This is a genomic window from uncultured Planktomarina sp. (assembly GCA_943788425.1).
GTDB lineage: Bacteria > Pseudomonadota > Alphaproteobacteria > Rhodobacterales > Rhodobacteraceae > Planktomarina.
In genome coordinates this window covers 114,011-171,122 of record CALSQF010000006.1, presented here as the reverse complement: position 1 = coordinate 171,122, position 57,112 = coordinate 114,011, and the positions used below count along the sequence as shown (strand labels likewise).

Sequence of the window (57,112 nt, the reverse complement as noted above, 5' to 3'; positions counted from 1 at the left end):
CGATTTCGTCGCGGATCCGGGCTTTAATGCTTTGGGTTGGCTCGCGTGTGGTGCCCAACCAGAAAGGAAAACCAAATCGAATGTGCAGGAAATGCGGCCGTCATCGGTGGGGAATTCTGCAGCAAACACCTCTTGGGCCCGGTCAAAAAGTGATTTGCAAGTGAAGGTTTTTTGCCGCGCCGTCATAATATTGGTTTCACCCATGTCGCGCAAATCGCGCATCAAGTGATAAATATCGCTATAAGATGCCGGTATTTTTAATGAATCTGCCACTGGCAAAGCGAGGCCGGCGCGTTGCAAAAGGGCGCCAAGTTCTCGAATTTCCGCCATAGGGGTGATACGCGGCGACAGGCCCCCGCGCAAATCCGCTTCTGCCACGGATAGGGCGCTGCGCAGTTCTGTGAGGGTTTGACCGCCAAAACATACCCCCATGAACAATCCGTCGGGTTTTAACGCGCGGCCGCATTGCACCACTTGGCCTACAGGGTCATTGCAATGATGCAGTGCCATTGCGTGTATTACGAGATCATGCTGGCCAGGGCTTAATTCCAAAAGATCCTCATCGGGCACCAGTTTCGCGCTTGGAAGGGCAATGGACCAAGATTCAGGAAAACCTGTGACGATGGCGACCGATTTAAACTGCCTGTTAACCGCTTTCAGTCTTTCTATGATTTCAGTGCAGGCCAGCTCTTGCAAAAACATGCCGGTGGCGTGGGCCCGGGCCCGGGCTTCGGCTTCAGCCTTGGGATCGAAAAGTAGAGGCGCGGTCATTGCTCTGAGGTAGAAGGGAGCTGTGTGATTTGCAAGGTGTGTTGCAAATGATTTATCCTCATCAATGTCCCGGATGTCGGGTCTTGGTGCAAGATCACCTGCATCTTTGCCCAGAATGTTGGCGCGAGGCTCATCTTATTTCTGGCTGTATCTGTCCGAAATGTGGTATGCAAATGTTAGGGGATCAAAATGGTACGCATATTCTTTGTGACGATTGCTTGAACACCCCCCGCCCCTTTGCTCATTCCAATTCTTTTGCATTTGCAACGGCAGTTGCTCCGACGGTTTAATCAATCAGCACTCATTGCGCAGAAGATGGCGTGGATGGCGGGAATTGACTTCTGTTTAGACGGGCTAAAGAAGTGTCGCCGCACACTGGAGCTTAAAGATCATACAGCAGCGGAACGCTGGAAGCTTCTGCATGCGTCTATGGTGGAGAACCCGGCGCGCGCTGGATGTGTGTCTGGGCGTGAGGTGGTGCTTGTGGACGATGTTTTCACATCCGGGGCCACTTTTTTGGAAGCTGCGCGCGCGTGTCTGGAGGCTGGAGCGAAAACTGTCTCTGTGATTGCATCGGCTCGCTCTGCGAAACCGGCCTGATCTGGTGTGCAGCGTTGCGGGGATGGCCCGCGCGACGCAGATAGAAAATAGGCGACGATAGAAAAAAATTGCCATATCACGGTTGGATCATTTACAGCACGTTCAATGGCTGGTGAGCTATAGGTATCAGCGTTATACTGGCGGGCTGTAATGGCCGCGGATTCAACGGAGTTTTAGTGAATGGCGATTATCGAATTATACACCTCACCGCTTTGCGGTTATTGCCATGCCGCCAAACGGCTTTTGGATGCGAAAGGCGCGACGTTTCAGGAAGTGGATCTTTCACAGAGCCCGGAGCGCCGCTCTGAGATGCAAACGCGGGCCAATGGTCGGCATACAGTCCCGCAGATTTTTATAGACGATCTGCATATTGGCGGATGTGATGAGCTTTATGCACTGGATCGATCTGGCAAATTGGCCGTTATGTTGGCGCCGTGAAAGTTGCCATCGCGCAGATAACGTCCAGCGATCAGCCCGCGGGGAATCTAGCAACGGTCTCGCGCCTTATGGATCAATCGGCGGGTCAGGATATTTTGTTTTTACCAGAGGTGACTAATTGCATCTCGGTTGACCGCGCCCATCAATTCCAAGTTTTGGAACCCTATGCGGGAAACAGTTTTATTGAGGCTATTTGCGCGCGCGCGCGGCACTTGGGCCTTTGGGTTGCGCTTGGCTCGGTGACGGTCAAAACTGACGATGATGACGGCCGCTTTGCCAACCGCTCTGTTATGATCAATGCAGAGGGGGAGATTGTCGCATTTTACGACAAAATTCATATGTTCGATGTCACCCTGTCTGACACAGAGAGGTATCACGAGTCGAAGGGCTATCGCCCTGGCACCAAGGCGGCTGTCGTGCAAACGCCTTGGGCTGAGCTAGGGCTCAGTATTTGCTATGATCTACGGTTTGCGGCATTGCATCGCGCCCTTGCGCAGGCGGGGGCCCAAATTTTGGCTGTGCCATCTGCCTTTGCCCGCCCAACGGGGGCGGCGCATTGGCATGTTTTACTGCGCGCGCGCGCGATTGAGACGGGGTGCTTCGTGATCGCGTCGGCGCAAACCGGTGTGCATCCTGGATCGGGGCGCAAAACATTTGGACATAGTTTGATTGTTGGACCCTGGGGGGAGGTAATTCTGGACGCAGGGCTGGAAACAGGATTGCATTTCGTGACACTAGACTTAGGTGAAGTGGACAGGGCGCGTGCGCGTGTGGCATCCTTGCAGCATGATCGCGCATTTGATTTGAAACGGTATCAAAGTAATGACAAAAACGATTGAAACTCTATCGGTCAGCCTGTTTTCGGAAATTTTGGCTCTGGAACAATTGTTGCGCAGTCGAATTTCGAAGGGTTTGCCGAAAGGTATGGAGCTGTCGCATTTCTCAGTGCTTAATCATTTGGCGCATGTGGGTGGAGAGCGGACCCCAGCGCAATTGGCCAAAACCTTTAATCTGACACGCGGCGCGATGACCAACACACTCAACAAGTTGGAATGGGCTGGCTATGTTCATATTCGGCCTGATTGGGATGATGCTCGGCGCAAACAAGTTGTGATTAGCCCCGCTGGACGAGCCGCGCGCGATCATGCTTTTGCTCAAATCGCGCCAATCCTGACCGCCGCAACTGGTGTTTCGGGTGAGGAAAACATCAAGAGCATTCTGCCCATTTTGCGTGAGTTACGCTTGAGCATGTCCAGCGATTCCTAGGCGGGCTTGATACTTGCGGTTACATAATTGACGCTGAGATCTCGCGCTGAGATGGACCAGCTCCAAGCTATCTTATTAAAAACAAATCCTTTACGGTCTACCGGTTTAAGCCCAGCTTCTTGAAGCAGACTGAAGAGTTCATCTGGGGTGATAAATTTATTCCAATCATGAGTGCCTTTTGGCAGCCATCGCATGACCCATTCTGCTCCGATGATGGCGAACAGAAAGCTTTTGGGGTTGCGGTTAAGTGTGGAGCAAATATGCAGGCCGCCTAGGCGCAAAAGCTGTTGGCAGGCTAAGAGATAGGCCGGCGGGCTGGCCACATGTTCGACCACCTCCATATTCAACACCACGTCAAATTGCTCATTGGCGTCCGCCAAGGCTTCGGCAGTGATGTAACGATAATCAATCTCAAGCCCTGATTGCTCTGCGTGCAGTTTTGCAACAGGAATATTTCCTGCGGCTGCATCCGCCCCCACAACAGTGGCGCCAAGGCGGGCCATGGGTTCACAGAGCAACCCACCGCCACAGCCGATGTCCAAGATCCGCAAACCTTTAAAGGGATGATCTGCTGATAAATCACGGTCAAACTCCATGGAAATTTGCTGGGTGATGTAATCCAGGCGGCAAGGATTCAGCATGTGCAAGGGCTTGAATTTGCCCTCTAAATCCCACCATTCTGCGGCCATCGCCTCAAATTTTGCGACCTCAGCAGGATCGACGGTCGATTGGTTGCCTTGCATTCCCATCTCCATATGGATTTAACATACTAGGCAGGGCAGCACCCGACCTTTGCTTTATATAGGACAGTTATGGACAAAGTCGCAGGTCAAAAACGCGCAGTGCAAGTTCTTTATCCGTCGATTGAGCCTTTCGATCAACGGATCTTGAGTGTGGGCGACGGGCATCACATCTATGTCGAGCAATGTGGCAAGCCCGATGGCGTGCCTGTGGTTGTTTTGCATGGTGGTCCCGGTGGTGGGTGTAGCCCGTCGATGCGTCGGTATTTCGACCCCGCGGTGTACCGAATCATTCTGTTTGATCAGCGTGGATGTGGGCGTTCTCGGCCTCATGCGGAGGTGGCACATAACACCACTTGGCATTTGGTGTCAGATATCGAAAAAATTCGGGAGGCTCTAGGCATTAAGCGTTGGATGGTCTTTGGCGGCAGTTGGGGCGCGACCTTGGCTTTGATTTATGCGCAGGCCCATGCCTCTTTCGTGCAGCATCTGATTTTGCGTGGCGTTTTCTTGGGCCAGAAATCTGAGCTGGATTGGTTTTACGGTGGCGGCGCAGGGCGGTTTTGGCCAGAAGCTTGGGCGCGATTTGCCGATTTAATTCCCAAGCAAGAGCAAGATGATCTGATTGCAGCCTATGGCGCTCGGCTGTTCAGTGGCGATTTGATGCAAGAAACTCGCTATGCCCGTGCCTGGGCAGGTTGGGAGAATGCCTTGGCCTCTATTGATTCAACGGGAATGTCTGGTGAAACCCCGTCACAATATGCGCGCGCCTTCGCGCGGCTTGAAAACCACTATTTTTCAAATCAGTTGTTTTTGAGTGTGGATCAGGCGGTGTTGAACAATATGGATCGGCTGGCTGCGATTCCTGGTGACATTGTTCAAGGCCGCTATGACATGATCTGCCCGCCACAAACCGCCTGGCAATTGGCGCAGGCATGGCCAAAGGCACGATTGCAAATGGTGGGCAAAGCCGGCCACGCATTGTCTGATGCACCCATAAGCGCGCAATTGGTGAAAGTTATGGATGCTTTGCGCCCATAGCGGGAAACTCACAGAAGAGACTTTACATATGCCTTTCAGGCGTTAACCTCGCTGGGGTAATTAATAGAATTAGGAGATGTCTGGTGGGGTCTATCTTTCAGATCATTCTTCAACGTTTGGTACTTGGCATATTAACATTGCTGATTGTGTCGGTGGTTATTTTTGTGGCTGTGAATGCCTTGCCCGGTGATTTTGCCCAGGCAATTTTGGGGCAGGGGGCAACAGAAGAGGCCGTGGCGCAGATCCGTGCGGATTTGGGTTTGGACCAAAACTATTTCATGAGATATTTTTCTTGGCTGGCCAATGTTTTGACCGGCAATCTGGGGATAAGCTTTGCTCAGATGAATTTTGCGTCAAATATGGGCGGGGATCAATTGGTGGGCGTGGTGGAGCAAATTGCTCCACGGTTTAAAGCGACAATGTTTTTGGCTGGCGTTACCGCAATGTTCGCTGTGCCAATCTCGATCACGTTGGGCGTTCTGGCAGCACTTTATCGCAATTCTATCTTTGACCGGGCCGTCAACATTACGACCCTATCGTCGATTTCCAGCCCAGAGTTTTTTCTCGCCTACATTCTGATTTTGGTGCTGGCGGTGCTCAACCCGATTTTTCCATCCCTGTCGAATGTCTATGAGGGCATGGCATTGGGCGAAAAACTCAACCGAACGATGCTCCCGGCTTTGACCCTGACCTTAGTGGTGACAGCTCATATGATGCGGATGACCCGCGCGGCGATTATCAACCTTTTGGCCAGTCCTTATATTGAAATGGCCCGCCTCAAGGGCATCAAACCCATGCGTGTGATTGTGCGCCATGCGCTGCCGAATGCTTTGGCCCCGATTATCAATGTGATTGCACTTAACCTTGCCTATTTAATCACCGGTGTGGTGGTGGTTGAGGTCGTGTTTGTATATCCCGGCATTGGCCAGCTATTTGTTGATAGCGTGAAAATCCGCGATATTCCCGTGGTGCAGGCCTGCTGCCTGATCTTTGCAGCGGCCTATATTTTGCTGAATTTGATGGCGGACATTCTATCCATTCTTTCCAACCCAAGATTGAGGCACCCGAAATGAGTTGGTTGCTGAATTTGATTTTGATCTTGATTGCGACGGCTGTTGTCGCCTGGGTGTTTCGTTTTTTGGGTCAAAAATTCACCCACAACAAACCCTTCTTTCGTGACATGCCCTTTGCGGTCGCCTTCGGCTATGTTGCGGGTCTGTTGGTGTTGATTGCCGCAGTGAGCTATTATTTTCGTCCGGTTGAGGTCAACGGCGTGCCGTCCGCTGGGGTGATCTTTTTCCGCTGGGCGGTGCAGGGCTTCATCGGCTTTGCGATTGCGGCCTATCTATTTCGCCTGTTTGGTCGGGCCGTTGGAACCGCTGGGACGCGAAAATTGTTTCGTGCTATGCCGCTGACGGCTGCCTTTGGGGTATTGGTCATCTTGCTTTACGCGATTGTCTCCATTTTTGCTGGATCGATTGCACCCTATGGGCAGGAAGAGATTTTTGCGAATGCCAATATTGTGCCAGGCGGCAATCCAATGATGGGGGGCGATCCAAATTTTCCGCTTGGTACGGATCAAATCGGTCGGGATATTTACAGCCGCCTGATCTATGGCGCTCAGAATACGGTGGGTATAGCCTTTGCTACCACATGCTTGGCCTTTTTCGTGGGCGGCTCTCTGGGGTTTCTTGCAGCAATTGTTGGGGGGTGGCTGGATCAAATCCTGTCACGCGCTGTTGATGTTTTGATGGCCATTCCGGCCCTCATTTTTGCACTGCTTTTGATGACTATCGCCAGTGTCTGGTCAAACCAGCTCGGTGTTGATCGCACCATTTTTATGGTCTTGATTATTGCGATGATTGACAGCACGCGAGTCTATCGTCTGTCACGCGCGGTGGGGCAAAATATTGTCGTGATGGACTATATCGAAGCGGCCAAGCTGCGCGGAGAGGGCATGGGATATCTCATTTTTAAAGAGATATTGCCCAACGCAACGGCACCGCTTTTGGCTGAATTTGGCCTGCGGTTTTGTTTTGTGTTCCTGACCATTGCGTCGCTGTCTTTCTTGGGAGTGGGCATTCAGCCGCCCCTCGCGGATTGGGGAACAATGGTCAAAGATCTGTCGCAATTCATAAATTTCGCTGCTTTCGCACCAAATGTTGCCACCGCGCCCCTGTTGGCGGCTGGAGCAATTGCATTGCTGACTGTTGCGGTGAATTTTGTAGTGGATTGGATGCTGCACAAATCTTCGGGCTTGAAGGATTAATGTCATGACAGAGCAGCTCCTCAAAATACGTGGGTTGAAAATCGAAGGCAAATCCGATGAGGTTTGGATTCCAATTGTCAATGGAATAGATCTTGATCTGAAAAAGGGCGAAGTTCTAGGATTGATTGGTGAATCGGGCGCAGGCAAATCGACGGTTGGTCTAGCCGCGATGGGATTTACCCGCGACGGATGCCGCATATCTGGCGGTTCGGTTGATTTTGACGGGGTGGATTTGGTGACCGCTTCTGCCGCGGTGAAGCGCAACATGCTGGGCAAGAGAATAGCCTATGTGGCGCAATCTGCTGCGGCCAGTTTCAACCCAGCGCATCGTCTGATCGACCAACACACAGAAGCGCCAACACAACATAAGTTGCGGGTCAAGGCTGAAAGCGAGTTGGATGGTATGGAGCTTTATCGCCGTCTACGCCTGCCCGATCCCGATTACATTGGCTTTCGCTACCCGCATCAGGTTTCCGGCGGGCAATTGCAGCGCGCAATGACTGCGATGGCTATGTCATGCCGGCCTGACTTTATCATCTTTGATGAGCCAACCACGGCGCTGGATGTAACCACTCAGATTGAAGTTCTGGCCGCTATTCGTGATATTGTGGAGCAGTTGGATACGGCTGCGATTTACATCACCCACGATCTTGCGGTTGTGGCGCAGATGGCTGATCGGATTAAGGTCTTGTTACGTGGTGATGAGGTGGAAGAGGCCGAGACCCGCGCCATGCTATCTGCGCCGCGTGAAGATTATACCAAGTCCTTATGGGCCGTGCGGTCGTTTCAAAGACCCGCAAAACCGGCGATTTCAGCCGGAGCAACGCCGATTGTGTCTTTGAAAAACGTCTCCGCGGCCTATGGAAAATCCCCTGTTTTGTTTGACGTCGCATTTGATATCCACGCGGGTCGCACGGTGGCGGTTGTGGGCGAATCTGGATCTGGAAAATCAACAACTGCGCGTTGTATCACCGGGCTGCTGCCGCCAAGCCAAGGGTATATTGAGTTTAATGGCGAAGTCTTGCCGTTGGATTATCGTAAGCGCAGCAAAGATCAATTGCGTCAGGTGCAGATGATTTACCAAATGGCGGATACGGCGCTCAACCCGCGCAGCTCGATTGGTGATATTATTGGCCGGCCGGTGCAGTTTTATTCTGGTCTCACAGGTTCGGCCAAACGCAAACGGGTTGAGGAGTTGTTGGCGCAGATTGAACTGGAGCCAGGACAATATATCGACCGCCTGCCCAGCGAATTGTCTGGTGGACAAAAGCAGCGCATTGGCATTGCCCGCGCCCTGGCTGCCGAGCCGCAGTTTGTCATCTGTGATGAGGTGACCTCAGCGCTTGATCAACTCGTAGCAGAGGGCATTTTGAAACTTCTTTCACAGCTACAAGACGACTTGGGCTTATCCTACATGTTCATCACCCATGACCTAGCGACCGTGCGGGCGATCAGTGATGATGTTGTGGTCATGAAAGATGGCAGGGTTGTTGAGCAGGGGCTAAAAGCCGAGATGTTCCAACCGCCACACCATCCCTATACTGATCTTTTACTCTCATCTGTGCCTGAAATGGACCCAGATTGGCTAACAAACCTGTTAAATGGCCGTGGCGTGGATAACATCGGTGACGCGGCGGTTGGGAAGATGTAAGATCGAATCACCCCCCCCTTATAAATAGGGGGCGCGGGGCGACCCGCCAAAATGAAAGTAACCAGGGAGAAAATGAATGTCTCAACTTAGTAGACGTGGACTTTTAAAAACAGGGGCTGCCGCTGGTGTGATTGCCGCGACCGGTCTGCCGGCGAAATCTGCTGCAAAACGCGGTGGCAAGCTGCGTATGGGCTTGAACGGCGCGAATACATCTGACAGCTTTGACGGCCGAACACATTCGGATCAATTCATGATCCACATGGGCCATGGGACCGTGTTTGACTGCCTCACAGAGGTCACGGCTTCCGGTGAGCTCGTAGGTGAGTTGGCAGAAAGCTGGGAAGCTAGTTCAGATGCCAAAACATGGACGTTTAACCTGCGCAAAGGCGTGACGTTCCATAACGGCAAATCCTTTGGGGCAGATGATGTTATCGCATCTTTAAATATGCACACAGAAGAAGGTGCAAAATCTGCTGCAAAACCAATTGTGGCTGCGATCACAACCATGAAGAAGATGAACGATCACCAGATCCAATTTACTTTGGCTGCGGGTAATGCTGATTTCCCATTCCTGCTGTCTGACTATCACATCTTGATGTATCCTGCCGGAATGATTGACGAAGCTATAGCTAAAGGCATTGGCACAGGGCTTTACAGAGTTGTTAGTTTTGATCCTGGCGTTCGCTGCGTGCTCACCCGTGTGGACAGCCATTATAAAGATGGCCGTGCCGGTTGGTTTGATGAGATTGAATGTATCGCGATTAATGATTCCTCTGCGCGGATGAATGCCTTGATGACCGGTCAGGTGGATGCGGTGAATCGTGTTGACTTTAAGACCGAGCCATTGTTGCGTGCTAATCCAAACATTGAGATTTTTGAAGTGACGGGGAATATGCAATACACATTCCCAATGTTAACCAATCAGGCACCATTTAATGACATTAACGTTCGGAAGGCGCTGAAATACGGGATTAATCGTCAAGAAATGGTCGATAAAATTCTGCAGGGTCATGGTATGGTAGGTAACGATCATCCAATCGGTCCTGCGAACCAATACCTTGCTACAGAAATTCCCCAAATTGAGCTTGATCTCGATAAGGCAAAGTTTCACTTGAAAGAGGCTGGTTTGACGGAGTTAAATGTAGAACTTTCCGCCTCAGATGCGGCTTTTACTGGTGCGGTTGATGCATCGCAATTGTATCAAGCGTCTGCCAAAAGTGCCGGCATTAATATCAATGTGGTGCAAGAGCCAGCTGATGGCTACTGGTCTAACGTTTGGCTGAAAAAGGGCTGGTGTGCTTGCTATTGGTCTGGCCGTGCAACGGAAGATTGGATGTTCTCAACGGCCTATGAGAGTGGGGTGCCTTGGAATGACACACACTGGGAGAACGCTCGTTTTCAGGAATTATTGTTAACCGCCCGAGCTGAGCTTGATAGCAATAAACGGCGTGAGCAATATGCTGAAATGCAGTTGATATGTTCTCAAGAGGGTGGAACTGTTATTCCAATGTTTGCAAATACTGTGGATGCGGCCTCTACGAAATTGGCCCATGGTCCTGATATTGGCAACATCTGGCAAATGGACTCCAGCCGACTCACAGAGCGCTGGTGGTTTGCGTAAGACCTTAGGGTTTTATTGATCAAAGGCCTCGGATTTTCCGGGGCCTTTTTTGTTTCACCTGCGATGAGGAAATCGGTTGTGTGAGCGGCGGTGCTGCTGTGTTAGAGAACCTTTTGAAAGAATCGCTCTTCTGGGATTGAAACCGCTTGGTAAACTCTGTAATGGAGACAAATAGCGGCGTTTCGGCTTCCACCCCCGAAATTCCACCGGAAAACATCACGGGCCGCGCGCCCGTTTTTTTGTGCCTGAAAGGTATCTATGACAGATCTAATTGCCAAGGCTGCAATGGACCAGCGACTGCTTACGATCCTGAACCCGATGATTGAGGGTTTGGGCTATGAAGTGGTGCGTTTACGCTTGATGAGCGGCAATACCCCGACGTTGCAAATCATGGCGCAAAAGCCTGATGGTACGATGGAAGTGGATGGCTGCGCTGAGATCAGCACAGCAGTTTCCGCTTTGATGGATGTCGAAGATCCGATTATTGAAGCCTACACGCTTGAAATTTCAAGCCCTGGCATTGATCGTCCTTTGACTCGCTTGAAAGATTTTGACCAATGGATTGGCTATGTGGCCAAGATTGAAACCGAACAGTTGATTGACGGTCGTCGCCGTTTTAAGGGCGAGTTGGCGGGCACCGATGGGGACGAGGTTTTGATCACCGTTGAAGAGGGGACGATTGGTCTCAAATTTGACTGGCTGGCTGATGCCAAGCTGATCTTGACGGATGATTTGATACGCGCGGTTCTCAAAGGTCGCAAAGACGCGGGTCAAATTGATGAAACACAATATGATGAAGTGCAAACCATCGTTGATGGAGAGGAAGACTAATGGCCATTACATCTGCAAACCAGCTTGAGTTGCTACAAACCGCCGAAGCTGTTGCTCGTGAAAAAATGATTGATCCTGGGCTGGTGATTGAGGCGATGGAAGAATCTTTAGCGCGGGCGGCAAAGTCTCGCTACGGCGCAGAAATGGATATCCGCGTTTCTATCGACCGCAAAACTGGCCGGGCGACCTTCACCCGTGTGCGCACTGTTGTGGAAGACGAATTGTTGGAAAATTACCAGGCGGAGTTCACAGTCGAGCAAGCCAAGCAACATATGGAGAGCCCAGAAGTGGGACAGCAGTATATTGAAGAAGTTCCTCCAGTTGAGATGGGCCGCATCGCCGCACAATCTGCCAAGCAGGTTATTTTGCAAAAAGTCCGCGAAGCTGAGCGGGATCGTCAATATGAAGAATTCAAGGATCGGGCTGGTACGATTATCAATGGTCTGGTGAAGCGTGAAGAATATGGCAACGTAATTGTTGATATTGGCCGCGGTGAAGCTGTGTTGCGTCGCAACGAAAAAATTGGCCGTGAAAGCTATCGTCCCAACGATCGTATTCGCGTGTACATCAAGGAAGTGCGCCGTGAGCAGCGCGGCCCGCAGATCTTCTTGTCACGGACTGCACCAGAATTCATGGCGGAACTGTTTAAAATGGAGGTGCCAGAAATTTATGATGGCATCATTGAGATCAAAGCTGTGGCCCGTGATCCAGGATCGCGCGCTAAAATTGCCGTGATTTCTTATGACGGCTCCATTGATCCTGTCGGTGCCTGCGTGGGGATGCGCGGCAGCCGGGTGCAAGCGGTTGTGAATGAGCTGCAAGGGGAAAAAATTGATATTATCCCTTGGAATGAAGATCAACCCACATTCTTGGTGAATGCTTTGCAACCTGCGGAAGTGACCAAAGTGGTTCTGGATGAAGAAGCTGGCAAGATTGTCGTTGTTGTGCCAGATGAGCAGCTGAGCCTGGCCATTGGACGTCGTGGCCAAAACGTGCGTTTGGCCAGCCAGCTGACCAGCCTCGATATCGACATCATGACAGAGGAAGAAGAATCCAAGCGTCGTCAGGCCGAATTTGAAGTGCGCACCAAACTCTTTATCGACAGTCTGGATTTGGACGAATTCTTTGCACAGCTTCTGGTGTCTGAAGGGTTCACCAGCCTTGAAGAGGTGGCCTATGTGGAACTTGATGAGCTTTTGGTCATTGATGGCGTGGATGAAGCCACGGCAAGTGAGCTGCAAGCGCGTGCTCGTGACGTGATTGAAGCCGAAAACACCCGCGCAATGGCCCGCGCTCGAGAGTTGGGTGTCGAAGACAGCCTGGTGAATTTCGAAGGCTTAACGCCACACATGATCGAGGCCTTGGCTGATGATGGAGTGAAAACCTTGGAAGATTTTGCGACTTGCGCTGACTGGGAATTGGCAGGTGGGTGGACCACTGTTGAAGGTGAGCGGGTCAAAGATGACGGCGTGCTCGAAAAATTCGATGTGGATTTGGCTGAGGCGCAAAACATGGTCATGACAGCTCGGATTATGCTGGGCTGGGTGGATCCAGAAGAATTGCTCGATGAGGAGTCGGAGGACCCACAAGACAATGCGGAACAGGTAAGCTGAATGAGCCACAGCGGTGCATATACTCCAGAAAATCTGACCGAGCGCAAGTGCTTGGTCAGTCAGGATTCTGGTCCGAAAGCGGGTTTAATTCGCTTTGTGACCAGTCCTGATGGGGTGGTTGTGCCGGATATACTGGAAAAATTACCCGGTAGGGGCTACTATGTCACGGCGAACCTGCATATTTTGGAAGAGGCAGTAAAGCGCAAGGTTTTTGCGCGCGGTGCTAAAGCGCAGGTGAGCGTGCCGGAAGATCTGATTGCGCAGATTGATCGCCAGCTGGCGCGCCGGGTGGTAGATCTTGTATCCATTGCTCGAAAGGCTGGCAAAGCTGTGACAGGCTTCGAGAAGGTAAAAGGGTGGTTGGCCGAGGGCCGGGCTAAAGTTTTGCTGCAAGCCAGTGATGGATCCGCTCGCGGTAAAGATAAATTATGGACCCCAGAGGGTGGACGATTTTTTGGGTGTTTAACGGCGCAGGAATTGGGTTTGGCATTTGGGCGCGGGCATGCGATACACTGCGCACTCTCCGGTGGCAAACTTAGCGAACGTGTAGTACATGAGGCCGCAAGATTGCGCGGATTACGAGAAGCCACCAAGGTGGCATAGGGCAATAGCCCACTGAAAAGGACAATAGAGCTTTATGAGCGACGACGGAAAAAAAACACTCGGTTTGATGGGCGGGTCACGTTCAGGAAATGTGAAACAAAGTTTCAGTCACGGCCGGACCAAAAATGTTGTGGTGGAAACCAAGCGTAAACGCGTTGTCGTACCCAAGCCGGGCGCCGCAAAACCCGCCGCTCCTGGAGCTGTGCGTGGCAGCGATCCGGCGCGTCGGCCAGCTGGAATTTCTGATGCGGAAATGGAGCGTCGTTTAAAAGCTGTGCAAGCCGCGAAAGCGCGGGAGACAGAAGATTCAGAACGGCGCGCTCAAGAAGAAACCGAGCGGGAGGCTGAGCGCAATCGCCGCCGCGAAGAACAGGAAGCAAAAGAGCGCGAACTGCGTGAACGCGAAGAGCGGGCGCAGGCAAAAACCGCGGTCGAAGCAGAGAAAAAGCGCGAAGCAGAGGCAGCAGCATTGCTTGCGGCTGCACCACCGCCAACACCCGAAGAGCGGGCTGCAAAAACTGGCGTTGTGCGTAGCAAAGTCGCTGAGCCTGTGCGCCGTGAGGAACCTGCGCGTCCAAGCCGTAACAAAGGCCGGGAGGGCAATCGCCGCTCTGGCAAGCTGACTGTTAATCAGGCCAGCGCCGGAAATGATGGGCGGCATCGATCTATGGCATCCATGAAACGTAAGCAAGAGCGCGCCCGTCAAAAAGCGATGGGTGGGGCTGTTGAGCGCGAGAAGATTATCCGCGATGTGCAAGTGCCTGACGCGATTATGGTACAAGAGCTGGCCAACCGCATGGCCGAGCGGGTCGCTGATGTTGTGAAATCCTTGATGCAAATGGGCATGATGGTGACACAGAACCAAACCATCGACCAAGACACAGCTGAGCTGATCGTGGAAGAGTTTGGTCATAAAATTGTGCGCGTTTCTGATGCGGATGTTGAGGATGTGATTGACCAAGTGGTTGATAGCCCTGAAGATCTCAAGCCACGCGCTCCGATCATCACGGTGATGGGCCATGTTGACCACGGTAAGACTTCGCTTTTGGATGCGATCCGCAATGCGCGGGTTGTCTCTGGTGAAGCCGGCGGCATTACTCAACATATCGGTGCTTATCAAGTTGAGCAGAACGGCGATCTTTTGACCTTTCTCGACACACCGGGCCACGCGGCTTTTACGTCGATGCGCTCGCGTGGGGCGCAGGTCACAGATATTGTCATCTTGGTTGTTGCAGCAGATGACGCTGTGATGCCCCAAACGATTGAGGCGATTGCGCATGCAAAGGCGGCCAATGTGCCGATGATTGTGGCCATCAACAAAATTGACCGACCTGCAGCGGATCCTCAGAAAGTGCGGACCGATCTTTTGCAACATGAGGTGATCGTGGAGCAAATGTCCGGTGAGGTCCAGGACGTGGAGGTATCTGCGATAACGGGCCAAGGCTTGGATCAATTGCTGGAAGCAATTGCTTTGCAATCTGAAATTTTGGAGCTGAAAGCCAATCCAAACCGTTCGGCCTCTGGCGCTGTCATTGAAGCGCAGTTGGATGTTGGTCGTGGACCAGTTGCCACTGTTTTGGTGCAAAACGGGACATTGAAACTTGGCGATATTTTCGTGGTTGGGGAACAATGGGGCAAAGTGCGCGCCTTGATCAGCGACTCTGGAGAGCGGATCAAAACCGCTGGCCCATCAACACCTGTTGAAGTTCTTGGCCTGAATGGCACACCCGAAGCGGGTGACGTTTTGAATGTGGTTGAAACCGAAGCACAGGCGCGTGAAATTGCAGAATACCGTGCACAGGCGGCCAAAGATAAACGTGCCGCCTTGGGTGCAGCGACAACTTTGGAACAGCTCATGGCCAATGCGAAGGCCAATGAGGACATCAGCGAGCTGCCAATTCTTTTGAAGGCCGACGTTCAGGGCTCTGCGGAAGCTATTGTTCAGGCTATGGCGAAAATTGGCAATGATGAAGTTCGGGTGCGGGTTCTGCACTCTGGTGTCGGTGCGATCACAGAAACAGATATTGGACTGGCCGAAGCCTCGGGGGCGCCGGTGTTTGGCTTTAACGTGCGGGCAAATACCTCAGCGCGGAATACAGCCAACCAAAAAGGCGTTGAGGTTCGCTATTATTCAGTGATTTATGATTTGGTTGATGATGTGAAAGCGGCGGCGTCTGGTCTATTGAGCGCCGAAATTCGTGAAACATTCATTGGCTACGCCAATATTAAGGAAGTGTTCAAAGTGTCGGGCGTCGGTAAAGTTGCCGGTTGTTTGGTTACTGAAGGGGTGGCACGCCGATCCGCCGGGGTCCGCTTGCTGCGCGATAATGTCGTTATTCATGAAGGCACGCTGAAAACACTGAAGCGCTTCAAAGACGAGGTGCCTGAGGTGCAATCGGGTCAAGAGTGTGGTATGGCCTTTGAAAATTATGATGACATCAGACCAAATGATGTGATCGAAATTTTTGAACGCGAAGAAGTTGAACGTAAGTTGGCTTAATTTTAAAGATGTAGAAAATGGCGCCTCTGTTGGGCGCCATTTTTTGCGCTATGAAACGGGTTGCCCCTCATATAATTTTTGCTTGATTTTGATTTGAATTGTACCCTTGGCAGTTTCGCCTTTGTAAATCCCCCGAGCCAGAATCCGCGAGCCCAGAATAATCGTTTTCACGACTGTTTGATCTTTGCGGATGTCAATTTGATGCATTGCACCTGTCTCCAGACTTCTTGGGGACAAGGTAGCGTCAAATTATGTAAAAGTTACTAAGACTTCAGATATAATTAGAGCCAATCGTAAAGTATTGGAATCAAGGGTAGATCTGCAGCAGGCATGGGATAAGATCTAAGGTCTTGTTTGCGGACCCAATTTAGGGACTGCTTCTCCTGAGGTTGCGGAATGCCTTGCCACTTACGGCAGGCAAATAGCGGCATTAAAAGGTGAAAATCCTCATAGGCATGGCTGGCAAATGTCAGCGGGGCGAGGCAGCTTTGCCAGGTATTAATACCCAGTTCCTCTTCTAATTCGCGGATTAAGGCGGACTCTGGCGTTTCTCCTGCTTCGACCTTGCCGCCGGGAAATTCCCAAAGTCCGGCCATGGCTTTTCCTTCAGGACGCTGTGCTAGAAGCACGCGACCATCTGAATCGATTAGCGCAACCGCAGAGACAAGCACCGTTTTCATGAGCGATAGTCCGCATTGATCTCAATATAGCCATGCGTTAAATCGCATGTCCAAACAGTGGCTTGCGCTGTGCCGACGCCCAGATCTGTGCGAATATGAAGTTTGGCTTGCTGCATATAGCTGGCGCCGGCTTCTTCTCTGTAGCTGGAGGCAACCCAACCATTTTCGGCCACAAGGTGCGGCCCAAACCAAATGGAGAGCCGGTCACGGTCAGCCGCGGCGCCAGATTTCCCAACAGCCATGACAATGCGGCCCCAGTTTGGATCTTCTCCCGCAACCGCCGTTTTGACCAAGGGAGAATTTGCAATAGACATAGCTACTTTGCGCGCATCCGCTTCGCTGCGGGCGCCGGTGACTTCAACTGTGAGGAATTTTGTTGCGCCTTCGCCGTCCTGGACCACTTGATGGGCGAGATCCAGCATGACCTGTTTCAACCCTTCAGTGAAATCGTGGTTCTGAGTTATATATACACCCGACGTTCCGGTCGCAGCACAGATGAGCGCGTCAGAGGTTGACGTGTCACTATCGACAGTAATGCAATTGAAAGTTTGATTGGTCAAATTTCCAAGCATGGTTTGCAGATTTGGCTGTGAAATTTTTGCATCTGTGAAGATATAGACCAACATAGTTGCCATATCCGGGGCGATCATACCGGAACCCTTGGCAAAGCCGCTTATCGTGACGGGCCGTCCATTGATTTGCAATGTTCTTGACGCACCTTTGGGAAAGGTATCGGTTGTCATAATGGCGCGCGCGGCGTCTTCCTGCGTCGCTGGGCTAAGAGAGCTTGTTAATTGATCTAGGCAATCTGTGATTTTTTGATCTGGCAAAACCTCACCAATCACACCGGTTGAGGAGGTGAAAACCGCTTCAGCTGGAATGTTTAGCCGATCGGCGACAGCGGAACAGATTCGGTCAACCGAGGCTTTGCCGGCCGCACCTGTAAACGCGTTTGCATTGCCGGAGTTAACAAGTATTGCCGCCCCTTTCGACATATCACCACCTATTTTTTTCTGACAATTCAATATGCTGGCTGCGCGGGTGGCGGAGCGGGTGAAGACGCCGGCGATGGTGGCTCCTGGCGCGATGGCGGCCAGCATGACATCTGTCCGCCCAGGGTATTTCACCCCAGCCGAGGCGGTGGCAAATTGCACCCCATCAATGATCGGCAGCTCTGGAAATTTAGCGGGGGCCAGAGGTGATATCTTTGTCATGGTGTCATTGATCCAAGGTTGACAGCACAGAGGGATCAATACCATCGCTTGACAGGGTGACATCCGTGCCATCCATTAAGCTGCGCAGATGTGCCTCCACAGCGGCATTTTGCAGCTCAACTTCCAGCTCCCCACGCATCTCCTCTAGACTTGGGGGGGCCATAACGCGGCGATCTCTCAACAAGATGAGATGATAGCCAAATTGCGTTTGCACTGGGCCGGCATAGCTGCCCGGCTCCATGTTGAGTACTGCATTCTCAAAGGGCGGCACCATTTGACCCTTACCAAACCAGCCCAAATCACCACCGCGCGGACCGGAGGGGCCGGTTGAATGTTCTTGGGCGAGCGTTGCAAAATCGGCGCCCTCTTCCAAAAGTGTTAACAGTTCCCGTGCTTTGTCCTCAGTCTTGAGCAAAATATGCGCGGCCTGATATTCTTCTTCGCCTGCACCGGCAGGAAATTTGGCGTCATAGGCAGATTGCAGGGCCGCCTCACTCAGCGCACCTGCGCGAACGGCCTCAATCACAGTTGTTGACAGCAGGTTGCGCTCTTGATTTTCCATCGCCGTGGGCAGCCAGCTTGGCGGTGTCTCAACGGAACTGGCCAAAAGTTGTTGCTGAACCAATTGTTCGATTATTCCATTAAACAATACGCTGTCTTCGAGGTTTTTATATTGATCTGGAAGCTGGCGTTTGATGTCGAGCACATGGGCGAGTGTCAACTCTGTGCCGTTTACGGTGGCGACCACAGTGGTTAATTTAGGCTCTTGTGCGGCCACGCCTGTCGAAAAGAATAAGATTAGAGCCATGCTGTGGAAAATTTTGTTTAATTTCGCCATTGTTTTATCCTTTAAAGCACACGGAATCACCCGTGCCGTTGACACTGTAATGCGAGACCCATACATCGTTTGGGTGGCCCTGAGGGGGCCGGCTCAACTCTGCACATGCCTTTGGCTTTTCATAAGCTGCGGTGGCGCGGTGGGCAAGCAAATCCCTCTTTTGATTTGAATAACCATGCGGGGCAAATATGCTGGGCCTAGGAACACTTGCCAAAAATTTTTTTGGCACACCAAATGATCGTAAGGTCAAAGCGACCCGGCCGTTGATCGAGAAAATCAACGCGCTTGAACCTGAATTTGAGGCTCTCAATGATGAGGGTCTCGTGGCCAAGACGGCTGAGCTGCGCGCGCGTGCCACATCTGGTGAGGATTTGGACATCCTGCTGCCAGAGGCCTTTGCTAATTGCCGCGAGGCCGCTAAGCGCGCCTTGGGTCTGCGAGCCTTTGATGTACAGCTGATGGGCGGCATATTCTTGCATCAAGGCAATATCGCAGAAATGAAAACTGGTGAGGGCAAAACCTTGGTGGCCACTTTCCCGGCCTATCTCAATGCTTTGACGGGTAAGGGCGTGCATATCGTTACGGTCAACGACTATTTGGCGCGCCGCGATGCGGAGTGGATGTCGAAAGTCTATTTGGCTTTGGGCCTGACGACAGGGGTTGTTTACCCTCAGCAGCCCGATGATGAAAAAGCGGTGGCCTATGCTTGTGATGTCACCTATGCGACGAATAATGAGCTTGGGTTTGATTATCTGCGCGACAATATGAAGGCCGAATTGAGCCAAATGCATCAGCGCTCCCACAATTTCGCGATTGTTGATGAGGTGGACTCGATACTAATTGATGAGGCGCGCACGCCGCTGATTATTTCTGGTCCGTCGCAGGATCGCTCGGAGCTATACAAAACCATTGATCAGCTGATCCCAGATGTTTTGGAGATCCATTATACGTTGGACGAAAAGACTAAAAATGTGACCTTCACCGATGAAGGTAACGAATGGTTGGAAGAGGTGCTTAGCGGCAAGGGCATTCTACCGGACGGTCAATCGCTTTATGACCCGGAAAGCACCACGATTGTGCACCATGTTAACCAAGGGCTGCGGGCGCATAAGCTCTTTATTCGTGATAAAGAATACATAGTGCGGGACGATGAAGTTGTGTTGATTGACGAGTTTACCGGCCGAATGATGGCGGGTCGACGCCTCTCTGATGGATTGCATCAGGCCATTGAAGCCAAGGAAGGGTGCACCATTCAGGCCGAAAATGTCACTTTGGCTTCGGTCACCTTTCAAAACTATTTCCGCCTGTATGATAAATTGGGCGGCATGACCGGAACAGCCTTGACCGAGGCTGATGAATTTCACGAAATTTATGGTTTAGGTGTTGTCGAGGTTCCGACCAATCGTGCGGTTGCACGGGCCGATGAGGATGATCAAGTCTACCGAACTGCTGGTGAAAAATACAACGCTGTCGTGGATGCCATCAAGGTGGCTTATGAGAAAAAGCAACCTGTTCTGGTCGGCACCACCTCAATTGAGAAGTCCGAGCTGCTGTCAGAATTGTTGACTGCTGCTGGCATCACTCACAATGTTTTGAATGCGCGTCAGCATGAGCAAGAGGCCAAGATCGTCGCTGATGCAGGTAAGCTGGGCGCCGTCACGATTGCGACCAATATGGCCGGGCGAGGCACAGACATCAAATTGGGGGGCAATGTTGAGTTCACCATTATGGAGGCCATTGCCGCGGACCCTAAGGCGAACCCCGATGATATTCGCAGCCAGATTGAAGAGGAACATGCCAGCGACGAGCAGGCGGTAAAAGAAGCTGGTGGCCTTTATGTTTTGGCTACCGAACGGCATGAATCGCGCCGCATTGATAACCAATTGCGTGGTCGATCTGGCCGGCAAGGTGATCCAGGTCGTAGTTCCTTTTTTCTGTCATTGGATGATGATTTGATGCGGATTTTTGGATCGGAGCGTTTGGAAAAAGTGCTTAATACTTTGGGTATGAAAGAGGGTGAGGCGATTGTGCACCCTTGGGTCAATAAATCTCTAGAACGCGCGCAGGCGAAAGTAGAAGGTCGCAACTTTGACATCCGCAAACAGCTTTTGAAATTCGATGATGTGATGAACGATCAACGTAAGGTGATTTTTGGCCAACGTCGCGAGATCATGGAAGCTGATGATTTGGCAGAAATCACACAGGATATGCGCCACCAGGTAATCGATGATTTGGTGACGCAATTTATGCCACCAAAATCCTATGCAGATCAGTGGGATGTAGAGGGTCTGCAAGCTGCTCTTGTAGAGAACTTAGGGGTTGATGCGCCAGTGGTGGAGTGGGCCGCGCAAGAGGGTGTCGATGATGACACGATCCGTGAAAAGCTCGAAGACTTTAGCGATGATTTCATGGCCCGCAAGGCGGTTGAGTTTGGACCTGAGAACATGCGGATGATTGAAAAGCAAATTTTGCTAGAGACGATTGATGGCAAATGGCGCGAGCATTTGCTGACGCTGGAGCATCTGCGGTCTGTGGTTGGGTTTCGCAGCTATGCGCAGCGCGATCCGCTCAACGAGTATAAATCCGAAGCCTTCCAATTGTTCCAGAATCTGCTCGACGGTTTGCGTGAGCGGGTGACCCAGCTCTTGACACATGTGCGTATGCGCTCGGCCGAAGAGCAAAAGGCGATAATGGAAGAAATGGCCCGGCAACAAGCCGCCATCGCTGCGGCGGCGCAATCAATGGATGTCACTCCGACCGCGCCCGGTGCTTTCGATGAGAATGATCGGGCCACTTGGGGCAATCCGGGACGCAATGAGGCCTGCCCTTGTGGATCTGGCAAAAAATTCAAACATTGCCACGGCAAACTGTAACGGGACGGGGTTGTCAGCCGAATAGCTACGCGCAGAACGCCGTCGCGCGTTGATTGCCAACATTGACGCGTGTGACTTCAATGTATTAAATCCTGTACCACAGAACGGCCCGAATGGGTGGTCTTTGAATTTGTTAATTTTTGGGGTCTTCGCCCCGCACCACATTTTTATGATTAAGGGGCTTCAATGCGCCATGCATATATCACCGGTTCTGCCGATTTCATTGGATTTTATCTAGCGGAATTACTGTTGCAAGAGGGCTGGAATGTCACAGGTCTAGACGGTCTTACCGATCATTATGACGTGCGGCTCAAACATCGCCGGCTGCAGATGCTTGGCAGAATATAGCGATCCCCCGCAACGGGGCTTGTGGGGGGGTGGGCCCGGCTGAGAACACTGAGCTGTACCACCCCATCCAGCAGGCGCATGCCCTCATTATGGGTGACATGCTTTTGCGCTTAGTTTTGTAAGATATAGGGCAAGTAGAGATTGGGTGAGATAGTGGACATGGTTCAAGACCCTTTGCAAGATGACATTTCAGCAATCATCTCGCAAAGAGTTAATTGAGCTCTATCCAGAGCGTGCGGGCGCGATAATAAATGTTAAACGTTTCGCGCATGGAGGCGATTGTTGCTCTATGCGGCGTCTTTCACGGCTTGCGATACGGTCTCTGCAACCGCGTTGAGCAGGGATTCATCTTCTGCCTCCACCATCACGCGGATCAGCGGCTCGGTGCCGGATTTGCGAATGAGCAGACGTCCTTTGCCCAGCAAAGAGGCTTCCGCATCCTGGATAGCCGACTGCACAGAAGCAACCTCCAAGGGTGCCCTACCTGCGGAAAACCGGACATTCTTCAGCACTTGTGGGCAGGGTGCGAAGACGTTGGCAAGTTCGCTGGCCCGTTGGCTTGTTTCGACCATAGCGGCCAGAAATTGTAATCCAGCCAAAAGCCCATCGCCGGTAGTGGCGTAATCACTCATCACGATATGGCCTGATTGTTCACCGCCAAGATTGAATCCGCCCTGGCGCATGGCATCCACCACATAACGATCGCCCACATCAGTACGGCGCAGATCAATTCCCTGGTCGCCCAGCCAGCGCTCGAGGCCCAAATTAGACATCACGGTGGCGACCAAAGCGCCGCCGCGTAGCTTTCCGCTTTTAGCCCAGCGCGCGGCGATCAACCCCATGAGCTGATCTCCATCGGCGACCTGGCCTTTTTCGTCAATAATGGCGATTCGGTCTGCATCACCGTCCAGACAGATCCCAATGTCGGCACCATGCTGTAACACGGCATTAACGGCCGCTTTTGGCGCAGTCGACCCCACGCCTTTGTTGATGTTATAGCCATTGGGTTGCACGCCAATGGCGATGACCTCCGCGCCAAGTTCCCAAAGCACCTCAGGGGCGGTGCGATATCCGGCGCCATTGGCGCAATCAATCACAACTTTCAAACCGTCTAACCGCTTGCCCGTTGGAAAGGTTGCCTTTGCGGCTTCGACATACCGCCCAATTGCGCTGTCGATGCGACTGGCCCGCCCAATGTTTTCTGGCAAGCAGAGATCCACATCACCTGCAAATAAGGCTTCAATTTCCATTTCGGCGGCGTCTGACAGCTTATAACCATCTGGACCGAAAAATTTGATACCATTGTCGTGATGCGGATTATGACTGGCGGTGATCATCACACCGACATCTGCGCGCATGGAATGGGTGAGCATGCCGACGGCAGGTGTGGGAACTGGTCCCAATAGAACCACATCCATGCCGGTTGATAAAAATCCAGCGGTGAGCGCGTTTTCAATCATATAGCCTGATCTGCGTGTATCCTTGCCAATCACAACACGATGGCCTGGAGAGGCGTCACGCCGAAAAAACCGCCCAGCCGCCGCCGCAAGCCGCAGAGCGGTTTCGGCAGTCATGGGATAGGTATTTGCCGTGCCGCGGACACCGTCCGTTCCAAATAGGTGTCGCGTCATAAAGTTTCCTCTCAAATCGCTGCGGTCTTAGATTGAAGCAAGGCGGATATCAGCCTTGATGTATAGTTCCGAATTACCGGTAAAAAGATGTTTAGTCTAAATGTTATAAAAATTTAAATAAAATGTGCGGCAAGCCAACCGCCGCCGCCTCCCACGAGCAAGGCAAGCACGAGCCACCGCTTTTTCATCCCTGGCTTTTGCACAGTCGGTTGTGCGGTGTTGTAGGTGCGGATCAAGGCCGCTTCCGCAAGCTGAGGAAGTTTTGGTCCGAAGCGCGACAGGACGCGGGCCGTTTTAAGCAGGTCTTTTATCAAGGCTTTCGGCCCAATGCTTCGTTTAATGTAATCTTCGACAATGGGTTTGGCGACTTCCCAAATATTAATCTGAGGATGCAAGCTGCGTGCAACCCCCTCAACAACAACCATCGTACGTTGCAGCAAGATGAGCTCCGTTCTGGTCTCCATACCAAATTGTTCTGTAACATCAAATAAGTAGGTTAAGACACGTCCCATGCTGATCTGCGTGGCATCCATGCCAAAAATGGGTTCCCCAACCGCCCGGAGGGCGCGGGCAAATTCATCGACATCCTTATCAGCGGGCACATATCCAGCTTCAAAATGCACCTCCGCCACACGTTTGTAATCGCGGCGAATAAAGCCAAATAGAATTTCTGCGTAGACCCGCCGGGTATATTCATCAATGCGGCCCATAATGCCAAAATCATAGGCAATCACATCGCCATTGGCGGCGATCTTAATATTTCCCTGATGTAAATCGGCGTGAAAAAAGCCATCGCGCAGCGCGTGTGACAAAAACAATTGCAAAATCCGCTCGCCAATTTGCCGCCTGTCATGTCCGGCCGCATCAAGGGCGGCATTGTCTCCGGCAGAGATTCCCTCAGCCCAATCCATAGTCATGACGTTTTTGCCTGACAGGCTCCAATTGATATGAGGCAATTGGAATCCTTCATCGGATTCGGTGTTGGCGGCAAATTCTCCCGCGGCACTACTTTCCAGCCGAAGGTCCAACTCACCGAGAACCACGCCTTCGAAATGCGCGATCACATCGAGTGGACGCAGACGGCGCGCGCCGGGTGCCAGAATTTCAACCATTCGGGCTGCGAAATAAAACGCATCAATATCCTTGCGAAAGGCGCGTTCAATGCCGGGGCGTAAGACTTTTACGGCGACATCTGCACCATCGACGGCGAGCTTTGCGCGGTGGACCTGCGCAATAGAGGCGGCGGCCACAGGCGCGCTAAAGTCTTGAAAGATGGATGTCAAAGGTCGCTCAAGCTCAGCCTCGATCATTGTCTGCGCTTCTTCGATCGGGAAGGGTGGCAATTTATCTTGCAGCACGCGCAATTGTGCGGCCAACTCATCACCGACCACATCGGGGCGGGTCGATAGGATTTGCCCGAATTTGATATAGGCTGGACCCAAAGCGGTCAGCGCGCGCGTGACCGGGGGCATTGCAGGATCACCCTTGTAACCCAACCACTGAAATGGCCAACCAAGAATTTTTGCGGTCAAGCGCAGACCGACAGGAGCTTGATAGGCGTTGAGGATCACATTCATCGCCCCTGTGCGCTCAAATGTTGCGCCGGTGCGGATCAGGCGAAAAATATTATGCGGACCGCGCATCTAAATTTTCCATCCGGAATGCAAGGCTGCGATACCGAGCGATAGGTTGCGATAGCTGGTATTTTCAAACCCTGCCTGCTGTACCATGCTCAAAAATGTCTCTTGATCGGGAAATTTGCGAATCGATTCGACAAGATATTGGTAGCTGGCGCGGTCATTGGCGATCATCTGGCCCATGCGTGGAATGACATTGAAGGAATAGAGATCATAGGCCTTCTGCGCCAAAGGCACGGGTATTTGATTAAATTCTAAAACCATCAACCGGCCTCCGGTACGCAGGACGCGGTAGGCCTCATTTAAGGCTTCTTGCGGCCGTGTTACGTTCCGAATGCCAAAACTTATTGTGTAGATATCAAAGCTGTTATCGGCAAAGGGCAGGGCCATGGCGTCTCCAACAACCCAATCCAAATTATCGACCATTTGTGCAGTTTCAGCACGTTTGCGCCCTTCGGTGAGCATATTTTCAGTGATATCCAGCACTGTGGAATGGCCAGACCCCGCACGCTTGAGGAATTTGAAGCTTATGTCCCCAGTGCCACCGGCGACATCGAGAAGTTTTTGCCCAGCTCTTGGAGCCAGCCAATCCATCATCGCTTCTTTCCAGATGCGGTGTATGCCAACACTCATAACGTCATTCATAACGTCGTATTTGCTGGCTACGGAGGTGAAAACACCCTGCACCTTGCCGGCTTTTTCGGCCTCTGGAACGGTTTCAAAACCAAAATGGGTTGTGTCTTCACCGGTGTCTTGCATGGAACAGGCCTTTTGTAACTTCACCCCCCTTATAATACGCAGGACGGCTGATACAATGTGATGTACCAGAAGGAAGCGCGAGATGCCCGAATTACCAGAGGTTGAGACCGTCCGCCGCGGCCTGCAACCAGCGATGCAAGACCAAAAAATCATTTGTGCTGAGGTGAACCGGCCCGATTTGCGATGGCCCTTCCCGCCCAATATGGCGCAACGCCTTACTGGAGCGCGAGTCCTGCGGCTTTGGCGGCGTTCAAAATATATCCTATTGGACTTGGATACACAGGAGACTTTGATTGTGCATCTCGGGATGTCTGGTCGAATGTTGGTTTCGGGCCAGCAAATTGGCGAGTTTTATCAAGAGCATCCCGCGCCTGAAAAACATGATCATGTGGTCTTTCATATGGAAAATGATACACGGGTGACCTTCAACGACGCCAGGCGTTTCGGCGCGATGGATCTTGCACCGACCGCGGTGGTTGAAACGCATAAGATGCTGGCCAGCCTTGGACCGGAGCCATTGAGTAACCATCTGGACGACTCTTATTTGGCCGCAGCACTCGAGGGGCGCAATACGCCGATTAAGACGGCACTTTTGGACCAGCGACTCATCGCGGGTTTGGGCAATATTTATGTCTGCGAAGTGCTCTTTCGGGCCAAAATTTCGCCCATGCGTAAGGCCAAGAACCTGTCCAAAATGCAGGTGGGTACTTTGGTGCCAATCATTCGGACAGTTTTGGAAGAGGCGATTGAAGCCGGTGGCTCTAGTCTTAAGGATTATCGTCAAACAGGGGGAGAGCTGGGTTATTTTCAACACAGTTTCCACGTTTACGACCGAGAATCCCAGTCCTGCAAGCATGTGGGATGCGGCGGCATAATTGCGCGGGTGAGCCAATCGGGGCGCTCTAGCTTCTATTGTCCAACCTGTCAGAGATAGCTTGAAATAGGTGGCGAACGTGATAGGCTTTAACGTCTGATAGGGGCAATGCTGGGAACACCATGGCTTATGAGACCATCATCGTAGAGATTGCAGAGCATATCTGCGTCATCAAATTGAACCGCCCATCGGCATTGAATGCGCTGAATAGCCAATTGGTGGCAGAACTTGGCGATGCGGTGCGCCAGGCGGAAGCGAACGACAAAGTCCGTTGCATGGTGATAACCGGATCGGAGAAAGCCTTTGCGGCCGGTGCTGATATCACTGAGATGGCAGAGAAGAGTTTTGTGGACGTTGTGTCCGATGATCTATTCGGCGCGAGTATGGGCCCGTTGCAAGAGGCTCGGAAGCCAACAATTGCAGCCGTGGCAGGCTATGCCTTGGGCGGTGGTTGCGAACTGGCGATGCTTTGTGACTTTATCATTTGCGCTGACAACGCGAAATTTGGACAGCCAGAAATCAATCTTGGCGTCATCGCAGGTATCGGTGGAACGCAGCGCTTGACCCGATCGGTTGGAAAATCCAAAGCTATGGATATGCATTTGACCGGGCGTTTTATGGATGCCGCGGAAGCGGAGCGCTCAGGGTTGGTCAGCCGTGTGGTGCCGGTGAAAAAATTGATGGAAGTGGCCCTGGAGGTTGCTGGAAAAATTGCTGAAAAATCGCAAGTCTCGATTAAGGCGGCAAAGGATGCGGTGAACAGGTCCTTTGAGACCACATTGGCGGAAGGCCTATTGTTTGAACGGCGCGTGTTTCATTCGATGTTTGCAACAGAAGACCAAAAAGAGGGTATGGCGGCCTTTGTCGAGAAAAGAGAGCCGCAATTTCGCGATAAATAGGTAAAATTGCTTTGCATCTCCATAGAAAGCGGATATAGACCGCCTCAGAAAATGCGCGTGTGGCCCGCTTGGCTTTAGATAATCCGGTCCATACGGTTTGGGCCTAGCGGTGATACGTGTGGCACAAGATTAAGTTAGGACCTGAACATGGCAAATTCACCACAATCAAAGAAGCGCGCACGTCAAATTGAGCGCCGCACAGCGGTCAACAAAGCCCGCAAATCTCGTATCCGTACATTCCTGCGCGCTGTTGAAGAAGCGATTGCGTCCGGCGACAAAGCCACGGCAACTGAAGCTCTGCGAGCCGCACAGCCTGAGCTGATGCGCGGTGTTACAAAAGGCATCTTCCACAAAAATACAGCATCGCGAAAAGTTTCGCGCTTGGCCTCACGGGTTAAGGGCTTGTCTTAATAATTGTTACAAATTCATGAATTTTGGGCGTGGGATAATTCCCGCGCCCTTTTTCGTTTAAGTAGCGGTAAAATTTATATTTTTTAAGACTAAATTATAACAACCATAGATAGTAAGAGATTCTTTTTCAAAAAATACCGAGTCAAGAATTAAGATCTGTTGCAGAGTCACTTGGCCGAGGGATAAAAATGTCTTAGCGAGTCACTTTGAGTGCTCCGGGGGATATCTGTCCCAAGAGATTGCCACTGCTGCACGGCGACATGACCTTGGGATTATACAACATGATAAATCCATTTTATGGGTCATGGACGCTATTTTTCGGAACGTTTGTCTGCCTGGTGGGTGGTCAGTGATAAAGAAATTAGAGCGACGTTGTCATTGGGCGCGTTGAAGGTAGACCGGACGAGTGGTCGTTTGTATTGGGATTAAGTGAATCGTATGGCACTAGAGTTTTGGGATATTGCCGCGGATCGCTTGCGCAGGTCTCTCGGGAACAACAACTACAAATCATGGATTGAGCCCCTACAGTTCATGGGCGAATCGGACGGTGCAGCAGAATTTTTTGTGCCGACCAGTTTTTTTGGTAATTACGTGCGCCAGCATTTCGAAGATCAAATCCTCTATCAAATGCGTGAATCTGGGTTTGAGGTTACCCGTGCGACGTTTTCCGTGGGACATTCGGAACAAGCGCCAGTCGCGCGCCAGCCGTCCCCTGCTATCGCAGAGCCAGTGAAGCCGCGCGAAATACAAGGTGCAAAGCTCGACCAACGTTTCGTGTTTGAAAATTTTGTTGTGGGCAAGCCCAATGAGTTGGCTCATGCAGCAGCGAAACGTGTTGCGGAAGCGGGACCAGTCACCTTTAATCCTCTGTTTTTATATGGTGGCGTAGGCTTGGGAAAAACCCATTTGATGCATTCAATTGCTTGGGAGCTTCAGTCGAATCGCCCCGATATCAATGTGATGTATCTCTCTGCTGAACAATTCATGTATCGATTCGTGCAGGCTTTGCGCGAGCGCAAGATGATGGATTTCAAAGAGCTGTTCCGCTCGGTTGATGTTTTAATGGTGGATGATGTGCAATTCATTGGTGGAAAAGACAGCACTCAAGAGGAATTTTTCCACACGTTCAATGCCTTGGTGGATCAAAACAAGCAAATTATCATTTCCGCTGACCGCGCCCCAGGTGAGATAAAACAGTTAGAAGATCGCATCGCCAGCCGTTTGCAATGTGGGTTGGTGGTGGATTTACATCCCACCACTTATGAGCTGCGCCTTGGCATTTTGCAGTCTAAAATTGAGTTGTATCAGTCCAGCTATCCGGGCATTGAAGTGCGTCAAGAAGTTGTGGAATTTTTAGCACATCGCATTTCAACCAATGTACGCGTTCTCGAGGGGGCTTTGACCCGGCTCTTTGCCTTTGCCTCACTGGTTGGGCGTGAAATAACGGTTGAGCTTACCCAAGATTGTCTCTCTGATATTTTGCGTGCTTCTGACCGCAAGGTTACGGTTGAGGAAATTCAGCGTAAAGTGAGCGACCACTATAATATCCGCCTGTCAGATATGCTAGGACCAAAGCGCCTGCGCAGTTTTGCGCGGCCGCGCCAGGTTGCCATGTATCTGTGCAAGCAGTTGACCAGCCGTTCATTGCCAGAAATCGGCCGCAGATTTGGTGGTCGCGACCATACGACGGTGATGCATGGGGTGCGGAAAATCGAGGATTTACGCAACCAAGACAGTCAAATGTCCGACGATCTGGACCTGTTGCGGCGTTCACTGGAGGCATAGCTTCTTTTCAAAACCTTTAAGGGTTAAACCCGTTAACACACCCTTGTGTCCTGTGGAAAACTCTTTACGGTTTATCTTAAAATACGTGACGGAGAACGGCAATGAAACTGTCTATTGAACGCGCATCTTTGTTGAAGGCTGTGTCCCAAGCTCAGTCCGTTGTAGAGCGTCGGAATACAATTCCAATCTTGGCAAATGTATTGATTGAGGCAAGCGGAGAGCATGCGTCGTTTCGTGCGACAGATTTGGACATTGAGGTTGTAGATCGTGTGACAGCCATGGTGGAGCGCGCAGGGGCCAGCACGGTCTCTGCGGTGACGTTGCATGAGATTGTGCGAAAATTGCCTGATGGGGCTTTGGTGACTTTGACCGATGACGGAGCCTCTGGCCGTTTGACTGTTGAAGCAGGCCGATCCAATTTTTCTTTGACGACTCTACCGAAGGAAGATTTCCCGGTTATGGCTACGTCCGAATATGCCTCCAATTTTACCGCTTCTGCGATGACCCTGCGCCGGCTCTTTGACAAATCAAAATTTGCGATTTCCACTGAAGAGACCCGTTATTATTTGAACGGTGTTTACATACATGTGGCTGAGGGCGATGGCGGTCAAAAGCTCCGCTGTGTCGCCACCGACGGTCACCGATTGGCGCGGATTGATGCGGATCTGCCGACGGGTGCCGGAGACATGCCTGGTGTGATTGTGCCGCGCAAAACTGTTGGTGAAATGCGCAAATTGCTCGATGATGATGACGCACAGATTGCCGTTTCAGTTTCGGAAACCAAAGTGCGCTTTGCGACGCCAAATGTGACGCTGACCTCAAAAGTGATTGATGGCACCTTCCCAGATTACACACGCGTGATCCCTGCGGGCAATACGCGGAAATTGGAAGTGGATGCGGCCGAATTTGCCAAGGCAGTTGACCGCGTGGCTACCGTTTCTTCTGAGCGATCGCGTGCTGTGAAATTGGCACTGGATGAAGACCGCCTGATCCTGTCGGTTAATGCGCCAGACAGCGGTGCCGCCGAAGAAGAATTGGCCGTCGCCTATGGTGATGAAAAATTGGAAATTGGCTTTAACGCGAAATATCTGCTCGAAATTGCCAGTCAGGTTGATCGGGAAAATGCGGTGTTCCTATTTAACACTTCAGCGGATCCAACCTTGATGCGTGAGGGCAATGACACATCGGCCATTTATGTCGTTATGCCCATGCGCGTTTAAGCTGGCGTGAAGTTGAAGGGCGCAGATGCCCAATCTTGCTGTTGAATCTTTAAGCCTATCGCATTTTCGGTCGCATCATGTAGTGCAGATCGAATGCGACCTGCGGCCAGTTGCGATTTACGGAGCAAATGGGGCCGGCAAGACCAATATTTTAGAGGCATTATCCCTGCTTTCGCCCGGACGTGGTGTGCGGCGGTCGAGTGCGGAAGACATGACCCGCCGTCCAGAGGCGCTTGGCTGGAAGATCTCGGCAGTTTTACGCAGGCAGGATCGTCTGCATGAGATTGAGACCTGGTCGCAAAATGGCGCGGCGCGCCAGCTGCGGATTGATGGTAAAACGGCCACTCAGGTCATGCTGGGGCGCGTTGCGCGTGTCTTATGGTTGATCCCCGCAATGGATCGTATTTGGATTGAAGGTGCCGAGGGGCGCCGTCGGTTTTTAGATCGTATGTCTCTCTCCTTCGACCCAAACCACGGCGAGCAGGTGCTTCTTTATGAAAAAGCCATGCGTGAACGCAATCGTCTGCTGAAAGAACGAGTCGCTGATGCCCATTGGTATAGGGCCATTGAGGGGCAAATGGCCGCCACTGGTGTGAAGATCAGAAAGGCACGGGAGGAGGCTCTGGCGTATATCCAGGCGGCGCAAGATCAGGCAGAAACAGCCTTCCCAACTGCGCATTTGACCCTGACCAATTCTGAAAACATAGATTTTTCAGACAATAGTGATGATCTTACTCAATTTCTGGCTGACTATCGCAGCCGCGATCTGGCCGCAGGTCGCAGTTTGGTGGGTCCGCACCGCGATGACCTGTTCGGTGTCTTTGCGGCAAAAGATGTTCCCGCAAAAGACAGCTCCACAGGCGAGCAAAAGGCACTTTTGATTTCGCTAATCCTTGCCAACGGCCGCGCGCTGAAACAACAAACGGGTTTACCGCCGATCCTACTTTTGGATGAGGTGGCAGCACATTTGGACGCTGCCCGCAGAGCAGCGCTCTATGATGAAATTTGCGCACTGGGTGCTCAGGCTTGGATGAGTGGTACTGGGCCTGAATTGTTTGAACAACTTGGTGAAAGGGCGCAGCATCTATTGGTGACAGAGGTTGAGGGAAAATCAAAAGTGGATCTAAAATGACATTGGATTTTTCTGATCTGGCTCTTTACGCCATTGCTGTATTTATTTTATTTATTACGCCCGGTCCGGTTTGGGTCGCACTTTTGGCCCGCGCAATGTCGGGCGGCTTTCAAGCGGCTTGGCCTTTGGCCTTGGGCGTGGCGATTGGCGATGCGGTTTGGCCAATTTTGGCCATCCTTGGCGTGAGCTGGGTGGTCAATGAAATTGCGGGCATCATGACCATCTTGCGCTATGTCGCGGCTGCGGTCTTCCTTACAATGGGCGCACTGTTGATGCTCAAGGCCGACGTTGCTTTGAGCGGTGACCAGCGGCTGACGCGACCGGGCATGTGGGCGGGCTTTATCGCAGGTGTGGTGGTGATACTAGGCAACCCAAAGGCCATTTTGTTTTATATGGGCGTTCTGCCGGGCTTTTTTGACCTGACTGAGGTAGGGGCATGGGATGTATTGGCCATTGTTGTGGTCTCTATCCTTACTCCGCTCTTGGGGAATTTGACCATTGCTGGCTTTGTAAATCATGCGTGTGATTTGCTGCAAACACCTGAGGCGGTTCGGCGGATTAACCGCATATCAGGAGGTCTTTTAATCGCTGTCGGGATCGTTATCCCCTTTGCGTAGCCCCCCAGAACACGCGGTTTTTTGCAAAAGATGGCATCCGGGGTGGTGCCTTAAAAAATCACAACCTGAACCACAATCTGTTGTGCCATTTGCGTGACATTCATATCGAATTCCGCTAGTTGTTGTGTAACTCAACAAAGGGTATCGGGATGTCTGAGCAATCTGTGAATATTGAAGAATACGGCGCAGAATCCATTAAGGTTCTTAGGGGCTTAGAGGCTGTTCGCAAACGGCCAGGAATGTATATCGGTGACACTGATGACGGCTCCGGTTTGCATCATATGGTTTACGAGGTTGTAGACAATGGCATCGATGAGGCGCTGGCTGGTCATGCGGACCATGTTTTGGTGCGGATCAATGCTGATGGCTCGGTTTCCGTCGCGGATAACGGTCGCGGGATTCCGGTTGGAATTCACGAAGAAGAGGGTGTTTCCGCTGCTGAGGTGATTATGACCCAGCTACACGCGGGTGGTAAATTTGACAGCAATTCCTACAAGGTTTCTGGCGGTTTGCACGGTGTCGGGGTTTCAGTTGTTAATGCCCTGTCGGTATGGCTTGAGCTACGCATTTGGCGCGAAGGCAAAGAGCATGTCGCGCGGTTCGAGCATGGTGACACAGCAGAACATTTAAAAGTTGTAGGCGATTGCGGCGATCGGACAGGCACGGAAGTACGTTTCCTGGCGTCAACAGAGACGTTCTCCAATCTTGACTATAAATTTGAGGTACTGGAAAAGCGCCTGCGTGAATTGGCGTTTTTGAATTCAGGTGTGCGGATTATTCTTGAAGACCTGCGCCCAGCCGTACCTCTGCGCAGTGAGCTGTATTATGACGGCGGTGTGCGCGAATTTGTGAAATATCTTGACCGCTCCAAATCCTCAATCATGGAGGAGCCGATTTATGTCAAAGGCACTCGCGATGATATCGGCGTCGAAGTGGCGATGTGGTGGAATGACACCTATCACGAAAATGTACTGCCCTTCACCAATAATATCCCACAGCGTGACGGCGGCACCCATATGGCGGGCTTCAGAGGGGCTTTGACCCGAACAATAAATAACTACGCTCAATCAAGCGGCATCGCCAAAAAAGAGAAAATCAGCTTCACAGGCGATGACGCGCGCGAGGGTTTGACCTGCGTATTATCTGTCAAAGCACCCGATCCCAAATTTTCCAGCCAGACCAAAGATAAATTGGTCAGCTCAGAAGTGCGCCCGGCTGTTGAGGGGTTGGTGGGCGAAAAACTGGCTGAATGGTTCGAGGAAAACCCAGCACAGGCGAAGGTTATTGTTGGCAAGATTGTTGAGGCTGCGATGGCGCGTGAAGCGGCCCGCAAGGCCCGCGACCTCACCCGGCGCAAGACTGCGATGGATGTGAACTTCTTGGCAGGAAAGCTCAAAGATTGCTCGGAAAAAGATCCCTCAAAAACTGAAGTCTTCTTAGTCGAAGGCGATAGCGCTGGCGGTTCTGCCCAAACGGGGCGTGACCGTATGACCCAAGCGGTTTTGCCCCTGCGCGGGAAAATTTTGAACGTGGAGCGCGCGCGGTTTGACCGGATGCTAAGCAGTCAAGAAATTGGCAATTTGGTCATGGCGCTGGGCACAGGCATTGGTCGCGATGAATTCAATATTGAAAAGCTGCGATACCATAAAATTGTGATCATGACAGATGCCGATGTGGATGGTGCGCATATCCGCACGCTCTTGCTGACATTCTTTTTCCGCCAAATGCCAGAATTGATTGAAGGTGGCTATCTTTATATCGCGCAACCGCCATTGTTTAAGGTGAGCCGCGGGCGCTCTGAAGTTTATCTTAAAGACCAGCCGGCGCTGGATGAATACTTGATCGAACAGGGTATTGAAGGTGCTTTACTGCGGTTGAGTAATGGTGAAGAAATTATTGGAACTGATTTGATGCGTGTTGTGGAAGAAGCGCGTCAGTTGAAGCGTATTGTTGACGCATTTCCCACCCATTACCCGCGTCACATTTTGGAGCAAGCGGCAATCGCAGGGGCCTTCGTTCCTGGAGCGGTGGATCGTGACTTGCAAGGCATGGCCGATGTAGTAGCGCGCCGGCTGGATCTGATTGCTTTGGAATATGAGCGGGGTTGGCAAGGCCGTCCGACACAGGACCGAGGCATGCGCTTGGCGCGGATTTTGCGCGGCGTGGAAGAGGTGCGCAATCTTGATGGCGCAATGCTCCGGTCAGGCGAAGCGCGCCGCACCGGGCTTTTGACGCAAAGCTTGCAAGATACCTATAGCGGTACTTGCACATTGGTGCGCAAAGATCGGGTGCAGGTGATTAATGGCCCTCTCACGCTGTTGAGCGCGATTTTGGAAGAGGGTGAAAAGGGGCTATCGCTGCAACGCTATAAGGGCTTGGGTGAAATGAACCCAGATCAGCTTTGGGAAACTACATTGGATCCAGATGCGCGAACCTTGTTGCAAGTGCGTATTGATGATGTCGCAGAAGCGGATGATCTGTTTACCAAGCTGATGGGCGATGTGGTGGAACCGCGTCGAGAATTCATCCAAAATAATGCGCTAAATGTGTCAAACTTGGATTTCTAAAACTGACCAAACGGGGAGTGCATGGGGCAATGCAACGCGGCGGCGTTTCCTTTTGGTATCAGGAGCTGGGCGGGCTACCAAAGCCGCGCCCAGCATTAGACCGATCTGTAAGCGCAGATATTTGCATCATTGGCGCGGGTTTTACCGGGCTTTGGGCAGCTTATTATCTTAAAAAAGCCAACCCGACTTTGACCATTGTTATTGTTGAAGAGCAGTTTGCCGGGTTTGGCGCCTCTGGTCGCAATGGCGGTTGGTTATCGGGCAATTTCGCTTGGGATCATGAAAAATATCTGAGCAGCGGTACGGCCGAGCAGGTCAAGGCCATGGTAGAGGCGTTTCATGGAACTGTTGATGAGGTCATTGCCGCGGCTGAGATGGAAGGCATCAATGCTGATATCCACCGCACACAGGAATTGGCCATTGCCACGAATGCGCATCAATTTCAGCGTCTTGCACCTGAGTTGAAGCGGTTGCACCACTGGGGTGATCATCGCAGCTCGCTTGAAAGTGAAGCGCAATTGCGTGCGCGGATTGCCATTCCAAGCGCCAGGGGCGCGCTTGTGACCTCTGGTGTGGCACGGGTACAGCCGGCCAAATTGGTGCGCGGATTGGCTGATGCAGTGGCGCGATTAGGAGTTACAATTTACGAAGCGACCCAGGCCCATGAAATTTCCAAAGGTCAGGTCATAACCCATCAGGGCCGAGTGGCCTGCGCGGTGGTCTTGAAAGCAACCGAAGGCTATAGCGCCCAATTGCCTGGATATGAGCGGGGTTGGCTGCCTCTCAACTCCGCTCAAATTGTGACGGAACCTTTGCCCTTAGAGCTGTGGCGGGACATCGGTTGGTCGGGTGCGGAGCTGATTGGAGATATGGCGCATGCCTATTGCTACTGCCAGCGCACAGCAGATGGGCGTATCGCGGTTGGAGGCCGTGGGCTGCCCTATCTTTTGAATTCCAAAATTCAAAGCGATGGCCGACCCACCGCGGGCACAATTTCAGAATTGCGGGGGATTCTTGCGCGTTTGTTTCCTGCGGCGGCCCATGTTCCCTTGGCCCATGCTTGGCAGGGGGTCTTGGGCGTTCCACGGGATTGGTGCGCCACTGTTGGCTTGGATCCTGAGACCAAGATTGGTTGGGCGGGCGGATATGTGGGGGTTGGTTTGACCTCGGCGAATCTCGCTGGGCGCACGCTGCGTGACTTGGTGCTATCAGAGCCTACGGCTTTGACCGAATTGCCGTGGGTCAACCGCGCGGTTCGAGCTTGGGAGCGTGAGCCTTTGAGGTGGATGGCGGTGCGCGGTCTATACGCGATGTTAAAAGCCGCAGATCGGGCAGAAGCCAATGGCAAAGCCCATGCACCGCATCTTGCGCGGCTTGGAGCTTGGATCAAATCTCAGTGAGGCGGCCCTATTTTGCGGCGGCATCAATTTGCCTTTGGCGCTCACCAAAACGTGCACGGTCCTCATCGGAATATTCGTCTACACATTGGTGGCACTGCACGCCTTTGATATATTCGACACGATTTTTATCCGGCTCTGTGATCGGTCTGCGGCAGGCATAGCATTGATCAAAACTGCCCTCGACCAAGCCGTGACCGACGGACACGCGATTGTCGAAGACGAAACATTCACCGCGCCAGGTGCTCTCTTCTTGCGGCATCTCTTCAAGGTATTTTAAGATTCCACCCTTGAGGTGATAGACCTCCTCAACCCCTTCACCGAGCAAAAAATTAGTAGATTTTTCACAACGAATGCCGCCGGTGCAAAACATGGCAATCTTTTTGTGGTGAAAACGATGTTTGTTTTCAGCCCACCACTGGGGAAATTCACGGAAGGTTTTGGTCTTGGGATCAATCGCCCCTTCAAACGTGCCGATGCCCACCTCATAATCGTTGCGCGTATCAATCACCGCGACATCCGGTGCGGCAATCAGCGCGTTCCACTCATGAGGATCGACATAGTGGCCTGTACCCGCGCGCGGATCGACATTGGGTTGGCCCATTGAGACAATCTCTTTTTTCAAGCGGACTTTCATGCGCTTGAAGGGCATGATGCTGGCTGTGCTTTCTTTATGTTCAAAATTCGAACAGCCAGGCAGCGCGGCGATATGCGCCCAAAGACGTGCAACCCCCTGTTTTGGGCCTGCGACTGTGCCGTTAATTCCTTCTTTGGCGAGCAGAATTGTGCCTTTGATGCCTTCATGCTCACAAAGCGACACCATCGGCGCGCGCAGAGCGCCCGGATCGTCAAAGCGGGTGAAGTGATAAAGAGCGGAGACTGTAAACATGATCTGCGTCATAATCTGAAGTCATCTTTGCTGCAAGATACATAGCCAAAGCTCCGCTACCGCTTTATGGGTGCTTTGATAACATTGACCTTATGGGCGCGGATCATTACCTCTGTGCGCGAAGCTTGGATAGGGGATCCAAATGCGTGCACTGATTGTGGTTGATGTTCAAAACGACTTTTGTCCGGGTGGCGCTTTGGCGGTTGCCGGCGGTGATGAGATTGTAGCGCAAATTAACAACCGCATGGCTGATTTTGACGCGGTGATCTTCACCCAAGATTGGCACCCTGCGGGCCATTCCTCCTTTGCCAGCTCCCATAAGGCCGATGTGTTTTCCAGCATTGAAATGCCCTATGGCCCCCAAGTGCTTTGGCCAGATCACTGCGTGCAGGGCAGTTTTGGTTCAGCCTTTCACAAAGATTTGGCCACGGATCGGGCAGATTTGATTCTGCGCAAGGGCTATCGGCCAGGCATCGACAGTTATTCTGCTTTTTTTGAAAACGACCGTAGCACAGCGACCGGGCTTGAAGGATATTTGACGACCCGCGGGGTTCGGGATGTGACCTTCGTTGGATTGGCGACGGATTATTGCGTCGCTTATTCAGCGCTCGATGCGGCGCGGCTGGGCTTTGCGGTCAGCGTCGACACCGCCCTATGCCGCGCCATTGATATGGGCGGATCGCTGGACCAAGCACGGCGCGACATGGTGGCAGCGAAAGTGAGCCTTTTGTAATGGTAGATATTGCCACCCGAGTGTGGAATCACAAATGGAAAATCGACCCTATCGTGCGGTCGTTAATCGACAATGATTTCTATAAATTGTTGATGTGCCAATCGGTGCTCCGCAATCACCCAAAAACGGAGGTGACCTTTAGCTTGATCAATCGGTCAAGCGATATTCGCTTGGCAGAATTGATTGATGAGGGAGAGCTGCGCGAACAGTTGGATCATGTACGCTCTTTGTCCCTGTCGCGTGGCGAAAGCACATGGATGCGCGGAAATACATTCTATGGCAAACGCCAGATGTTTACGCCCGAGTTTATGGATTGGTTCGAGGCGCTTAGATTGCCTGACTATCACCTTGAGAAACGTGATGGGCAATATGAGCTGACGTTTCAAGGCAGTTGGCCCGAGGTGATGTTGTGGGAAATTCCTGCTTTGGCGGTTCTTATGGAGCTGCGCGGCCGCGCGGTGCTGCGTGACATGCGCCGCTTTGAGCTTCAAATTCTCTATGCGCGGGCCATGGCTAAGCTCTGGGAAAAAATTGAGACACTGCGCGACATTGAGGACTTGCGCCTTGCGGATTTTGGCACGCGCAGACGACATTCCTTTTTATGGCAAGATTGGGCTGTGCAGGCCATGACCGAAGGATTGGGAGACAAATTTATTGGTACATCTAATTGTTTGATTGCGAAAAATCGGGACTTGGCGGCGATTGGGACTAATGCGCATGAGTTGCCTATGATCTATTCTGCGCTGGCCTCCGATGATCAAGCCTTGCGCCGGGCCCCCTATGACGTTCTATCTGATTGGCATGAGGAGCACGATGGAAACCTGCGGATCATCTTGCCAGATACCTATGGCACGGAAGGGTTTTTAGACAATGCGCCTGATTGGCTGGCCACATGGACGGGCATGCGCATCGATTCTGGTGATCCTATTCAAGGAGCAGAACATGCGATTAAATGGTGGAAAAGCCGCAATGAAGATCCCAGTCAAAAACTGCTGATTTTTTCTGATGGTTTGGACGTGGAGAAGATCGCCGAGCTGCATCGATTGTTCGCTGGACGGGTCAGAGTCTCTTTTGGTTGGGGTACGCTGCTGACCAATGATTTTCGTGGTTTGGTGCCAAATGATGCGTTGAAGCCCTTCTCTTTGGTCTGCAAAGCGGTGTCAGCCAATGGCAAACCCACGGTCAAATTGTCCGACAATCCCAACAAGGCGATGGGTCCAGCAGATGAAATTGCTCGCTACAAACGGGTGTTCGAAGTTGGACGTCAAAACCCGCAAAGCGTCATCGTTTAAGCGGTTGTCAGCCATTGATGTGCCAAATGCAGCGCGCGTTCTGCATAGCGCCTTTGGACAGGGCTTTTTTTCGGCTGCCGCGCAATCACCCATCCGCAAGAGGCAAGCCCACGCAACATAAGGAAAAATTTGATATCATCTATCGATGGGGCTTTGCGGAGTGTTCCATAGCCCTCTGCAACGGCGGCGATCAGATCGTTCAAATGTCCTGTGGTGTAATGTTGCGACAGGCAGACCCCGAGATCGTATCCGCGATAGCCAAATCCCGCGTCGTCAAAATCAATCAGCGTCAGCCCTGACTTTGTTTGAAAGACATTTTCTTGCAAGGCATCCGCATGAATCAAGCCAAAATCCGCGCCCTTCATGGCGCTTAAATGGGCGTGAGCGGTCTGTCGGGTATAAACCATGAACTTTTTTTCACTGGCTGACAGCGAGGGATTGTCCCAAAATCGACCCCAAAAGGGGAATTTTCCCAGCAGGCCCGGCAGATCCCAGGCGGCGCGTGTGAGATCGTCGGTTTTTATGCGATCGCTGGTCTCATGCAGCTGAGCTAAGAGACGGCCCAATTGGTGATAAAGATCACAATGGGCGGTGACATCCGTATCAACGAGGGTGTCCATAGCCCCAATTGGCGCGCCCTCCACCCAGGTAATCACAGAGACAAAGCGTCCATCGGCCAACTTTGCCAATAAGGATCCATCCGTCTGCGCGAGGGGTTTGGGGCAGGCAAAACCCGCCTCCGCCAGCCGCAGCGTCCAGCGCAATTCTGACAAGATTGCCGCTTCACTTTGATATCCCGCCCGATGCAGGCGCAGCGCCATCGGTGTGCCGTCGCGCAGGATCTTATACACTGCGTTTTCCCGCTCGGCGATCAACTCTATCTGACCATTCGCGCCCCATTTGGCGGCGATTTCTGGAAAATCATTCATGCTTTGAAGGCGGCCTTTAGGATGTCACAGGCCATGGCAACATTCTCATCGGAAAAGGGCATGGGCGGGCGCAGTTTCAAAATATTGCGATTGCGCCCCGAGCGCCCCATCAACAGGCCATGATTGCGTGCATATTCGACGACATAGGCGGCCAAGGATTCATCTGCAGCACCATCCGTTTCCAATTCCAAAGCGAAAAACAAACCACGTCCGCGCCGGCTGGCGATGCTGGGGTGGTCAATAGAGTGCAGCTCGCGCAAAAAAACAGCACCGACGTTTTTGGCGTGATTTACCAAATTGTCCTGTTCAATGACGTCCAAAGTGGCCGCAGCCGCGGCGCAGCTTACTGGATTGCCACCAAAGGTGTTGAAATAGCCAAAGGCGTTGCGAAATTCAGCCATGACTGTCCGGCGTGCGACCACTGCTGCAACCGGATGCCCATTGGCCATTGGTTTGCCCAATGTCACAACATCAGGTGATATACCAAGCCATTCATGGCCCCACCACGTCTCGCCGCCTCTGCCAAACCCGGGCTGAACCTCATCTGCGATCAACAGCCCTCCGGCGGCTTTGACCACTTGCTCGGCGGGCTTCATAAAATTCTGCGGCAAATCTGGCAGGCCTTCATTGGCGAAGGTCGGGCAAAATAGAAAACCCGAAAACCCGTGGCCTGAGGCCTCAAGATCATCAATGGCAGTTTGCAGCTCCCGTGCAAAAGCCGTGGCCTGATCGTCGGCAGTACCACCAACCGGGCGCAGGGTGTCCGGCGCAGGGATACGGCGGATATGGTTGGCATAGCCGCCGATGGGGGGCTTGCGCGACGAGAGCTGTGACACGGCCATCGTATTGCCGTGGTAGGTATTATCTGTGGCGATGATGCCAGTTTTCCCGGTCACAGCTTGGGCCATGCGCAGGGCAATGTCATTGGCCTCTGATCCGCTGCACACCATGATGACCTGATCCAATTGCGTTTGAAATTTGGCGGTGAGCCGCTCGCAATACTCCACAATTCCCGCGTGCAAATAGCGGGTATGGGTGTTCAGCTGTGCGGCCTGTGCGGCGATGGCTGAGACGACATGGGGATGACAGTGGCCGACATGCGGCACGTTGTTATAACAATCGAGGTATTTACGCCCGTCTGCATCCCACACCCAAACACCGTCACCTTTGACCAAATGCACTGGGGTTTCATAAAAAGTAGGCACATTTGGCCCCAAAACTGCGGCACGCCGCGCCGCGAGATCACTCGACATCTTTCACCTTTCCGCGCAGAGATTTGACCACGCCGCGCTGAACTTTTCCTGCCAGTCGGCGTTTTTGCGATCCGAGTGTGGGGCGTGTGGCGATCCGGCGCTTTGGCCGTATCAAAGCCTGAAGGATCAGCTCTTTCAAGCGCTCTTTTGCAATCTCTCGGTTGCGTGCCTGTGAGCGGGTGTCTTCGACGCGAAAAATTATGGCGCCATTGGAGGTCCACTTGCGGCCAGCCAATTTTTTGAGTCGGGTTTTTACCGGGCCCGGGAGGTTTGGGCTGCGGGCCGCTTCGAAGCGCAATTCGACGGCGGTCGACACTTTATTGACGTTCTGTCCTCCAGGTCCCTGCGCACGGGTGAAACTTTCGGTCAGCTCCCAATCGTGAATCATTATTTCGTCATTGATTTGCAACATGGGGCTACTATGCCACAAAGGAAAAGGGCCGCCCAGACAGGACGGCCCTTCGAAAGTTGTGCGGAGGGCGGGTCGTTTAGGACCGTTTGCCCAAGCTTGGCGTTAAAACTCCAAGGGTTGCCTCAGAAATTCGCCTCCAAACCTGTTACGACTCCATTCTCCAATACCTTTCTTGACACTGGATCACCTCCTTTCAGCTGTTACATTTGTCCACAGCTTGCCAGAGAGAGACACAAAGTCAATGATTTTTTGCTGTACGTCCCACAAGATATAGCACCAAGAATCGGAACGGCACCAAAGCGATGAGAGCTAAGGACAGTTTCACAAGCCAATCTGCAACGGCCAGCGAGGCCCAAAGTGGCAACTCCATACCCGCGCCGAGCAGCGGCACAGCACCCTGTGCCCAGTCTGGAATATTGCTGGTTTCCAGTCCATTAAAGAGGGCGGAGAAAGCGATGCTGAAAAAGAGGAAGGTGTCCACAGCACTGCCGATCAGCGTTGAGGCCAGAGGGGCCCGCCACCATGTGCCATGCCGCAAGCGGTCGAAGATTTGAACATCCAGCAACTGAGCCACCAGAAAGGCGGTGCCAGATCCCAAAGCCACGCGCAGTGTGACCGCTGGGAAACTATAGCCATCCCCTTGCAGCATGACTTGCGTGCCAATGAGTGAACAAAGAATACCAACGGCAAAGCCGGCAAAGACCACACGGCGCGCGGCAGCAACACCGTAGACGCGGTTCATCACATCGGTGACGAGAAAGGCGATGGGATAGGTGAATGCACCCCAGGTCAGCCAGTCTCCAAGAAGGAACTGAACCAGGATGTTGGAGGCCACAACGACGGCAGCCATGGCAAGAATGCCAGGGAGATAGAGAGTTTTCATGTTTTATTCCGTTTTTTAGCCAAGGTAGCGGCGACTTGGTCAGATTTGACGTGTTCGGATACGAGCCCATAGGACATATTGCAAGCGATTTCCGTACAGCGGGCCCTCAGAGGTTTGACAAAACCGCGCTGCATTGTTGGGGCAATTTGGCCAAGGTGATCGGCGGCTTAGGTTTGCGCGGCTTGGCATTCGGGTTAGGTGGGGGGGGATTCAAGATACGTTTGACCCATCCGGCCGCCTCCTTGCAGCCATCGCCGGGCGGTGGCGGGGCCTGGTTGATGCAATCCTCTTGGCCTTCTGGGCATTTTAGGCGGACGTGGAAATGATAGTGATGCCCGTACCAAGGACGAATTTTGCGCAGCCAGCTGCGGTCGCCTGTCGCTGATTTGCACATGGCGACCTTGGCGCCTGGGAAAATAAATATGCGCGCCACCCGTGGATCTGAGGCGGCCAATTTGAGAACTGTTTCATGGTCTTTTGTCCAGCGGTCATTCGTATAAGCGCCAGAGGCTCGACGCATGGATATAGAGGAAATCTCTTCCCGTTCTGCCCGGGTTAAAACGCGATCCGTTTTTGGCCGTAGCCATATATCCGCGTCTAGGCCAATTTGGTGACTGGCATGGCCTGACAGCATCGGCCCACCGCGTGGTTGAGAAATATCTCCAATGTAAAGACCCGACCAAGACGTGTTTTGGGCCACTTTGCGCGAGAGATCTTGTAGGTAGTCAATCGTGATAGGCTGTCCCCAATTTCGGTTTCGTGATAGGCGCATGGCCTGCCATGTGGGGCCAGTTTCTGGCAGAGCGGCCCCGCCGGCCAAACAGCCCTTAGCGTAGCTTCCAAAGGATTCGGATGCATGTTTTGATCCGATCTCAGCCGCACCGAAAAGGGTTTTTGCAGCCACGGTCATAGCCCGATCTGTCCGCGCTTGCGGACGGTCAGATTGCGTTTGTGCTTGAAGCGCAAAGGGCAGGCAGGCTGCGAAGAGCACCAGTGCAAAAAAATATCTGACGACAATCGGTCTCACGTCTATTGATCTCCATTTGGGTTCACCCAGCGCAGCAAAAGCATCCCTAAGACGAACAGTCCCACAACGGGAGCAAAGCCTAGGCGGGCATCGTTAAGCAAGTAGGTAAATAAACCGATAAGAAGCGGTGCCAAAAAGGCGGTGGCCTTTCCGGCGAGGGCAAATAGGCCAAAGGCTTCGGTTGGACGGTCAGGATTGGTGTGGCGCACCATCATGGAGCGGCTGGCGGCATAAATCCCTCCGCCGGAGCCACCAATGGCCGCACCGCAGATGTAGAAAATGATATCGGGCAGTGCGGAGCCTTCCGGCAAGGCCAGACCAAAGAAGCTGTCTCTGGACATGCCAATGATGCAAAGTGAGACAAAGATCAGCACATAGATGTGAAAGTAAATCACGGGCAACGGCCCCAGCTTCCGATCAAATTTTCCCGAAATCCAGGTGACAATTGCAGCGGATAATCCGCCGAGTATTCCAAAAACACCAAGCTGCGTTTGCCCCCAGCTCAGGACCAAAACCGCATAAACCCCACCAAAGGCATAAAGCCCGTTGAGGGCGTCGCGATAGAACATTTGCGCGCCCATGAAGGCAAAGAGGCTAGGCCGTTTAACCATGCTCTTGAGCGTGTCTTTTAAGTCCGCAAGCGATCGTTGCAACCCGCCCTGGCGATTGGGGGCCTTGCTTTCTTGCACCCAAAGGAAAAATGGCAGCATAAAAATGACGAACCAAATCGTGATCAAGGGGCCGACCGCCCGCGTGCCTTCGCGGCTTTGGGCATCCAACCACCCGAAGCCGGGATCCAAGCCGATCAGAAAGGTCTTGCCGCCTTCGTCAAAAAAGAAAAACAGCATGATAAATAGGCTGATGATACCGCCGGCATAGCCCAGTGCGGCGCCACTGCCTGAGATTTTTCCGACCTCCCGCCTGTCTCCTAGGCTGGGGAGAATGGCATTGGTGAATACAAGCGCGAGCTCAGCGGCGATGAAGGCGATGGAGAAGAAGATTAAAGAGGACCACATCGCAGATCCATCTGGCACCATGTACCAGAGCATCCAAGAGCAGATTACAAAGACCAATGAGGAGGCCCAAATCCAAGGCATCCGCCGGCCGGTACTATCGGCATAGGCACCGGCAAGAATGCCTATGATCGCAACGACAAAGCCGGCCAAAGCCTGACCCCAAGACCATATTGATTGCGCGTTGGCTTTGGCGCTGGTGGGATCCAATCCGCTGGACAGGTAATGCTCTGCGGCAACACCGGCAAAATAGGGCCCAAAGATGAATGTCAAACCAAGGGTGTAAAAGGGTTGCGTGGCCCAGTCGAACATCATCCAGCCGCGCACGCGTTTGACTAAAATGGCCTGCTCTGTTGTTGATTTCGACATATGGCGCCCCTAATAATGCTTCAAGTTTGGCTGAGAGAAATGGCCAAAGCAAGGGTTTCCTAATGGGTGTCCTGCATCGGTGGCCAGGGGCGTAGGTCCTCTGCAGTGATCCATGCGGCGACCCATTCGGGAATTGGAGGCAGGGGCGTGTTTGGGTTCAGTTCTGCCCGCAGGTTTTCAATAGGCACGATTCCATCGGCATTGGTCACCGCGGTGCGATAAAGCGCGTGCCCGGCACAGGTTCCCTTCACCCACATGCTTTGCTCCAGATACATAAACCGCGCATCGGCACAAAGGGCGCGGCTGCGCATTTCGATTTTGTCAAACACACGGATGCGCTTGCGGTAGCGTACGGAGCTGCCGGCTATGGTGAGGCCCCAGCCCTTTCGTTTCAAAATCGCTAATAAGCCAGAGCGACGCGCCATGGGCAGGCGGCCCATGTCATAGATCGACAGGGTGCGGCCATTGTTGAGTTCGCGCCAAAGATCCAAGTCCCAAGGCAGGCAGTAATGCGTGCTATAGTGGGTTTGTCCAATGGCAAGCGAGCCCGTCTTGCGGTGAATGAAAAATTGCCAAGCGAGACGGACGAAAGGGTACATAGAAGGCTTTCCAAATTTTGGTCACAAAAGAGCGCGCAGGCCCGCAGGTCAACCCATGATTTTGAACCCGATCTGTCAAGCGACTTGCCGATGGGGGCCGAAGCGCTTAGGTAAAAGCAAACGTATTCTGTCGAGGTTTCACATGGCTCCTATTTTCGCGATACCTTACATGGTTTTGAACGTCATTTGGTTCTTTATCATTGCCCATTTGATCATGAGTTGGTTGATCGCTTTCAATGTTTTGAACCTTTATCAGCCCATTGTTGCGCAGATTTGGTCGGGGTTGAACCGTCTTTTAGATCCGATCTATGGCCGTATTCGGCAGTTCCTGCCAAATATGGGCGGGCTTGATTTGACGCCTTTGATCGCGCTGCTGATCGTAGCCGCTTTGCAATATACTTTGGCCTATTACGGCCGCTGACCCATCGGACCTGTTATGCCCTATACCACCCTTCTGAGGGATGTCTTCGGATTCGATGCCTTTCGTCCCGGTCAGGAGGAGATTGTGCGTGCGGTTACGGAAGGGCAAAATGTACTGGCTATAATGCCCACTGGGGGTGGGAAGTCCTTGTGTTTTCAGTTGCCCGCCTTGATGCGCGACGGGGTGACGGTGGTGATCTCGCCACTGATTGCTTTGATGCGCGACCAAGTCCGCGCTTTGCAGGCCGCCGGGGTCGGAGCGGGGGCTCTAACCTCTGGTAATACGCCCGAGGAGACAGATGCGGTTTGGGAAGGGTTGGAGCAAGGCACCCTCAAACTTTTGTATATCGCTCCAGAGCGGCTGGCGGCCGGATCGTCTTTGGGGATGTTGCGGCGGGTTGGCGTGTCGATGATCGCGGTGGATGAGGCGCATTGTGTCTCGCAATGGGGCCATGACTTTCGCCCGGATTATCTGCGGATTGGCGAGTTGCGCCGGGCACTGAATGTCCCGCTCGCCGCCTTCACCGCTACAGCCGATGAAGAAACCCAAGCAGAAATCGTCAACAAGCTGTTTGATGGGCAGGCCCCGGCAAGCTTTTTACATGGGTTTGATCGCCCCAATATCTATTTGGCTTTCGCCGCTAAGGATAAACCGCGCAAACAAATTCTTGCTTTTGCAGCGGTCCGAAAGGGGCAGTCAGGCATTGTCTATTGCGGCACGCGGGCCAAGACGGAAACCCTGGCACAAGCGCTGTGCGAGGCGGGGCATTCGGCCTGTTTTTATCACGGCGGTATGGATGCCGAAGATCGCCGAATTGTCGAAACACGGTTTCAGCAAGAAGATGGCCTCATCGTTGTGGCCACTGTCGCCTTTGGTATGGGGGTGGATAAGCCGGATATCCGTTGGGTGGCCCATGCGGATTTGCCCAAATCCATTGAGTCCTATTATCAAGAAATTGGCCGAGGTGGGCGTGATGGCGCGCCGGCTGAGACTTTGACCCTCTTTGGTGCAGATGACATTCGCCTGCGCCGTGCGCAAATTGATGAAGGGCTGGCACCTGCGGATCGTAAAATGGCAGATCATGCGCGGCTCAATGCTTTGTTGGGTTTGGCAGAGGCGTTGAGTTGCCGCCGATCTGCATTGCTAACCTATTTTGGCGAAACAGTATCGAACTGCGGCAATTGTGATCTTTGCGATGCGCCGCCTGAAGTTTTTGACGGAACAGAACCGGTGCGCATGGCGCTATCGGCCATTTTGCGCACCGGAGAATGGTTTGGGACAGGTCATTTGATTGATATATTGCGCGGCAATGCCACTGATAAAGTACGGCAACGCGCCCATCATGAATTGCCGACCTTTGGGGTTGGAAAGGCCATCAGCAAGGCGCAATGGCAGGTGATTTTTCGGCAGATGATGGGGTTTGATCTTATCCGCCCAGACCCAGAGCGCCATGGGGGTTTGCGGTTCACCCAGAACGCCCGGCCCCTATTGAAGGGGGAGGCTCGAATTCAGTTGCGCAAGGACAGCATCACCGCCGCAGGTCAAGAACGGCGTCCCGCGGTCAAATCCTTGGTGTCAGAGGAAGATGCCCCACTTTTATCCGCGCTTAAAGCCAAGAGGCGCGCTTTGGCCGAACAACAGAAAGTCCCGGCCTATATTGTTTTTAATGATAAAACCCTCATTGAAATGGCAGAACGCCGTCCGCAGAACTTGGATCAAATGGCCTCAATTGGTGGTGTGGGGGCGAAGAAATTGGAAAGCTATGGGCAGGCCTTTCTATCGGTGATCATAGGAGAGCAGCCCCCAGTCCACCCGGCACGGCGCAAAATGGCCGGGCGCCCAGAGGGGGAGCTTTTTGATCAGCTGCTAGAGCGGCAATTGGAATTGGCCCGTGGGGCCTTTGATGGGGAAAAACCGTTGAGCTGTTCGACCGCAACCCTGCGTATGATCGCACAAAGGCGACCAAGCTCATTAGAACAATTGGCGCAAATTTCCGGAATGACGCCCGCCCGCACTGAACGTTTTGGCTTGGCCTTTTTAGAAATCTTGCAGTCTGCCTAGACTGCTCTAGGTTAAGGGTTCAAAGGAGAGAGACACGATGTTGGTTTGTATTTCACCGGCGAAAAAGCTGGACTGGTCAGAGGCGCCGCGCTCAGATGTCACCACACCAGATTTTTCTGCTGATGCCTTCAACTTGGCGAAAACGGCGCGGGATCTTTCGGTGCCTCAGTTGCAAAAGCTGATGTCGATCAGCGAAAATCTTGCGCGGCTGAACCACAAGCGCTTTGTGGCCTTTGCGGACAAGCCAGCGGATGAAGCTTTGCGTCCCGCCGCTTTGGCCTTTGCGGGAGACACTTACCAAGGCATGGAAGCGGCGAGCTTCAGCGAGGATGATATGCGGTGGGCACAGGAGCATCTGCGCATTTTCTCTGGGCTTTACGGTGTTTTGCGGCCTTTGGATCAAATCCAAGCCTACCGGCTTGAAATGGGCAGCCGCCTGAAAACGGATCGCGGCGGATCTCTTTATGCCTATTGGGGGCAGGAGTTGTCAAAGGCGTTAAACGCACAGGCCAAGGCGACCGGTGCGCAGGCGCTGGTCAACTGTGCCAGCCAAGAATACTTTCGTGCTGTGGATGTCTCGGCGCTGCATCTGCCGATCATCACGCCGCAATTTCTGGAGCTGAAAGAGGGTAAGGCGAAGATTGTGAGCTTCTACGCCAAGAAAGCCCGCGGGGCGATGGCGCGATTTATTGTCCAGAACCGATTGTCAGATCCTGCGCAAATCGTGGAGTTTGATTTGGGTGGATATGCCTATCAACCTGAGCAATCCACGCCAGAAAAACCGGTCTTCCTGCGTGATTATCCCGCCTAGGCGCCAAATATGGCTTTCGCATGTTGGCTGAGGTAGATTTTTAGCCATGGGGTAAAAACCTCGGGCTGCGCTGCAATCTCATGGGTGAGATCCTTTAGATTTTACCAGCGATGATCCATCAACTCTTCGGGATTGGGGTGAATGTTGATCTGGGTGACTTGCAGCGTAAAAATTTCCACCACCTCATGCTCAATCATACCGCCGCCCACATCAGCGCGATATTCTACCGTGCCGCGGTACACAGGGATTTGGTCCGCCAGCCCTAATTCTTCTTCAAGCCGGCGCTGGGCGCAGTCAAACCAGCTTCGCCCCATTCCGGATTTGTGCAGCAGGCATTGGCTCAAAGGCCGGGGGGTGTGATATTTGCTCATGGCGCGGCGTTGCAGCAATGTCTCCGCACTCCGCATCACAAAAACAGACACTGCTTTATGCTTCAATCCGCGCAGATGGGTTTGCAGCTTTTCAACTGGCTGCAACTGACCGTCTATCCATGCGGGAATCAATATGTCCATTCATTCTGCCCTTAGGTGTTGCGCACCCAATAGGGCGAAATATGCCTCTGCAAAAGCGGTGACAGGGCGGCTTTGTTGCCTATTGTGTTCAAAAGCTCTGAATTTCATATCACGGGGGCGGAAATGTCGCGGGCAATTTGATCAAAACTTGCCTAAAGGTACAGAAACATGAAGCGCCTAGGCTATATAGCAAATTGAGCAGACCCAGCGGCCTTGTCATCCGCCCCTGCGTGAACTGGATCAGCAGAAAGAATACGCCATGTCGTTCGATCACTTTTTCAAAAATCAACTTGAGCAGCTGAAACAGGATGGCAATTATCGGTATTTCGCCGATCTTGAACGGAAAACCGGTAAGTTTCCTCAGGCCACCAATCATTTTGAGGGCGGTACTCGGGATGTTACGGTTTGGTGTTCCAACGATTATTTGGGCATGGGCCAGCATCCTGCGGTGATTGCCGCGATGCAAGAGGCTGTCGGGCGCTGCGGTACAGGCGCAGGTGGCACGCGCAATATAAGCGGAACCAATCACGACCACTTGCTGCTTGAGGCTGAGCTGGCGGATTTGCACGGCAAAGAGGCCGCGCTTTTGTTCACCTCTGGCTATGTGTCCAATTGGACAACATTGGCCACGCTGGGTGCCAAAATCCCCAATGCGGTGATTTTGTCAGACAGCGAAAACCACGCGTCGATGATTGAAGGCATTCGTCATTCTAAAGCCGAAAAAATGATTTGGGCACATAATGATGTAGAAGACCTCGACCGTAAGTTGACCGCTTGCGCAGACCGGCCGAAGATTGTCGCTTTTGAAAGCGTCTACTCTATGGATGGGGATATTGCACCGATTGCCGCGATTTTGGATGTTTGTGAAAAACACGGGGCGCTCACCTATCTTGATGAGGTTCATGCGGTTGGCATGTATGGCCCGCGTGGCGGTGGCATCAGTGAGCGTGAAGGCTTGCCGCATCGTATCGACATCATTGAGGGCACCCTAGGCAAAGCCTTTGGCTGTGTTGGTGGCTATATCACCGGCTCAGAAGCGATGTGTGATTTTATCCGGTCTTTTGGCTCGGGATTCATTTTTACCACGGCCTTGCCTCCTGCGGTTGCAGCCGCGGCGCGCACCTCTATTGCGCATCTCAAAACCAGCTCCGTAGAGCGGATGGGTCAACGGGCACAAGTGGCGCGCCTGCGCGCTGGGCTGGATAAAGCCGGGATTCCACATTTGGCAAATGACAGCCATATCGTGCCGGTGATGATCAAAGATGCTGTAAAAACCAAAATGCTGGCCGATTATTTGATGGATAGCTTCGGCATCTATGTTCAGCCTATTAATTACCCGACCGTTCCAAGAGGCACTGAGCGTCTGCGGTTTACACCCTCGCCTTTGCACAGTGATGCTGATGTGGATCACTTGGTCGCGGCCCTGTCTGAGCTGTGGAAACAATGCGCTGTGTCCCATGTGGCCGCCTAAAGTGCAGTTTTTAAATCGCCGTTTTGATCGTCATGAAATTCAAGGGAGAATGATATGAACAGGCTTATTTTTGTATTATTCGCAGGGGTTCTGGCCTCTGGGGCTTTGGCGGATGGTCACAGCGCCTCTGGTGATGCATCCGCAGGCGAGGTGGCCTTTAACAAGCAATGTGTTGCCTGTCATGTGGTTGTGACGGATGCTGGCGAAAAGCTGGCGGGGCGCAACAGTAAATCTGGCCCAAACCTGTATAATATCGCCGGTGCAACAGCAGGTGCCGTACCGGGCTACCGTTACGGAAAATCTTTGTTGAAGGCCGGCGCAGAGCTGGGTTTGATTTGGACAGAAGAGACATTTTCGGCCTATGTCCAAGATCCAAAGGATTTTTTAAAGGTATTTCTCGACGATAAAAAAGCTCGGGCGAAAATGAGCTTTAAAGTGCGGAAGGAAGAAGACGCGCGCAATATTTACGCTTATTTGTACAGTATCGGCAGCAAGTAGGAGTTCTACGTTTCGATTTTTGAGGGGCGCCGCTGTTGTCAGGGGCACCCCGTGTTGGGTTCTAAATCCGCTCAATTGCCACGGCGATCCCTTGGCCGCCGCCGATGCACATCGTGGCGAGGCCCTTTGAGCCGCCGCTGCGTTCCAATTCGGCTATGAGCTTCACCATGATGATGGCGCCCGTCGCCCCGACTGGGTGACCCAGAGCAATTGCACCGCCGTTCGGATTGACCCGTGCAGGGTCCAAGCCAAGGCCACGATTAACCGCGACAGCCTGTGCCGCGAAGGCTTCATTGCTTTCAACAACGTCAAAATCATGGATGGTCAATCCGGTTTTCGCCATCAGGTTTTCCACCGCAGGCACCGGCCCAATGCCCATCACTTCCGGCCGCACACCGGCGTGACCATAGCCGAGCAGGCGGAATTTTGGAGTGAGGCCGGCGCGTTCGGCTGCGTCAGCGCGCGCCAAGACAATTGCGGCAGCTCCGTCATTTATGCCCGAGGCATTTCCAGCAGTGACGGTTCCCTCCTTTTGGAAGACCGTCCGCAGTCCGGCTAAAACCTCTGCGCTGGTGGCTTTGGGATGTTCATCGGTGATGAAATCCACCATATCGCGTTTGACTTTGATCGGCACGGGGGTGATTTGGTCGACAAAGCGCCCGTCTGCAATCGCCGCTGCGGCGCGGTTCTGGCTTTCTAAAGCAAAGGCATCTTGATCGGCGCGGGTGATGGCATGTTCTTGTGCAACATTTTCGGCGGTGATTCCCATGTGGCCTGTGCCAAAGGGGCAGTGCAATGCGCCAAGCATCATGTCGAGTGTTTTGACATCCCCCATCTTCTGGCCCCAACGCTGTGCCTGCATGATATAGGGTGCGCGGCTCATATTCTCTGCGCCGCCAGCCAGTCCAAAATCTGCATCGCCAAGCATCAAGGATTGCGCCACAGAGACGATGGCCTGCAGACCCGATCCGCAAAGGCGATTGACGTTCATGGCCGGCGTTTGGTCAGAGATGCCAGCCTCCATGGCGGCGACCCGGGACAGATACATATCGCGCGGTTCGGTGTTGATGACATGACCAAAGGCGACATGGCCGATTTGCTCGGCTGCAACCTCTGCGCGGGTGAGCGCGGCTTTGGCCGCGATTGCCCCTAGATCAATTGGGCTGACACCCGCGAGGCTGCCGCCAAAAGTGCCAATAGCTGTGCGTGCGCCACCAAGAATTACGATATCTGTCATTTTGTCCTCCATTTCATCCAGTCTAAAGTAAATCTGGTGAAAGTAGAGAGGCTTTTTTGGACGTGCCGCCGCGTAAAGAACTTTGACTGCTTGGCTGGGAGCATAGGAATTGCAAATGAGAACAAAATGTGAACATATGGGAGTCTGTTGCTGAGTCTGGTCTTATGTCCTGTTCTGATGTCCTTCCTTTTCCACATCGCCGTCTGGCTTGGGCGGAGCTGCAAGCCTGTTCGAATTTCACCTTTTTGACCGGAGGCTCGCACCCGGAGGAATATATGGATCGTGCAGCGTTCTTGGGGTTGTCGGCGGTGGCTATCGCAGATGTAAATTCTGTGGCGGGCATCGTGCGGGCACATACTCGAGCGCGGGAGATTGCTCGGCAGGTGGCTGAGCGGCAAGAGTTTGACCGCACCATTGGGTTGATTGGCCCGCCTGCGCCGCCAGGCTTCCGGCGCAGCGCTTCGGCGCATATTTACAATACACCACGTTTGCTGCCGGCGGCTAAGATTGTCCTACGGGAGGGTCTGTCCGCAACGCTTTTGCCCAAAACGCGTGTGGGCTGGGGGCAGCTGTGTCGTTTGATTTCCCGTGGGCGTTTGCGAGCGGACAAAGGCGGTTGCGACTTAGAATTTGATGACCTGTTGGAATTTGGCAGTGATCAGCTGATTTTGATGCACGCGCCACCTGCCTTAGAGGTGCAGCCCGGCGCGCCCTCATGGGTGTCACATCTTTGGAGGTTGACGCGCCGCTTTGCTGAAGATGTGATGCTGCTCTTATACCCTTGTTATGATGGGCAAGATGAGGTGAATTTTGCCCGCATCGCTGCACTGGCGCAGCGATACTCCTTACCACTGGTGGCCTCTGCCACCCCCATCATGCATCATGGCGCGCGACGCCGCTTGACCGATACGCTCACCGCCATTCGTCTTGGGGTGCGGGTGGATGCTTTGGGTCGGTCGGCGCAGGTCAATGCAGAGCAACGTCTGCGCTCTCCTGAGGAGGCCGCCATCCTGTTTCAAGCCTATCCAGAGGCATTGCACAAAACGGCAGAGGTTCTAGAGCAGCTTACATTTTCTTTGGATGCGTTGCGGTATGAATATCCTTCGGAATTAAGCACAGGAGAAAACCCCAGTGATCGGTTACGCCGTTTGGCCTATGAGGGGCTCGCATGGCGCTACCCAAGTGGTGCCACTGCGCGGGTAAAAAAGATCATCGAACATGAGTTGCAGCTGATCGCCAAGCTCAATTATGAACCTTATTTCTTGACTGTACATGACATAGTCGCCTTTGCCCGCAGCCGGGGTATTTTGTGCCAAGGGCGTGGATCTGCGGCCAACTCGGTCGTGTGCTATTGCTTAGGTGTCACCTCGGTCAGCCCGGAGATTGGGACGATGGTGTTTGAGCGTTTTGTCTCAGAGGCGCGCAATGAGCCACCCGATATCGACGTAGATTTTGAGCATGAGCGCCGCGAAGAGGTGATCCAACATATTTATGAGCGCTATGGTCGTCACCGCGCGGGCCTTTGCGCTACGGTGGTCCATTACCGGGGCAAGCGGGCGATCCGTGAGGTGGGGCGCGCTATGGGCCTATCGGAAGATACCATCGGTGCCTTATCTTCGCAGCTTTGGGGGTTTTTTTCTACTAAAGGCTTGGAGGCGGAGCGTATGGCTGAGATCGGTCTGGATGCCAGAAATCCGCGTTTGCGCCAAACGATGGCTTTGATCTATGAGGTGATTGGCTTCCCACGGCATTTGTCTCAACATGTCGGGGGCTTTATCATCACAGATGGCCGGCTGGATGAGTTGGTGCCGATCGAGAACGCCAGTATGGAAGGGCGTACGGTCATTTGCTGGGACAAGGATGATATCGACAGTCTGGGCATCTTAAAGGTGGATGTTCTTGCCTTGGGCATGTTGACTTGCATTCGTAAGTCCTTTGATTTGATTTTGGCGCATTACGGTGTGGAATACACATTGGCCACCCTGCCTCCTGAGGATCCAGCGGTCTATGATATGCTATGTCGAGCGGACAGCCTGGGCGTATTTCAAGTGGAAAGCCGGGCGCAAATGAATTTCTTACCGCGCATGCGCCCGCGCTGTTTTTATGATCTGGTTATAGAGGTGGCGATCATTCGTCCGGGCCCCATTCAAGGGGACATGGTGCATCCCTATATTCGCCGCCGCAATGGTGAGGAACCGGTGAGCTTTCCCTCTGATGCCTTGGGCGCGGTTTTGGGCAAAACTCTCGGCGTACCTTTATTTCAAGAACAGGCCATGCAAATTGCAATCGTGGGAGCGGGCTTCACGCCAGAGCAAGCCGATCGTCTGCGGCGATCTTTGGCGACGTTTAAAAAGCATGGCAATGTCAGTGAATTTAAAACACTCTTCATGAACGGCATGCAGCGCAATGGCTATGACGAGAATTTTGCCGCACGCTGTTTTTCGCAAATTGAAGGCTTCGGCGCCTATGGATTTCCTGAAAGCCATGCCGCAAGTTTTGCGCTTTTGGTCTATGCGTCCAGTTGGCTTAAATATCATCATCCGGGCATTTTTGCCTGTGCTTTGTTGAATGCGCAGCCCATGGGGTTTTATGCGCCGGCACAGATTGTCCGTGATGCCCGCGCCCATGGGGTGCAGCTGCGCCCCACTTGCGTCAATGCCAGCTATTGGGACAATGTGATGGAGCCCGATGGCACTGGCGGCTTGGCCCTGCGGCTTGGGTTTCGGCAAATTCAAGCAATGCGTGAGGAAGATGTTGCATGGCTGACGGCCGCGCGCGGCAATGGGTATCAGGACGTGGAAGCGGTTTGGCGTAAAGCCGGTGTGAGTCCAAAAATGATCCAAGCCTTGGCGGAAGCGGACGCGTTTCACAGCCTTGGGTTGTCGCGCCGCGAGGCGCTTTGGGCCGCCAAGGCACTCACCGCAGAACGCCCTTTACCGCTCTTTGCGCAAGACCTTGAAGGGGAAAGCATTGCAGAGGATCCAGCCTATCTGCCGCAGATGACAGAGGGGGAGGAGGTGGTGGAAGATTATGTTTCTATGCGCCTAACCCTGCGCGTGCATCCCGTGGCCTTAATTCGCCACCGCCTGACGCCTGGCATGGGGCAAAGTCCGGCGGCACCGACCGTCTTGGGCGCGTCGGAAGATCAAAAACCAGATCTGATTGTGAAGCACAGGCCCGCCCATTCAGACTTTCATCTCCCGTTAGTCAGATAGGTATCTGAAATAGAAAATATTTGTTGCGGGTGTGGGTCGATGGATTTACCTTTCCTGTGACAGGGTCATTTTTGGCCTTAAGGCATTTGATAATTTATTTTAACGAACGATATATTTGGAGTGCCTTATATGAGCACTAAACATTCGTTCTTATTACAATATAAACCAAATTCTCATCGCCTAGCTTTGCGTAATCTACATCGTCAAGGGTTTAAGACTTTTCTGCCAGTGCAAGATGTCACCCAGCGGCATTCAACAAAATTTGTTCAGCAGAGGCGCCCTCTTTTTCCCGGCTATATGTTTGTGTCTTTTGCCTTGGACACCGCGCCATGGCCTAAGATTAATTCAACTGTCGGTGTAGCGCGGTTGGTTAGCTTCGATGGCCAGCCTAAGGCCCTGCCGCCAGATCTTATCGCTGGCCTCATGGCGCGCTGTGACACTCAGGGCAGAGTCTTGCCGCCAGATCAATTTGCGCCGGGGGATGAGCTCCAAGTTATGAGTTGACCCTTTGCAGAATATGTTGCGACCATTGAAAAGATTGATGCCGAACAGCGCATTTGGCTGCTGCTGGAGTTTATGGGGCAAAAAACGCGGATGGCTGTCTGGCCGGAGCAGGTGCAGTTAACAAAATAAGATTGCCTTGCTAGGCTGATTGCAGGCG

At 52.7% G+C, this 57,112-nt stretch carries 51 protein-coding genes and 1 pseudogene (2 of these 52 cut by a window edge); 32 read left to right on the top strand and 20 right to left on the bottom strand.

The genetic code is table 11. The features are described from left to right. A protein-coding gene (locus ABLW18_RS06525) for a methyltransferase domain-containing protein (protein WP_347824032.1) crosses the window boundary here: on the bottom strand, window positions 1-771 show its 5' portion. 45 nt of this gene lie to the left of the window's left edge; 771 of the gene's 816 nt are visible here — the first part of the coding sequence; the start codon lies at window positions 769-771; its stop codon lies off the left edge, out of view. Between the two features lie 324 nt (window positions 772-1,095). Here ABLW18_RS06525 and ABLW18_RS06520 point away from each other — a divergent pair, with 324 nt between their 5' ends. The 4 genes from ABLW18_RS06520 to ABLW18_RS06505 all read left to right on the top strand — a co-directional run bounded on the left by ABLW18_RS06520 (window position 1,096) and on the right by ABLW18_RS06505 (window position 3,075). Continuing rightward, window positions 1,096-1,371, top strand: coding sequence for a phosphoribosyltransferase family protein (locus tag ABLW18_RS06520; protein ID WP_347824031.1), 276 nt, complete (start codon window positions 1,096-1,098; stop codon window positions 1,369-1,371). 180 nt (window positions 1,372-1,551) lie between these two features. Further along, window positions 1,552-1,809 (top strand): glutaredoxin 3, encoded by a 258-nt coding sequence (gene grxC / locus ABLW18_RS06515; RefSeq protein WP_347824030.1) that lies wholly within the window; start codon window positions 1,552-1,554, stop codon window positions 1,807-1,809. Beyond that, a complete protein-coding gene (locus tag ABLW18_RS06510) occupies window positions 1,806-2,648 on the top strand; it encodes a carbon-nitrogen hydrolase family protein (protein ID WP_347824029.1) in 843 nt (280 codons plus the stop codon). Before grxC ends, ABLW18_RS06510 begins: the two co-directional genes overlap by 4 nt. After that, window positions 2,632-3,075 carry a MarR family winged helix-turn-helix transcriptional regulator gene (locus ABLW18_RS06505; RefSeq protein WP_347824028.1) on the top strand — a complete coding sequence of 148 codons (444 nt, stop codon included), beginning with the start codon at window positions 2,632-2,634 and terminating at the stop codon, window positions 3,073-3,075. Before ABLW18_RS06510 ends, ABLW18_RS06505 begins: the two co-directional genes overlap by 17 nt. On the opposite strand, the gene ubiG is transcribed toward ABLW18_RS06505, so the two are convergent. Further along, entirely contained in the window at window positions 3,072-3,818 is a 747-nt protein-coding gene (gene ubiG, locus ABLW18_RS06500) for a bifunctional 2-polyprenyl-6-hydroxyphenol methylase/3-demethylubiquinol 3-O-methyltransferase UbiG (protein ID WP_347824027.1), read from the bottom strand. The genes ABLW18_RS06505 and ubiG overlap by 4 nt on opposite strands. A gap of 69 nt (window positions 3,819-3,887) precedes the next feature. On the opposite strand from ubiG, the gene pip reads away from it, so the two are divergent. From pip to infB, 9 genes are all read left to right on the top strand, one after another. After that, the gene (pip, locus tag ABLW18_RS06495; protein ID WP_347824026.1) at window positions 3,888-4,856 is read left to right on the top strand and encodes a prolyl aminopeptidase; all 969 of its coding nucleotides are present in this window, start codon (window positions 3,888-3,890) and stop codon (window positions 4,854-4,856) included. Window positions 4,857-4,939: 83 nt separating this feature from the next. Beyond that, window positions 4,940-5,929 (top strand): ABC transporter permease, encoded by a 990-nt coding sequence (locus ABLW18_RS06490; protein WP_347824025.1) that lies wholly within the window; start codon window positions 4,940-4,942, stop codon window positions 5,927-5,929. Beyond that, window positions 5,926-7,125: an ABC transporter permease gene (locus ABLW18_RS06485; RefSeq protein ID WP_347824024.1), complete on the top strand. Its 1,200-nt coding sequence runs from the start codon at window positions 5,926-5,928 to the stop codon at window positions 7,123-7,125. The genes ABLW18_RS06490 and ABLW18_RS06485 overlap by 4 nt, the downstream gene beginning before the upstream one ends. 4 nt (window positions 7,126-7,129) lie before the next feature. Beyond that, window positions 7,130-8,776, top strand: a complete 1,647-nt coding sequence (locus ABLW18_RS06480) for an ABC transporter ATP-binding protein (protein WP_347824023.1) — start codon at window positions 7,130-7,132, stop codon at window positions 8,774-8,776. A 76-nt stretch (window positions 8,777-8,852) separates the two neighbouring features. Further along, window positions 8,853-10,397: an ABC transporter substrate-binding protein gene (locus ABLW18_RS06475; RefSeq protein ID WP_347824022.1), complete on the top strand. Its 1,545-nt coding sequence runs from the start codon at window positions 8,853-8,855 to the stop codon at window positions 10,395-10,397. 258 nt (window positions 10,398-10,655) lie between these two features. Next, window positions 10,656-11,228 carry a ribosome maturation factor RimP gene (rimP, locus tag ABLW18_RS06470; RefSeq protein ID WP_347824021.1) on the top strand — a complete coding sequence of 191 codons (573 nt, stop codon included), beginning with the start codon at window positions 10,656-10,658 and terminating at the stop codon, window positions 11,226-11,228. Then, a complete protein-coding gene (gene nusA, locus ABLW18_RS06465) occupies window positions 11,228-12,841 on the top strand; it encodes a transcription termination factor NusA (RefSeq protein WP_347824020.1) in 1,614 nt (537 codons plus the stop codon). The genes rimP and nusA overlap by 1 nt, the downstream gene beginning before the upstream one ends. Then, on the top strand, window positions 12,842-13,444 hold the full coding sequence (locus ABLW18_RS06460) for an RNA-binding protein (RefSeq protein ID WP_347824019.1): 603 nt from the start codon (window positions 12,842-12,844) through the stop codon (window positions 13,442-13,444). Between the two features lie 34 nt (window positions 13,445-13,478). Beyond that, window positions 13,479-15,944 (top strand): translation initiation factor IF-2, encoded by a 2,466-nt coding sequence (gene infB, locus ABLW18_RS06455; protein ID WP_347824018.1) that lies wholly within the window; start codon window positions 13,479-13,481, stop codon window positions 15,942-15,944. Window positions 15,945-16,225: 281 nt separating this feature from the next. Here the strand turns inward: infB and ABLW18_RS06450 are convergent, their stop codons facing one another. The 3 genes from ABLW18_RS06450 to ABLW18_RS06440 are packed head-to-tail and all read right to left on the bottom strand — an operon-like array spanning window position 16,226 to window position 18,676. Continuing rightward, window positions 16,226-16,624: a (deoxy)nucleoside triphosphate pyrophosphohydrolase gene (locus ABLW18_RS06450; protein WP_347824017.1), complete on the bottom strand. Its 399-nt coding sequence runs from the start codon at window positions 16,622-16,624 to the stop codon at window positions 16,226-16,228. Further along, window positions 16,621-17,838 carry a bifunctional glutamate N-acetyltransferase/amino-acid acetyltransferase ArgJ gene (gene argJ / locus ABLW18_RS06445; RefSeq protein WP_347824353.1) on the bottom strand — a complete coding sequence of 406 codons (1,218 nt, stop codon included), beginning with the start codon at window positions 17,836-17,838 and terminating at the stop codon, window positions 16,621-16,623. Before argJ ends, ABLW18_RS06450 begins: the two co-directional genes overlap by 4 nt. A gap of 4 nt (window positions 17,839-17,842) precedes the next feature. Then, window positions 17,843-18,676, bottom strand: a complete 834-nt coding sequence (locus ABLW18_RS06440; RefSeq protein WP_347824016.1) for a peptidylprolyl isomerase — start codon at window positions 18,674-18,676, stop codon at window positions 17,843-17,845. Window positions 18,677-18,864: 188 nt separating this feature from the next. Between ABLW18_RS06440 and secA the strand changes: the two genes are divergently transcribed. Both secA and ABLW18_RS06430 read left to right on the top strand, forming a co-directional pair. After that, on the top strand, window positions 18,865-21,549 hold the full coding sequence (gene secA / locus ABLW18_RS06435) for a preprotein translocase subunit SecA (RefSeq protein WP_347824015.1): 2,685 nt from the start codon (window positions 18,865-18,867) through the stop codon (window positions 21,547-21,549). Window positions 21,550-21,735: 186 nt separating this feature from the next. Continuing rightward, window positions 21,736-21,885: pseudogene (locus tag ABLW18_RS06430) on the top strand (NAD-dependent epimerase/dehydratase family protein); the annotation flags it as partial. On the opposite strand, the gene ABLW18_RS06425 reads toward ABLW18_RS06430, so the two are convergent. From ABLW18_RS06425 to ubiE, 4 genes are all read right to left on the bottom strand, one after another. Beyond that, window positions 21,846-21,977, bottom strand: coding sequence for a DUF2793 domain-containing protein (locus ABLW18_RS06425; RefSeq protein WP_347824014.1), 132 nt, complete (start codon window positions 21,975-21,977; stop codon window positions 21,846-21,848). The pseudogene ABLW18_RS06430 and the gene ABLW18_RS06425 overlap by 40 nt on opposite strands. 207 nt (window positions 21,978-22,184) lie before the next feature. Next, complete coding sequence (glmM, locus tag ABLW18_RS06420) at window positions 22,185-23,528, bottom strand: phosphoglucosamine mutase (RefSeq protein WP_347824013.1); 1,344 nt, start codon at window positions 23,526-23,528, stop codon at window positions 22,185-22,187. Window positions 23,529-23,641: 113 nt separating this feature from the next. Beyond that, window positions 23,642-25,171, bottom strand: a complete 1,530-nt coding sequence (gene ubiB, locus ABLW18_RS06415; protein WP_347824012.1) for a 2-polyprenylphenol 6-hydroxylase — start codon at window positions 25,169-25,171, stop codon at window positions 23,642-23,644. Then, window positions 25,172-25,924 (bottom strand): bifunctional demethylmenaquinone methyltransferase/2-methoxy-6-polyprenyl-1,4-benzoquinol methylase UbiE, encoded by a 753-nt coding sequence (ubiE, locus tag ABLW18_RS06410; protein ID WP_347824011.1) that lies wholly within the window; start codon window positions 25,922-25,924, stop codon window positions 25,172-25,174. Window positions 25,925-26,006: 82 nt separating this feature from the next. Between ubiE and mutM the strand changes: the two genes are divergently transcribed. The 9 genes from mutM (at window position 26,007) to ABLW18_RS06365 (ending at window position 36,829) form a co-directional block, all read left to right on the top strand. Next, window positions 26,007-26,858 carry a bifunctional DNA-formamidopyrimidine glycosylase/DNA-(apurinic or apyrimidinic site) lyase gene (mutM, locus tag ABLW18_RS06405; protein ID WP_347824010.1) on the top strand — a complete coding sequence of 284 codons (852 nt, stop codon included), beginning with the start codon at window positions 26,007-26,009 and terminating at the stop codon, window positions 26,856-26,858. A gap of 62 nt (window positions 26,859-26,920) precedes the next feature. Beyond that, complete coding sequence (locus ABLW18_RS06400) at window positions 26,921-27,697, top strand: enoyl-CoA hydratase (protein ID WP_347824009.1); 777 nt, start codon at window positions 26,921-26,923, stop codon at window positions 27,695-27,697. 147 nt (window positions 27,698-27,844) lie between these two features. Continuing rightward, entirely contained in the window at window positions 27,845-28,108 is a 264-nt protein-coding gene (gene rpsT, locus ABLW18_RS06395) for a 30S ribosomal protein S20 (RefSeq protein ID WP_347824008.1), read from the top strand. Between the two features lie 438 nt (window positions 28,109-28,546). Further along, the gene (gene dnaA / locus ABLW18_RS06390) at window positions 28,547-29,893 is read left to right on the top strand and encodes a chromosomal replication initiator protein DnaA (protein WP_347824007.1); all 1,347 of its coding nucleotides are present in this window, start codon (window positions 28,547-28,549) and stop codon (window positions 29,891-29,893) included. Window positions 29,894-29,994: 101 nt separating this feature from the next. Further along, window positions 29,995-31,113, top strand: coding sequence for a DNA polymerase III subunit beta (gene dnaN, locus ABLW18_RS06385; RefSeq protein WP_347824006.1), 1,119 nt, complete (start codon window positions 29,995-29,997; stop codon window positions 31,111-31,113). A gap of 25 nt (window positions 31,114-31,138) precedes the next feature. Then, entirely contained in the window at window positions 31,139-32,245 is a 1,107-nt protein-coding gene (recF, locus tag ABLW18_RS06380; protein ID WP_347824005.1) for a DNA replication/repair protein RecF, read from the top strand. Then, complete coding sequence (locus tag ABLW18_RS06375) at window positions 32,242-32,862, top strand: LysE family translocator (protein ID WP_347824004.1); 621 nt, start codon at window positions 32,242-32,244, stop codon at window positions 32,860-32,862. The genes recF and ABLW18_RS06375 overlap by 4 nt, the downstream gene beginning before the upstream one ends. Window positions 32,863-33,011: 149 nt before the next feature. Then, window positions 33,012-35,429: a DNA topoisomerase (ATP-hydrolyzing) subunit B gene (gyrB, locus tag ABLW18_RS06370; protein WP_347824003.1), complete on the top strand. Its 2,418-nt coding sequence runs from the start codon at window positions 33,012-33,014 to the stop codon at window positions 35,427-35,429. 29 nt (window positions 35,430-35,458) lie between these two features. Next, window positions 35,459-36,829, top strand: a complete 1,371-nt coding sequence (locus ABLW18_RS06365; protein ID WP_347824002.1) for an FAD-dependent oxidoreductase — start codon at window positions 35,459-35,461, stop codon at window positions 36,827-36,829. 7 nt (window positions 36,830-36,836) lie between these two features. On the opposite strand, the gene ABLW18_RS06360 is transcribed toward ABLW18_RS06365, so the two are convergent. Beyond that, the gene (locus ABLW18_RS06360) at window positions 36,837-37,715 is read right to left on the bottom strand and encodes a rhodanese-related sulfurtransferase (protein ID WP_347824001.1); all 879 of its coding nucleotides are present in this window, start codon (window positions 37,713-37,715) and stop codon (window positions 36,837-36,839) included. 142 nt (window positions 37,716-37,857) lie between these two features. Between ABLW18_RS06360 and pncA the strand changes: the two genes are divergently transcribed. Continuing rightward, window positions 37,858-38,448: a bifunctional nicotinamidase/pyrazinamidase gene (gene pncA / locus ABLW18_RS06355; protein ID WP_347824000.1), complete on the top strand. Its 591-nt coding sequence runs from the start codon at window positions 37,858-37,860 to the stop codon at window positions 38,446-38,448. Further along, the gene (pncB, locus tag ABLW18_RS06350; protein WP_347823999.1) at window positions 38,448-39,740 is read left to right on the top strand and encodes a nicotinate phosphoribosyltransferase; all 1,293 of its coding nucleotides are present in this window, start codon (window positions 38,448-38,450) and stop codon (window positions 39,738-39,740) included. The genes pncA and pncB overlap by 1 nt, the downstream gene beginning before the upstream one ends. Here the strand turns inward: pncB and ABLW18_RS06345 are convergent. The 7 genes from ABLW18_RS06345 to ABLW18_RS06315 all read right to left on the bottom strand — a co-directional run bounded on the left by ABLW18_RS06345 (window position 39,737) and on the right by ABLW18_RS06315 (window position 46,225). Then, complete coding sequence (locus ABLW18_RS06345) at window positions 39,737-40,669, bottom strand: phosphotransferase (protein ID WP_347823998.1); 933 nt, start codon at window positions 40,667-40,669, stop codon at window positions 39,737-39,739. The genes pncB and ABLW18_RS06345 overlap by 4 nt on opposite strands. Continuing rightward, window positions 40,666-41,922, bottom strand: coding sequence for an aspartate aminotransferase family protein (locus ABLW18_RS06340; protein WP_347823997.1), 1,257 nt, complete (start codon window positions 41,920-41,922; stop codon window positions 40,666-40,668). Before ABLW18_RS06340 ends, ABLW18_RS06345 begins: the two co-directional genes overlap by 4 nt. Then, window positions 41,912-42,334 (bottom strand): alternative ribosome rescue aminoacyl-tRNA hydrolase ArfB, encoded by a 423-nt coding sequence (arfB, locus tag ABLW18_RS06335; protein ID WP_347823996.1) that lies wholly within the window; start codon window positions 42,332-42,334, stop codon window positions 41,912-41,914. The genes ABLW18_RS06340 and arfB overlap by 11 nt, the downstream gene beginning before the upstream one ends. Before the next feature lie 238 nt (window positions 42,335-42,572). Continuing rightward, on the bottom strand, window positions 42,573-43,217 hold the full coding sequence (locus tag ABLW18_RS06330) for a queuosine precursor transporter (RefSeq protein WP_347823995.1): 645 nt from the start codon (window positions 43,215-43,217) through the stop codon (window positions 42,573-42,575). 106 nt (window positions 43,218-43,323) lie between these two features. Then, window positions 43,324-44,127 (bottom strand): penicillin-insensitive murein endopeptidase, encoded by an 804-nt coding sequence (gene mepA / locus ABLW18_RS06325; protein WP_347824352.1) that lies wholly within the window; start codon window positions 44,125-44,127, stop codon window positions 43,324-43,326. A 119-nt stretch (window positions 44,128-44,246) separates the two neighbouring features. Next, window positions 44,247-45,626, bottom strand: a complete 1,380-nt coding sequence (locus ABLW18_RS06320) for an MFS transporter (protein ID WP_347823994.1) — start codon at window positions 45,624-45,626, stop codon at window positions 44,247-44,249. 59 nt (window positions 45,627-45,685) lie between these two features. Next, complete coding sequence (locus tag ABLW18_RS06315; protein WP_347823993.1) at window positions 45,686-46,225, bottom strand: thioesterase family protein; 540 nt, start codon at window positions 46,223-46,225, stop codon at window positions 45,686-45,688. Between the two features lie 142 nt (window positions 46,226-46,367). Here ABLW18_RS06315 and ABLW18_RS06310 point away from each other — a divergent pair, with 142 nt between their 5' ends. Genes ABLW18_RS06310 through yaaA form a run of 3 tightly spaced genes read left to right on the top strand, consistent with a single transcriptional unit; the run spans window position 46,368 to window position 49,518 of the window. After that, window positions 46,368-46,646, top strand: a complete 279-nt coding sequence (locus ABLW18_RS06310) for a YggT family protein (protein WP_044048393.1) — start codon at window positions 46,368-46,370, stop codon at window positions 46,644-46,646. A 15-nt stretch (window positions 46,647-46,661) separates the two neighbouring features. Beyond that, window positions 46,662-48,707 carry a DNA helicase RecQ gene (gene recQ, locus ABLW18_RS06305; protein WP_347823992.1) on the top strand — a complete coding sequence of 682 codons (2,046 nt, stop codon included), beginning with the start codon at window positions 46,662-46,664 and terminating at the stop codon, window positions 48,705-48,707. A gap of 37 nt (window positions 48,708-48,744) precedes the next feature. Then, window positions 48,745-49,518: a peroxide stress protein YaaA gene (gene yaaA / locus ABLW18_RS06300; RefSeq protein WP_347823991.1), complete on the top strand. Its 774-nt coding sequence runs from the start codon at window positions 48,745-48,747 to the stop codon at window positions 49,516-49,518. Between the two features lie 101 nt (window positions 49,519-49,619). Here yaaA and ABLW18_RS06295 read toward each other — a convergent pair whose 3' ends face one another. Then, window positions 49,620-50,030 (bottom strand): NUDIX domain-containing protein, encoded by a 411-nt coding sequence (locus ABLW18_RS06295; protein ID WP_347823990.1) that lies wholly within the window; start codon window positions 50,028-50,030, stop codon window positions 49,620-49,622. A 259-nt stretch (window positions 50,031-50,289) separates the two neighbouring features. Between ABLW18_RS06295 and hemA the strand changes: the two genes are divergently transcribed. Both hemA and ABLW18_RS06285 read left to right on the top strand, forming a co-directional pair. Beyond that, entirely contained in the window at window positions 50,290-51,501 is a 1,212-nt protein-coding gene (gene hemA, locus ABLW18_RS06290) for a 5-aminolevulinate synthase (RefSeq protein ID WP_347823989.1), read from the top strand. Window positions 51,502-51,555: 54 nt separating this feature from the next. Next, a complete protein-coding gene (locus tag ABLW18_RS06285; protein WP_347823988.1) occupies window positions 51,556-51,999 on the top strand; it encodes a cytochrome C in 444 nt (147 codons plus the stop codon). A gap of 61 nt (window positions 52,000-52,060) precedes the next feature. Here the strand turns inward: ABLW18_RS06285 and ABLW18_RS06280 are convergent, their stop codons facing one another. Then, window positions 52,061-53,236 carry an acetyl-CoA C-acyltransferase family protein gene (locus ABLW18_RS06280; protein ID WP_347823987.1) on the bottom strand — a complete coding sequence of 392 codons (1,176 nt, stop codon included), beginning with the start codon at window positions 53,234-53,236 and terminating at the stop codon, window positions 52,061-52,063. Between the two features lie 164 nt (window positions 53,237-53,400). On the opposite strand from ABLW18_RS06280, the gene ABLW18_RS06275 reads away from it, so the two are divergent. Continuing rightward, entirely contained in the window at window positions 53,401-56,451 is a 3,051-nt protein-coding gene (locus ABLW18_RS06275) for an error-prone DNA polymerase (protein WP_347824351.1), read from the top strand. Between the two features lie 643 nt (window positions 56,452-57,094). Here ABLW18_RS06275 and ABLW18_RS06270 read toward each other — a convergent pair. After that, window positions 57,095-57,112, bottom strand: partial view of a lytic murein transglycosylase gene (locus ABLW18_RS06270; protein WP_347823986.1) — the 3' portion only. The gene runs 1,095 nt beyond the window's last position; only the last 18 of its 1,113 coding nucleotides appear in the window; the start codon falls outside the window, past its right edge; its stop codon occupies window positions 57,095-57,097.

What these genes read in the sequence shown, in the direction of transcription:
- ABLW18_RS06520 (WP_347824031.1), top strand. Translation starts at nt 1,096, where the DNA reads ATGGCGGGAATTGACTTCTGTTTAGACGGGCTAAAGAAGTGTCGCCGC.
- grxC (WP_347824030.1), top strand. Translation starts at nt 1,552, where the DNA reads ATGGCGATTATCGAATTATACACCTCACCGCTTTGCGGTTATTGCCAT.
- ABLW18_RS06505 (WP_347824028.1), top strand. Translation starts at nt 2,632, where the DNA reads ATGACAAAAACGATTGAAACTCTATCGGTCAGCCTGTTTTCGGAAATT.
- ubiG (WP_347824027.1), bottom strand. Translation starts at nt 3,818, where the DNA reads ATGCAAGGCAACCAATCGACCGTCGATCCTGCTGAGGTCGCAAAATTT.
- pip (WP_347824026.1), top strand. Translation starts at nt 3,888, where the DNA reads ATGGACAAAGTCGCAGGTCAAAAACGCGCAGTGCAAGTTCTTTATCCG.
- ABLW18_RS06485 (WP_347824024.1), top strand. Translation starts at nt 5,926, where the DNA reads ATGAGTTGGTTGCTGAATTTGATTTTGATCTTGATTGCGACGGCTGTT.
- ABLW18_RS06480 (WP_347824023.1), top strand. Translation starts at nt 7,130, where the DNA reads ATGACAGAGCAGCTCCTCAAAATACGTGGGTTGAAAATCGAAGGCAAA.
- ABLW18_RS06475 (WP_347824022.1), top strand. Translation starts at nt 8,853, where the DNA reads ATGTCTCAACTTAGTAGACGTGGACTTTTAAAAACAGGGGCTGCCGCT.
- rimP (WP_347824021.1), top strand. Translation starts at nt 10,656, where the DNA reads ATGACAGATCTAATTGCCAAGGCTGCAATGGACCAGCGACTGCTTACG.
- nusA (WP_347824020.1), top strand. Translation starts at nt 11,228, where the DNA reads ATGGCCATTACATCTGCAAACCAGCTTGAGTTGCTACAAACCGCCGAA.
- ABLW18_RS06460 (WP_347824019.1), top strand. Translation starts at nt 12,842, where the DNA reads ATGAGCCACAGCGGTGCATATACTCCAGAAAATCTGACCGAGCGCAAG.
- infB (WP_347824018.1), top strand. Translation starts at nt 13,479, where the DNA reads ATGAGCGACGACGGAAAAAAAACACTCGGTTTGATGGGCGGGTCACGT.
- ABLW18_RS06450 (WP_347824017.1), bottom strand. Translation starts at nt 16,624, where the DNA reads ATGAAAACGGTGCTTGTCTCTGCGGTTGCGCTAATCGATTCAGATGGT.
- argJ (WP_347824353.1), bottom strand. Translation starts at nt 17,838, where the DNA reads ATGACAAAGATATCACCTCTGGCCCCCGCTAAATTTCCAGAGCTGCCG.
- ABLW18_RS06440 (WP_347824016.1), bottom strand. Translation starts at nt 18,676, where the DNA reads ATGGCGAAATTAAACAAAATTTTCCACAGCATGGCTCTAATCTTATTC.
- secA (WP_347824015.1), top strand. Translation starts at nt 18,865, where the DNA reads ATGCTGGGCCTAGGAACACTTGCCAAAAATTTTTTTGGCACACCAAAT.
- ABLW18_RS06425 (WP_347824014.1), bottom strand. Translation starts at nt 21,977, where the DNA reads ATGCGCCTGCTGGATGGGGTGGTACAGCTCAGTGTTCTCAGCCGGGCC.
- glmM (WP_347824013.1), bottom strand. Translation starts at nt 23,528, where the DNA reads ATGACGCGACACCTATTTGGAACGGACGGTGTCCGCGGCACGGCAAAT.
- ubiB (WP_347824012.1), bottom strand. Translation starts at nt 25,171, where the DNA reads ATGCGCGGTCCGCATAATATTTTTCGCCTGATCCGCACCGGCGCAACA.
- ubiE (WP_347824011.1), bottom strand. Translation starts at nt 25,924, where the DNA reads ATGCAAGACACCGGTGAAGACACAACCCATTTTGGTTTTGAAACCGTT.
- mutM (WP_347824010.1), top strand. Translation starts at nt 26,007, where the DNA reads ATGCCCGAATTACCAGAGGTTGAGACCGTCCGCCGCGGCCTGCAACCA.
- ABLW18_RS06400 (WP_347824009.1), top strand. Translation starts at nt 26,921, where the DNA reads ATGGCTTATGAGACCATCATCGTAGAGATTGCAGAGCATATCTGCGTC.
- rpsT (WP_347824008.1), top strand. Translation starts at nt 27,845, where the DNA reads ATGGCAAATTCACCACAATCAAAGAAGCGCGCACGTCAAATTGAGCGC.
- dnaA (WP_347824007.1), top strand. Translation starts at nt 28,547, where the DNA reads ATGGCACTAGAGTTTTGGGATATTGCCGCGGATCGCTTGCGCAGGTCT.
- dnaN (WP_347824006.1), top strand. Translation starts at nt 29,995, where the DNA reads ATGAAACTGTCTATTGAACGCGCATCTTTGTTGAAGGCTGTGTCCCAA.
- recF (WP_347824005.1), top strand. Translation starts at nt 31,139, where the DNA reads ATGCCCAATCTTGCTGTTGAATCTTTAAGCCTATCGCATTTTCGGTCG.
- ABLW18_RS06375 (WP_347824004.1), top strand. Translation starts at nt 32,242, where the DNA reads ATGACATTGGATTTTTCTGATCTGGCTCTTTACGCCATTGCTGTATTT.
- gyrB (WP_347824003.1), top strand. Translation starts at nt 33,012, where the DNA reads ATGTCTGAGCAATCTGTGAATATTGAAGAATACGGCGCAGAATCCATT.
- ABLW18_RS06365 (WP_347824002.1), top strand. Translation starts at nt 35,459, where the DNA reads ATGCAACGCGGCGGCGTTTCCTTTTGGTATCAGGAGCTGGGCGGGCTA.
- ABLW18_RS06360 (WP_347824001.1), bottom strand. Translation starts at nt 37,715, where the DNA reads ATGTTTACAGTCTCCGCTCTTTATCACTTCACCCGCTTTGACGATCCG.
- pncA (WP_347824000.1), top strand. Translation starts at nt 37,858, where the DNA reads ATGCGTGCACTGATTGTGGTTGATGTTCAAAACGACTTTTGTCCGGGT.
- pncB (WP_347823999.1), top strand. Translation starts at nt 38,448, where the DNA reads ATGGTAGATATTGCCACCCGAGTGTGGAATCACAAATGGAAAATCGAC.
- ABLW18_RS06345 (WP_347823998.1), bottom strand. Translation starts at nt 40,669, where the DNA reads ATGAATGATTTTCCAGAAATCGCCGCCAAATGGGGCGCGAATGGTCAG.
- ABLW18_RS06340 (WP_347823997.1), bottom strand. Translation starts at nt 41,922, where the DNA reads ATGTCGAGTGATCTCGCGGCGCGGCGTGCCGCAGTTTTGGGGCCAAAT.
- arfB (WP_347823996.1), bottom strand. Translation starts at nt 42,334, where the DNA reads ATGTTGCAAATCAATGACGAAATAATGATTCACGATTGGGAGCTGACC.
- ABLW18_RS06330 (WP_347823995.1), bottom strand. Translation starts at nt 43,217, where the DNA reads ATGAAAACTCTCTATCTCCCTGGCATTCTTGCCATGGCTGCCGTCGTT.
- mepA (WP_347824352.1), bottom strand. Translation starts at nt 44,127, where the DNA reads ATGACCGTGGCTGCAAAAACCCTTTTCGGTGCGGCTGAGATCGGATCA.
- ABLW18_RS06320 (WP_347823994.1), bottom strand. Translation starts at nt 45,626, where the DNA reads ATGTCGAAATCAACAACAGAGCAGGCCATTTTAGTCAAACGCGTGCGC.
- ABLW18_RS06315 (WP_347823993.1), bottom strand. Translation starts at nt 46,225, where the DNA reads ATGTACCCTTTCGTCCGTCTCGCTTGGCAATTTTTCATTCACCGCAAG.
- ABLW18_RS06310 (WP_044048393.1), top strand. Translation starts at nt 46,368, where the DNA reads ATGGCTCCTATTTTCGCGATACCTTACATGGTTTTGAACGTCATTTGG.
- recQ (WP_347823992.1), top strand. Translation starts at nt 46,662, where the DNA reads ATGCCCTATACCACCCTTCTGAGGGATGTCTTCGGATTCGATGCCTTT.
- yaaA (WP_347823991.1), top strand. Translation starts at nt 48,745, where the DNA reads ATGTTGGTTTGTATTTCACCGGCGAAAAAGCTGGACTGGTCAGAGGCG.
- ABLW18_RS06295 (WP_347823990.1), bottom strand. Translation starts at nt 50,030, where the DNA reads ATGGACATATTGATTCCCGCATGGATAGACGGTCAGTTGCAGCCAGTT.
- hemA (WP_347823989.1), top strand. Translation starts at nt 50,290, where the DNA reads ATGTCGTTCGATCACTTTTTCAAAAATCAACTTGAGCAGCTGAAACAG.
- ABLW18_RS06285 (WP_347823988.1), top strand. Translation starts at nt 51,556, where the DNA reads ATGAACAGGCTTATTTTTGTATTATTCGCAGGGGTTCTGGCCTCTGGG.
- ABLW18_RS06280 (WP_347823987.1), bottom strand. Translation starts at nt 53,236, where the DNA reads ATGACAGATATCGTAATTCTTGGTGGCGCACGCACAGCTATTGGCACT.
- ABLW18_RS06275 (WP_347824351.1), top strand. Translation starts at nt 53,401, where the DNA reads ATGTCCTGTTCTGATGTCCTTCCTTTTCCACATCGCCGTCTGGCTTGG.